Source organism: Lysobacter sp. CA196 (assembly GCF_052078695.1).
GTDB lineage: Bacteria > Pseudomonadota > Gammaproteobacteria > Xanthomonadales > Xanthomonadaceae > Lysobacter.
Genome location: NZ_JBQJIN010000030.1, coordinates 1 through 55109 on the forward strand (window position 1 = coordinate 1; position 55109 = coordinate 55109).

Genomic DNA, 55109 nt, shown 5'->3' on the forward strand with positions numbered 1-55109 from the left:
GGCTATCAGTTCCCCGCCGTGGTGTTCTTGCGCGAACTGGGCATGCCGGAGTTAGCAGCGAAAGTTCGTCAGAGTGTCTTCGATTCGTTTGCTGCACTTAGACGTTGACAGTGCAAACCAAAGAAAAATGCTTTGTTTTGAATCACCAGCCCGCACGAGCGGTGCATGCGCAGGGCTTTTTCATACGGGACATCCCTGTCCCGATGAAAAACGGCGCGCATCCCTGCGCGCCGCCCTCCGGGTCTTCAATCGCCTTCGCGAGTGCTCGGCTACGCACAGCAACAGCAACAGCAACGGCAACGGCAACGGCAACGGCAACGGAAAATGACAGTGACAGTGACAGTGACAGTGACAGTGGCAATGGCAATGGCAATGGCGACTACAGCAGCAATAGTTGCTGCTATTGATCAGGGAAACCGCCGCGCAACGACGGCCAGGCCGCAGCGTGCTGTGACAGCGGCGGAGTAATACGTCTACGGCATGTAATTACTCACTCGCAAACAGGCAAAAGATCAATCCACCCGCGCCACCACCGGCGTCGCCCCCACCCGAATCGTCCATTTACGCGAATGCAGCAACAGGTTGCCGGCCATGCTCGCCCGGACGAACGCGGTCTTGTCGGTTACCCGCAATTCCAGGGTGCGCGTCGCCGGTGTGGCCGCATCCTGGCGGAAGTCGTAACTGGCCGCAGTCGCGCCGGAAATCGCCACGCCGTCGAGATACCACTGCACCGCCACGGTGCCCACGCTGGGTCGCAGCAAGGTTGCGCTGAACCGCCGCGTCGTGCCGCGCGCGTAGCCGACCGCGGTGGCCGGCGACGGGAACTCAGTTCCAGGCTCGATCAGGTCGATGCCCGCCGCGGGCGAGCCGAAGCCGCCGCGATACAGCATGCGTACGTATTCCTGCCGGCAGACCGCGCAGAAGCTGGTGCCAAGGCTGCGCATCAGGCAGCTGTTGTCGACCGGGCGGAACATGCCGGTGCTGCGGTACCGCGCACCCTCGAACAGGCCGGTACCGGCGGTGCCGTCCGGCGTTGGGATCGGCAGGCCCGGGGTGAACCAGCTACGCCACTTCACCAGGCTGGCGTTGCTCTGGTTGGTCACGTTGGCTTCGCAGGCCGCGCTGCCGCTGATGTCGCTGCAGGCCGGGAACCCCGGATAGGGGCTTTCGTACTCGTCGGCGAGGCCGTGGAAGCTGTGGCCGAACTCGTGGATCGCGATCAAGGCCGCGCTGCTGTGCGCCGAGATCACCGCATAGGACCCGCCGGCGCCGCCGTAGACCGGGTCGTTGACGGTGACGATGATCTTGTCCCAGTTCGGGAAGCTGGCCGCCGCGGCCATCACCTTCGAGGACCGGGCCGTGAGCAAGCGGTGGATCTGGCTGGTGCAGAAGGTGGAATCGAGTGCGGTGGCGACGAATTGGCCGGCGCGCGGGTCGGTGCGCGAGGCGGTGTCGGCGCAGCAACTGGTGCCGGTGCAGCCGGCTTGGTACGGCGGATGATCGGCGCCGGATTGCTGCGAGGCGACGAAGCCGGCCTGCCAGTTCACGAAGCTCAGGTACTCCTTGTACGGGCTGACGTTGAACATCGCCGTCTTCAGGGACGCGGCCTGGCTGGTGAACGTGCTCTGTTCGGCCGCGGTGTAGCCGTCGCCGAGCACGAGGATGTCGAGGCGGTTGGCCGAGTTCGCTGCCTTGGCATCCTGGGCCTGCTGTGTCCCGACCATCGCGACCGGCTGCCGCAGCATCTGCGCCAGCGGTAACTGCGAGGAACGAATCGCGAGCTCCCGCAGGTCGATGCGCTGCACCGATTTGGCGTTGCCGGCATTGCCGAGCAATTCGATCTCGTCGGCCTCGGCCAGCGGCACCCGCACGACGAAGGCGCGATGCGGGTCTCGCACCAAGGGATTCAACTGGATCGCGCCATCGCCGTGTTCGGGATCGCGCGCGAACTCGGCGCGGATGAAGTTCGGCACCTGCGCTTCGTACAGCGCCGTACTCTTGGCGCCGTTGCGCGCGGCCCGATACGCCACGCGTTCCACGCCGCGCTCGGTCTGGCGCGCACCTTGTCGGTCGCGTTGACCGTCGGCCAGTTGCACCTGGGTGTAGAACACCGGTTCGGCGCGCCCCTGGGCGTCCCGTTCGAACACGATGTAGTGGGCCGGCACGGCGGCGATGGCGCAGGAACTCGCCAGCAGCCACAGGCTGGCGATGCGCAAGAACGAAGACAGGGTCATGAGAGCGTTCCGGAAGCACGGCACGACGGGCGGCCGCGCAGCGGGCGCGGCCGATTCTCGCCGGCGACTTCTCACAGGAGCTTGCCCGGACGACGACGTGGGTCCGTCTTCGATCGGCAGCCGACGACGACCGCACGCTAGCGCAGTCGCCGCACCCGGATCACCGTACCGATCGCACTATTCGGGCGCATGCGGCCCCTGGATCTGTGACGTGTTTGTGCGATTGCGCAGAAGTCATAACGAAGCCGGCGCATCGGCACACGATGCGGGCGTAGACGGGGCCGGAAAACAGGCCCGCGCCCTCCCCCTTTGCGGCCCGGTGGCGGAGTCCTTTCCGCCACGCGCGCCATCCCGGGCGCGTCCCCGATTCCGACCGGCCGCCGGTCCTTGGCGGTCGCTTCCTTTCACGCCGCTTCCGGGCGCGCCAGGTCGAATCGAGCGGGTTTTTCAGGCCGGCGCTTCCTTCGCCGTGTCGACCGGGGCCTCGGCCGGAACGCGATCCGCCGACGAGGACGCGATGCCGCATTCCGTTGCTCGAGCCCCGATCCGACTGCGTGGGAGTCCGTTCCCTTTCGCGTGAGTCATTGTCGCTTTCGGGCGTCGCACAGGCTGAGAAGTGACGCCCTCGAACGATGTTTTTTCTACGGTTTTTCTGCGGTTTTCGGCGGTATTTCGCTTGCTTTTCCCTCCTGCTTCCGTGCGGGTTTTTTACCAGTGTGGGACCTTGCGGCATCCGTGCCGCACGACGCCGTTCCCTACCGGCCGCGACGCTGCCCACGGACATAGAATCGCCTGCCCCGCGGCCCGGGTCAGTCGGGCATCGGCGCAGGCGCGGGTAGGATTTTGCCGGGGCGCCGTCGGACGCGCCCGCGGCACTCAGGGCATCACGGGCGGGTGATAGCTCAGGGTCGAACCGAGCAACCACAGCAGGCCCAGCACCAGCGGGATATGCACCAGCAACTGGATGAAGGTGAAGCCGACGATGTCGCGCGCCTTCAGGCCCAACACGCCGAGCAGCGGCAGCATCCAGAACGGGTTGATCAGGTTCGGCAAGGCCTCGGCGGCGTTGTAGACCTGCACCGCCCAGCCGAGGTGCACCTGCAGATCGTTGGCCGCCTGCATCACGTACGGCGCTTCGATGATCCACTTGCCGCCGCCGGACGGCACGAAGAAGCCGAGCACCGCCGAGTACACGCCCATGACCAGCGAGAACGTCTCGGTGGTGGCGATCTGCACGAACACGCTGGACAGATGATGGGCGAGGGTCTGGCCGTCGCCGCCCTTGGCAGCGGTCAGCAGGCTGGCGATGCCGCCGTACAACGGAAACTGGATCAACACGCCGGTCGTGCTCGGCACCGCGCGGGTGACCGCGTTGAGGAAACTGCGCGGCCGCCAATGCAGCAACAGGCCGGCGGTCAGGAACGCGAAGTTGTAGGTGTTGAGATTGGCGATCGCGGTGACCAGCGGCTTGTCGGCGAATTCGTAGGCGAGCCAGCCCAGGCTCATCGCCGCCAGCAGGATCGTGATCAGCGGGCTGTACTCAAGCCATTCGCCGGGCCGCGAACGCGGCGGCAGCATCGAGGCCGCGCGCTCGTCGGCGACGTCGAAATCGGCCGCGCGCCGCACCGAGCCGCCGCGCGGCGCGGTCACGAAACACACCACCAGCGACACCGCTATCAGCGCCGCGGTCAGCGCGATCGACTGCCACAGCAAGATGGTTTCGCTGAAAGGAATCACCCCGGTAATCGCCAACAAAGCCGGCGGCATGCTGGCCGGGTTGGCCTGCAGCTGCGCCGCAGAGGAACTCAGGCCCATTGCCCACACCGCACCCAGGCCGAGATAGGCCGCGGCGCCGGCGGCGCGGTAGTCCATGTCGAGATCCTCGCGTCGCGCGAGCGCGCGCACCAGCAAGCCGCCGAACACCAGCGAAAAGCCCCAGCTCAGCAACGACGTCAACATGCTGATCAGGCCGACGTAGCAGATCGCCCCGCGGCCGCTGCGCGGCACCCGCGCCAACGCATCGATGACGCGCGCCACTGCCGGCGCGGTCGCGACCACGTAACCGCCGATGACCACGAAGGCCATCTGCATGGTGAAGGGAATCAGGCTCCAGAACCCGTCGCCGAACGCGGTCGCCGTCGCCGCCGGGGTGGCGCCGAAACCGAGCGCGAACACCGCGACGATGACCACGCCGAGCGCCGCGAACACATAGGCATCGGGAAACCAACGCTCGGCCCAGGCGGCGCTGCGCAGAGCGAAACGAGCGAGCGGCCCGTCCGAGGGTGCGGCGGAAACTGCGGTCATGACGGCTGTCCTTCGACGAGAGCAAGGCATTGTCGAGGCGGTCACGGCCGCGACCCCTTGCACTTTAGTCGCAGGGAAGAGGCGTGGCGACGGTGATCGCTTAAGAGCAAATCCCCCCCTGCCCCCCTTTTGCAAAGGGGGAAACAGCATGAGGTTTCGTATCGACTCCGTTGCTGCTGCATCCGCTGGACGGCTTAGACCATCGCTCCGGTCGAAAACCAAACCACTCTCCCTTTGTAAAGGGGGAAACAGCATGAGGTTCGTATCGACTCCGTTGCTGCTGCATCCGCTGGACGGCTTAGACCATCGTCTCCGGTCGAAAACCAAACCATTCCCCCCTTTGAAAAAGAGGGGCCAGGGGGGATTTGCTCTTACCCCAAGCACCCGCGCCCATCACCGCTCAGCCGGCTTCGCGATCTCCGCCTTGGGCCGGCTTCCCGAGCCAATCACCGCCTCGGCGCGCAATTCGAAACTCGCGTCCTTAGAGAACAAACCCGGCGTCGCGACCGCGGTCCAGGCCGGGTAATGATCCTTGAAGAACTCGCGGTGCACCTTCAGCACCGGATCGATGCGGCGACGGAACTCGGCGTGATCGGCCGCGACATGAAAGCTCTGCAGCTCGACCACGTCCGCCAGGCTGGCCCCGGCGCTGCGCAGATGCGCTTCGAGCTGCTGGAACACCCAACGCGCTCGGGCTTCGTCGTCCGCGCCTTCCATCGCCGGAATGCCGGAGACGATGACCCGGTCGCCGATCTTCACCACCGGCGAGTAGTGCAGACCGTGGTAAGACCCCTCCCACCCCTTCGGCGCGAAATGCTCGCGGCTCGGCGCGGCCGCCGATTGCGCCAACGCGGCGCCGCTGCAAGCCGCCAGGACGGCCAGGACCAGACCTCGCGACAGCAGGCCTTGCGACAGCAGGCCCCGCAACAACAGGCCTCGCGACAACTCCAACATGACGACACTCCACCGGGGACGATCCGCCATTGCACGCCAGCGGCGCGCCCGCGTCATTAGCCGCGATCACGCATTCGGCGCCCGGCCCGATCGATCCGCGGGCATTCCCGTGCCAGCCAGCGCCGGCGCTCAGGCCGCGACGCTGGTCGCGCGCAAGACGTAGTCCAGGGCCAGACCGGCGAAGATCGTCAACCCGACCCAGTGGTTGTGCAGAAAGGCGCGGAAGCAGGGCTCGCGCTCGCGGTGCCGGGCGATCACGAACTCATAGGCCACCAAGGCCGCCGCCACCGCCAGACCGCCGAAGTAATACGACCCGAGGCCGGCACGCTGCCCGACCAGCAACAGCGCGACGAACATCAGCGCATACAGGATGCCGATCGCGACCAGGTCCATCTCGCCGAACAGGATCGCGGTCGACTTCGAGCCCATCTTCAGATCGTCCTCGCGGTCGACCATCGCGTACCAGGTGTCGTAGGCGGTCGACCACAGGATGTTGGCCGCGTACAACAGCCAACCCAGCGCCGGCACCTCGCCGCGCACCGCCGCGAACGCCATCGGGATGCCCCAGCCGAAGGCCATGCCGAGGTAGACCTGCGGCAGATAGGTATAGCGCTTCAGATACGGGTAGCTGGCCGCCAGCACCACGCCGACGAAGCTCATCAGGATGGTCAGCCGGTTCAAGCTCAGCACCAGCGCGAACGCCGTCAACATCAAGGCCGCGAACACCGCCAGCGCCTCGCGGCCGCGTACCTCGCCGGTCGCCAGGGGCCGGTGCTTGGTGCGTTCGACGTGCGGGTCGAGCCAGCGATCGGCGTAATCGTTGATCACACAGCCGGCCGCGCGGGTCAGCCAGACCCCGGCGCTGAACACGAACCAGGTCCACAGCGGCGGCACGCCCTCGGCGGCGATCCACAGCCCCCACCAGGTCGGCCACAGCAACAGCAACCACCCGATCGGGCGGTCGCCGCGGGTCAGTTTCCAGTACAGCGCAAGCTTGCGCCGCCAGGCCGGCGCAGGGGTGTCGGGGTGAGCGTGATCCATGGCGCATAGAGTAACGCGGGCGCCTCAGGGCTTCGCCGCGGTCAAGTCCGGCGGGCTTTGCGCAGGGCGGCGGCGTTGGGCAGGGGTCTATGGCGTCGAAAGGGCCGGCACTCAAACGCGGCTAATCGCAGCTGACAAGTACGGCGGATGCCATGGCATCCCGGGCGCCCTGCCCCTCACCCAGGCCGGATCGCCGGGCCGGTACCGACCCATCACCTTCGGCTGCGGTTTCCGCTAGAATGCACGGCCGCACGATCGCTTCGTGCGTGTCTACCACGCGCCTGTAGCTCAGCCGGATAGAGTAGTGGCTTCCGAAGCCATTGGTCGGGGGTTCGAATCCCTCCAGGCGCGCCAAACTCCCAGCCTCAACCTTTTCTACGCCTCGTCGCAACGGCGAAAAAAGCCTTATTTCCGAGGCATTTGGCGTTTTCCATTGGTCGGCGAGTTATCCACAGGCAGGCAGGTTGGCGATTTTTTCGCCTCTCTCCGGCCCTTTTTCTCCAAGCCTGTGGTCGGCCGACCATTGCTCGCCCTTAAGATTCAAGCACTTACGAGAGCCGGTTTTTTTGATGTTTTGAGCCCAAGGCCACACCAAACCGCTTGATTCGACCATTGAAGGCATGTCGCCAATCGATTCCAGGTTCGGACTTCTGAGGCCCTGGCCCGTAAATCGAACTGGCTTTCAGAGTTCACAAGCGGGGGCTGCCCCCGGCCGAGAAGTGCTCATCGCGGTACGAACCCAGCCGATGAGAACCATGCAGCAACTATGGCCTACAGATTTCCAGTCAATACGTGGCCTCGTAGGCTCGAATCCGACTGAGGACCGCTCTGGTAAAAGTCTCGCCACAATCCGCGGTCGATCACCATTACGGAAACAGCATCGGTCCATAATCTGGCCCAACTGGGCTTCTCGTTAGAGGCGGCAATGTGCCCTCTCCCGAACCAGCAGAGTTACCGAAAGAGATAGTCCACCTCCATGCAGATGCGGGAGCAGAAAGAATGGCTAAAGGGACTAGGTATTCAGACCTGCGGGAGCATCGACGAGCGGAGAATCGGCTAGGAAAAATCGTCGAAGTCGCTGTTTGGGTCGATGCAATCTCAGACCGCATATCCGCTTTCGTAAAATCCGTATCCATAGACGGGAAGATCGAGTTCATCGATCAAGTATCGGCAGATCACTTACTCGAAGCAATAAGTGATGAGAACGAAATTGCAACTGAAAAGGCGTTTCGTCTCGGCTTCAGCTTTGCCGAACGGCAGATTCAATCCAAGCTATGAATCTCTGTCTCGCCCCCAATCCGGTTCATACGAATGCAATTCGAGTCTGAAAAAAATGCAATCCTCCAAGCTGGCACTACGTTTGTGGCAGCGAAAGAGAGCGCATTGAAACTTCTCGCACTGTATGACGAAGCGGAGGTCTCGCTTAGTTCCCAATGCTCTCTCGCGCAGCTCATCCGAGAATCCATTGCATTGGCTGACTCTTGGATCGCTGGCGACGCAATCACCGACCAACAGCTAGAGCAAATAATTCGAGGGCAGCACCTCAACAAGATCGCGACTGTCGCACTTCCCTTGGCCGCCATTTCCAAGAAGAAGCAACATCTCTTGGATCTGAAGCGCGGGTCCCTCGAACCATCGGATCGTAAGCAATCGCGTGCTAAGGACAAGCTTTGGGAGCTTGAATTGTGGGCGGCACTCAATGATCGAGGCATTCCCGCGCAACTAGAGGAGCCCGATATTATTGCTCAGACTCCATCGGGAAACATAGCGATAGCCTGCAAACGAATTTACTCTGCCCAGAATGCGGCAAGTTCAATGTCGTATGGGATAAAGCAACTAGATCGAACGGGCTTGACCGGTGTACTCGCCGTCACCATCGAGGACCTAGCAGTGCCTTCCGGCATGCACCTCGTAGCACCAAATATAGAGACAGCGTCAGACACACTCAATTGGCTCAATCGACGTTTCTTATCATTGCATCATCGCGAGCTATCCGACTATCTGTCGAAGGGCAGGGCATCCTGCGTCATGGCTTCGATTTGTGCACCGGTGCACCTGGAAGACGAAGGGATGGTTGAATGCAGAGAGATGCAGTTCTGGGCGCACCCCAATTTATCTGAAGTCAAGCGGAGGCACATCGATGAGTTTGAAGTTGCACTTTTTGAGGTTGCTGCGCCGTCAGAACACGAGTCTCGATAGACCAACCGAGATTGAAGTATTTGACCCAAGCGGCGGACCATCTGGCGATTAAGTTCACATCCAAACATCGTTAGTACTCCATGGCAGCACGACTGATCATTGAACGATTCTCCGAGTTATCCCAAACAGAAAAGGAGTCTCGCGTGAGAAAGGCAATCACCCTATCGCTTCTGCTCCTCGCAGCCATCATCGCCGGGGATCTAGTTGCGAGAGACAAGAGCGTAAACGGCGTCTATCGGCCAACGCTCTCGACAAACCCAAAGAAGTACCTTAGAGACTTTCCTTTGGGAAAGATTGCGACGGAGGAGATCATTCAGTATGTCGGCAGCCCCGATAAGAACTTCTCCCTCAATGGCTCTGACTTCGTCACTTACAACATTTCACCAAAACAAACGAGCGGCGTCATCGAATACACGTTCGAGATTAGAGGCGGAATTGTTATTAATGTTACCTATCTGAACTCAGGTAACTTCTTTGGCGCTACACAACGAGAATCCGCAAAGGAATTGCAGCCTCGATGATGCGTGAACTTTCAGTGTGATAACTAGCAAGCCCATCACCCGCCTGGCTTAGCTCAAAGCCATGGTCGCGAGCGTCCCTGACCGCATTACGAACAAGCAACAAAAGGATAGAGGAACATCGCATGGCAATGATTCAGATCGGCGAAAATTTCATCAACACTCACTTTGTTGCTGCAGTTGGCCCAGTCAAGTCCAACAACATTGCGGTGCACGCATTTGAACTGCACATGTCGGGCATGCCTCAGCCATTAGTACTGCGCTTCAACACAGCCCAGACAGCTGAACAAGCTCGCAAGCAAATCGTGGACGGAGTTCCCTAGTTGCACAGAAAGATCGCCCCGCCCGAAAGCGGTCGCTCTTATACAGGTCGTAGGACGCGATCTCATCATAAGCCCCCTGAACCTGAGACCCGACCCAGATTTATTCTTTGTGAATCGCTGTTCTAGGCAGCGGTCGACTGACAACTTTTGCCGTGGCGGCTTCGCTGCTCGGCCCAATCCAGACATTAATTCGATAACACTATGCGTCGCTACTCACTGAACAACCCTGACTTCGACATATCGCCAATCCATCAGTTGGAACTGGAATGGGCCGGGGCCGCTCATCAGGCTCTGGCCAGGCAACTCGGATTCCAGGTCCAGTTCGCGCAGTTTTTCAAACATCTTCTCGAGAACCTTCAATCCGTACCCGTGGACCATCCTGATTGGCAGCCAATGGGCCTGTCACTTTCGGTACGGTCCGGAGCGATCCGCACATATGTGCTGCTCGCCGTTTCTATCGCAGAGGCAGCGTTGGCCGCACTTGGCGAGGAGCGTGGCTATGGTCGCCGTCCAAATGAACTCTATGCCCGTACGTTTGGTGGCCTGCTCAAGGCATGGGAGGACAACGGCCAACCCCGGCCCGAGATCGCTAATATCTGGGATCAACTTCAGGTGCTTAAAGCTGTGCGCAACTACATCCACTTACCAAATGCTGCTGACGCCGATGACGCGCATTGGCGAGAAATACTCGCTCGTCAGAATGAAATTCTGGTTGCATGTGACACGGTAATCGATCATTTACGAGACCTCTGCCATATCTTCCGTGACTAGGACATGTGGATGACCGACTTGACTTATTAAACAGCCCTGAAATGGAGACTCTTAGATGATCCAGCTTGAGAACGAAATGATTGTTCTGCGCCGCTTCTTTGAGCCATCGAAGACTGCTCCATACGGCCCTGTTATTTGGGAACCAGAAGAGTCCGATCCAAACGCCGCGTTCAAGCGCAGCTTGGTCGACAAAGCAATGCAGGTGATTGCTGCAGGGGACAATTCATTGGCCGGCGCCTGTTTCACAATGCCTGAATTTGCTGAGTCTGAGTTCGATGCTATTGGTGAAAGACTTTTCTCAGATCCTGAAGAGCGCACCTACCTTGAATTGGCCTTGACCTGCGAGAGCGTCGTCAAGATTCTACGCGCGACTATCGCATAGTGGGCTGCCTCAACCAAGATGCAAAGGCATCCGAGCGATTCGTAGAACCTTTCTTGCGCTCCTTTCCAGCTGCGTCGCTGTAAGCACGAAATTCCCTGAACGCTCGCTAGCAGATCACGCCAAGCATGGGGTTAGCTCGAAAAGAATTACGGTATGGCAAGTAGCCGATATCAGTGCTTGTAGCACGGTACGTCCATCCACAAGTTCAGAATTACCTGGGACAGCTCCTAGATCGTATAGGCAGAGCCTCAGAAGTTGACCCGAGACCGCGTTGCTGCCGGCCAAACTCAGAAGCCTCACTCAGTTGGAATGGAATTCATGAACCGACTCGTAGATCGATTCTCGGCCTTTGCGGCTGCCTATAAGAAGGAGTATCGATACAAGCTATGGAACCTTGTGGGACTGAACCATGGATCTGAAATCAGAACCTTCTTCGTTCCATACAGGGAATGGGACGCTTCACATGTAATTGCCACAGAAGTTCAAAAGACCCGAGATGTGCTCAACACCTTTGATGAAGTCCTGGCAATTGAAAACCGCGACTCGGCAGAAGACCTCGCGCTAATTTCGCTCGCCGCCAAGAACCGCGCTGAGCTCATGTCAGCAAAATCGGACTTCTATCCGGTGTTCACTGCGCTTATAGGCTTAGGCTTAGCCGTATGGGCAATTTTCATACACGATCTTTGGCCAAAAATGTTACTCGGCGCCGGGGGATTCGTCTTTGCAGCAACCGGTGCACTGATCCGCACTCACACTCGCGAGCAAGTAGCCTATTTAAAAGAGCTCACCAACCTCATTGAGCATCGAGTCAAGTATCCCCGCCAAAAATGAGATCGCCTCAAAACGAAGCGTGCCGGAAGCAACTGAATCGACCGACTCGCGATTTCACTCACAGCGTTTTGCGAAACTATCCCGTTACTCTCGCTGGGCATCCGAAAGCCTATCGACTGCGTCTCCAGGGACCCACAGTTCGTGCTTTGCACGAGTCATTGCAAGGTATGCACCATTAATCGGGTTGTACCTTTCTAGCCCGCCAGTCGTCGGATTCTCGAAGCAGCACTCACTGAGTGAGACAATATCGTTCTCGTAGTTCTTCGTATGCTCAAGCAGACCCAGCGTAATCCTCTGCTCGCCGTCGCCTGCCTGCGCAGCCAGGAACTTGCCCCAGCCAGACCCTTTGAAGTCCTGCCTTAGCATTCGCATTACATTCGACTTACCCTGCTTAGTCAGCAGAGCGGCAAGAGTGCCCCAGGTATAGTGGCCCGTAACCGCTATAGTTGATGGCTCGTTTGAGGCCTGGAGAGCCATAGCGTCGACCACCGTTCTCGATAGGCGTGCACCCGTCGCCGGGAGAAATCGGAAAGACGCACCCTGCTCTCGGAGACGAATCGCGTCGTCCAGAAGTGACCACTCGTTGCCGTAGATTCGTAGTCCGCACTCAGGCAGCGGAGCACTACCTCGATAGGTGCGCAATCGGGTCATATGTTCACTTGAACCCGAAAATGGTACTTGGATTAGCCTAGCTGGGGCCATTGAAAGTGTCCGTTCAATTAGCCTCTCCCCTTCCAACCCCAGACGCACCGAGCGAGCCATTGTTACGGGTTTTGCTCGTTCGTGTCGTCGTGCGTATCCACGAACTCGCTGATGCGGGTCGCCCATTCTCACGCAGGCGCCATCGTAGCGGTCGAAGAGCTGGTGCCAAGGTCCAATCAGATCATGGGATTCGTCAACGAGTAGAGTCCCATTGGAACTCGGGATTTCGACGTCGTTGATTGCTAGCCATTTGACCAGATGATGCAGCGTCACATCGAATACTGGCCCCTTCTTTGGATACATGGCAAACATCGCCTTCCACAATCCATTTGCTGCAGAAATGTATGCCGAAAGGCAATCGGTCTTTGCACTTGTTCTGGCGAAGTGACTTGGTTGAATGTCAGCAGACTCGCCGCGGGACCAAGAATCGATGGCCCTCTTGAGTGACCTTAGTACGACAACCGGATGTTGCCCCCCAATGCCGTAAATGCCCGCATGGGCGACTTGCTCCTCTTCGGTATACAGCGAAGTCTTTCCCGCGCGGGGAATGCTCCAGCTCTGCCCACGCCTCGCATGGCGATCAGCCATTCCAGTGGCCAAGCTCCAAAGGGTCGTCGCGACCATGCCTTGCGCAGTGGCATGTTGCTCGAATCCGTACTTGCGCGCTGCATCGGGTGCCAAGTAGGTAAATCGAGACCCCAGACTCGCATTTAGGGTATGGATCAGATGGGTCTTTCCGGTTCCTGCGTAGGCATCGAGAGCGACGTGGTCGTCACCTGAGCTCGCGATGATAGCCGCAGCAACCGCTTGATCTCGGGTACCGTGCAGCCGAATCACACGGCGACCTGCGATGGGTTCGGTGGAGTACTCCTCGTCATCCTCCGAATCTTCGCCGTTGCCGTCCGCGGCAGCCACAGGCACGTCGTAGTCGCTCAGGGTCTGGCGACACGAATCTTGGAAGTCGAAGCTGTATGTGCGTTTGGGTGTAGCCCAGACTTCCGATGCCATCTGCGCTTGGCTTGCGAAATGGACGTGGTGGTCAAACAGTCGCTGCCTGATCTCTACCTTCGCTCCATCAACGACCTCCTGCCTGAACGACTCTAGCTTGAGTGCCCCGGCTGGCTCGTGCATGCGGAAGGTTTCCGTCGCCTCCGCTAGCAATCGATCGAGCCCACTGACTCGAAGCTCGCCCCTCAGTAGCATCTGAATCGCCAGCAAAGCGGCCCGCTCCACTGGCAGATTGGGCAAGTCACCCTGACCGAAGAATGCCTTCGCAGAATGCGAAGTAATTGGCAGAAAGTAGGGGCGGTCCGAATTACTCATATCGAGCTACTCATCCTCGGCACTCAGGCGTCACCGTCCAGACTTCAATGGACCGAACGCGGGGAAGGTTCCAACGAGATCCGATTACAACATCGACATGTCATACGAACGCAATTTCCTCTGGTGCCCACACGCACATCCAGATGGCAATCCACGTTCCGGTACCTGTTTCGCAAGACAGCCGAACGGTTAGATCGGCGGCCGTCGAACGGCAAGCACAGCAGCCCTTACCTATCACAGCAATTTTCCGATCCGAGCCAATCTTCCGGAGCCCGGACATATAGACAGAGACCCGCCGGAGGCGGGGCTTTGTCGTTCTCGCAATCCTCGGCAGCGACCGGGACTAGGCGCCGGTGGTGGCGCTAGATTTCCTCGTGGTCACCGCCTTCCGCGCTGGCTTCTTTTGTGCTGCTCGCTCAAGTAGCGCATCGACTTGCTTCTTGCTCAGGCCTCGCAGCGCAGCAATCTTCTCCAGAAACTCCTGTCGTGGCCGAGTATCGGTCTGCTCCCAGTTGTAGATTGCTTGTGAGCTCGCTCCCAGCAGTGGTGCGAAGGCCTCTCGGCTCAGCCCGAGGCGTTCGCGCAGCTTCCGAAGTCCGGCCGCCGAGTATCGAATCGCAGCTGCCGGAGCATCCGGGTCCTTCTTGACCGGATCGGCCTGGCGAGACCCCTTAGAGACCGTCTTGACCCCACGCCGGAGTGCTTCAACCTCCTGCTTCAACGAAGTCAGTTGCTTACGCTGCGCCAGTATCTGCTTTTTCAGTGGCTCGACCTGCTGCCGGAACTCCTTTCGGGTCAAGCGAATGATCTCGTCCTTCAATATCGAAGCGATGTTCGGCATGCAATCTTCCTTATGATTGAGTACTCAGAATATGCGATCGCCCCACTGGCGACCAATCCCTGCGGTATTGCTTGGTTGAACTAGGATGGCGTGGCTATACCAACCAGACGTAGCTGCTCGGACCACAGCAGGGGCGGGCTGATGCCAAGACGGTCGATCTGCACGTCTGGAATTGTGTCATCCAATATCCCGGCGATGATCTCTGGGGCCAACAGGGTCAGGTTGATGATTCGACCGACGTAGCTGTTGTCGGTGGATTCGCTCTCAGCCAGTTCTTTCATCGAGGCGATCTCACCCCGCTCCAGCATTCCTCGCCAGCGGTAGCCCTTGGCGAGCGCGCGTTGTAGCGAGGTCAGCTGAGAGCCGCTTGTTGCAGAGTCGCAGTCCTTAGCCTGACCGTAACGCCGTCGGCCGGCGCGGCGACTAATAGCGAGCGGCACGATCACGGTCAGTGCGCCGTCGCTTGTTCGCACGACGCGCGGTGCACCGGTCGTACCGACTACGGGCGTCATGCTGCAATCCCTTCACGGCCCAACTCGTCAACCAGAGACGACACACCGTTCGGGTGAAACCTGATCTCCATGGCGTCAAGATTCACCACGACCTGCTCGATCAGCAGCCGAAGGAGCCGCTGCTGCTCGGCCGGAAACAGCGCGTCCCAAACCTGATCAAACTGTCGTATCCCAACCACGATCATGGCCTCGTCCAGCCCAGCCTCGGAGGCTGCGGCCTGCGCGACAATCTCCGAGAGCATCTCTGGCGTGTTCAGCATCTGTCGTACGTATCCCACCACGATGCCCTCCAATTCGGCGGCTGGGAGCCGGGGGAACCTCGCCGCTGTCGTGCCCTCATGAATTTGCGCGGTGCTGATGTAGTACCGGTACAACCGGCCATTGCCCTTCACCGTGTGGTAGGGCGTCATGGCTCGCCGGTCCGGGCCGATGATTAGCCCCTTTAGCAGGAACGGCACCTTGGCTCGGCTCGCGTTACCTCTGGCCGCTGCGTTACTCGCCAGAATGGACTGCACCTTTTCCCAGACAGCACGTTCAATGATTGGAGGATGGCAATCGGTAAAGTACTGGTCCCGATGCTTAAGCTCTCCCAAGTACGTTCGGTTGTGCAGGATCTTGTGAATGGTGCTCTTGTCGTGCGGCTGGGACGTGCGAACACGGCCCGCACGGGTAGTCCACGCCTTGCTTTTGTAACCCATGCCGGCTGCGTCACGGACGACCGCAAGAATGGATTCGGTTTCGACCAGCCGCTGGAAGATGAAGCGAACTTGCGCTGCTTCAAGATGGTTGATCGCAAGTCTCCGATCCTTGATGCCGTATCCCAGCGGTGGGATGCCATGCATCCAGAGCCCTTTCGCCTTACTAGCGAGCATTTTGTCGATGGCTCTCTCGACATCGAGGTCGCGATCGTACTCGGCAAACGACATCAGAATGTTCACCGTTAGCCGGCCCACCGTATCGGCGGTGTTGAAGCTCTGGGTTACCGACACGAACGCCACTTCTTTCTCTTCCAGTACTTTTAGCAGCTCTTGGAAGTCGCGTATGGATCGGGAGATGCGATCTATCTTGTAGGCCACGATGACATCGACCAAGCCTGCACGAACATCCGCCATCAACCTCTGCAGGCCCGGTCGGATCATGGTCGCGGCCGACCAGCCCGGATCGTCATAGACGGTTGGGATGGGCACCCAGCCTCGCCCGCGCTGGCTGGCTATGTACGCCAGCGCGGCGTCACGCTGAGCCTCGATGGTGTTGTACTCGCGTTCAAGGCCCTTCCTTGTGGATTTTCGCGCATAGATGGCACAGCGTGTGACCGGTTGATGGGCACTGGCGCCGGTGGCTTGAGCGTTCATGCGGCCACCCTCACCAGGATGCCCTTCAACGGGTGGCACTCGACCACTAGGACGCCATGTCGCTTGAAGAATCGACTCAGGTGCGACTCTCCGTCAGGATCGTTGGATATACGATCCAGAGCGGTGACCGCCACACAGTCGATGGCGCCGGCCGCGACCTCCAGAAGAAGCCGCTGGAAGTTCGGTCGGACCTCGGTCCGGCTGCAGACGCCTTCGTCCGCGTAGTGTGAGACGATCGGCAGGCGGTCGAGTCGTTCGGCGAGATCCTGCTGCACGACATAGCGCTGGTATGCGATGAAGTCAGCATCGACGCCTTCGGAATAGCAGTAGACGGCGACGCGAACCGGTTTGCTCAGATTCAACATATGCGTTCCTCAGTATCTTTTGATACGCAGGGCCGACAGCGCGCGTGCCAGCCACGGGGCAGAAGGCCCGGTTTGAGGCACGTCGCACCTAGGTCTCTCGACCGCGAGACTTTCATCCGCTTCCGATGCCTCGGCGGGCCGCCCTCTCGCGACGATCAGCGGCACACCGGCGAGCTCAAATCGAACCCGAAGCCGCAGGTCGTCCATGTACGACCGAGTCAGCCGGTCATCGGACGCGACCACAATGGCTCTGACGAACCCGGCGTCCATGTGCCGAAGCATTGATTGCAGACCCGGGCGCCTGACCGTTGATCCGGCCATGCCGTCGTCGCAGTAGGTGACCGTCGCGGATTCACCGAAGGCTTCCTCGGCTGCTCGCTGCGCCTGCGCGTACTGCTGCAAAATGGCGCGAGGGTCTGGCACGTCCGAGCGCGCGTAGATCACAACGTTGCCCACTTCCTTTTCACGGCTCATGTCTTTCTCCCTTCTTACTCGTCTGCGGTCGCAGCCCGAAGAATGCGGGCCCCGACCAGCGCGTCCCGGTGATTTCCCTGGCGATCTTCGACAAGCTGCCGTAGCGCCTGCCGTCGTAGTCGAACCCGCCGTCGTGCAATACCGTGACGCGATGAAGTCGGCCGGCGTGCTCCCGTGTTAGGACCACACCCGGCGTCGGCGCAGGCGCTGTGGTACGGCGGGTGACCTTGCCGGTTTCGACCAGTCGCTGGATGCGCTTGGCGTCGCTCGTAATGAGCGGGTTCTCATCGGCCTGATACGCCTCTTCTTGTAGGCGATGGGCCAGTCGACGCACTGCATACCGGCGATTGTTCACGCCAGGCGGCTCGCCGAAGTACTCCAACCACTTCACTTTGATTTCTTTCCACGTCAGGTGCGGGAGCGCCGCTACCTGAGCGGCCAGGGTTCTCTGCGCAATACTTTTCTCGATCACAGTGGGCCTCCGCGGCTCTCCAAGGGGTGGTCATACACCCTCGTTTCGCCGTCGTTATCAAGCCCAACTTTTCCGGAGAAACCACGCGTACGAAGATCCTTCCGATGCAGACGTCGCAATGCAGTCACGATCAGATCGGCGATCCGCGCTACCCGCTCCTCGGGCGTACTCGATGTGATGCTTCCATGGTCTTTGCTCATAGGTTGTCCTTACCTTCCGATAGCGTCGGCGGCAGCAGATGTTTGCGGATCGCGACTTCCCCGTTCTTCCAATCGATGAATCGCGTGAACTCCTTGCGACTACAGATTTGCGAGATACTCGTGTTCTTGGTGCTGTAGCCCGCCCGCCGCAGCACCCAGCTTTGTCTGGGGCGGGGCTGGCCGGCGTCGTGCGCTTCTGCTATCGCAAGCACAAACGCCCGCTGCTTCCTTTGAAGTGAGAGTTCTTCCCCTTGCAAGCGCAAGACCGATCCATCGTCGCTGAGCTCGAACCACCTGCCGGCATGGGTCGAGTTCTCTGGGTTCGGGTCAAGCAAAGCAATCGCTGTTTCCAACTGTTCCACGCTCGTCACCAGCCCCTCGCGCTCAATCCTCGCGACTTTGACGAGCGGGATAGCCATTCGCCCGTTTCCACTCAGTTCCGTCGGCACGATCCGCTTGGTCGTAAGCAACACCTGTCGCTCGGCGGCGTCTGCATCGAGCGCCGCGATCGTCTGGTCTACGTCATCCGTCCAGATGTAACGGAACAGGTACACGGAAACGTTCCTCTGCCCCATCGAAACTGTCGCTAGGCGCCAAAGACGATTCGGCACCAGGCACACCGGCTCTGCATCGGCGAGTTGCGCTGATAACTGAGCCGGCAGCCAGTCTTCTCGTACTCGCGCTGCCGCAAACGGTTGCCAAAGTTCAACTTTTCCGCCGCACTTGAGGCAGATCAGACTTTGATCGTCGTAGGTCCACGCGTGGCGAAGCAGTTCGGCGGCGCACACCTTGCACTGACTACGAACGGCGCGCTTTGCAGGGAACAACGCACCGATCAGAACCAACGTTTTGAAGAATCGGCTGTTATTTGCGGGCAACAGCGGGCCATACGGCTCATTGTTGAACCGGTCGAGGTATTTCTGGAGCACAGTAGAACTTCCTTACCGCGACGAATCGCGGACACAAGGCCCCGTGCAGGCCGTCGCCGGCCCGATGGAATTCTCTTGGACTAGTGAACGATCAGCGAATCGGCGAAGCCGATACCACCAAATCGCCTAGTTTTTGCTCATGTAGAGCGTTAGCGATCGCCATCAGCGATCCGCTGAAAGCCGGAATGCCGACGTGCATGAGTAGAGGGAGAAGCGTGCCCGAGAGGCGCACTGAGGAGGTATGGCGAACGAATCCGTTGTTCATAGTGGGTCCTTCGTTGAAGACCACTTTAGAGTTGTGGCTGGAACTGAATCGAAGCCTATCGCGCCATTCATGATGTGCGCAATATCACAAGTGCATTCCGGCCGGTGCGGGACAGCACAATCCAATTTTGGTTCATGCTTCGTTCGGATTGAAGCATCCGAATGCGATTCGGTGCTCTCTGCTTCTAGTCGTTTCTAGCTTGATCTAGTCTCCGATCTAGTCGTTTCCATCTTTCGGTTCTAGCCGGCTTTGTACGACGCTTCTCCGCGAAAGCACATTCGTGTCATCGCATGAGAGGAGTTGTTGTAGTGAGCCAGCCCAACCTTTCTACCGAAGAACTTGCCGATCGCTGGAGCGTCACCACGCGCACCATCAAGCGGTGGCGCAGCGAAGGCATCGGCCCGCGTTCGTTCAAAGTCGGCCAGGTCGTCCGATACCGGCTCGACGACGTTGAGCACTTTGAATGCCGCGCGCCGAGTACCGCCCCGCAAGCCGCCGGGGAGGCCGCATGACCCTATTGGAACGCTGCATGGGTCGGCCAGCATCCGAACTGGCGGACTATTCGCCCGAGATGCTGCTCGACCTGAAGAAGCAGGCGGCTGAGGCGCTTGCGACCGCCAAAGCGAACGCCGACTGGATCGATCGAGCGCTGGACCTGAAGTACGGCTACATCGCGGCGCAACAGCGTTTGGCCGCCGACAAGGACACCGGCACGGTGTCCTTTGCCGATGGTGACATCCGCGTCAGCGTTGAGTTGCCGAAGAAGGTGGAGTGGGACCAGGCGCAGCTCGCGCGCATCGTCGAGCGTATCCGGGCCGCCGGCAAAGACCCCGCCGAGTTCGTGGAAGTCACCTATCGGATCAGCGAGACCAGGTACAACGCCTGGCCCGCCTCGTTGCGCACGTCCTTCGACGCCGCACGCACCCTCAAGACCGGCAAGCCAAGCTTCCGCCTGTCCGCGCCCGGGGACGAAGCGTGACGAAAATCACAATTTTATATTGCAGCAGCATTTTGTCCATCCGCGTGGCGGACGACGACGAGGCCTGCATTTGGCTTCTCTGTAGCTCACGCCGCCGTTCCGCCGCAGACGCTCCGCGTGCCGGAGACCAGAGGTCGATGCCGGCCCCCGCCCAGTCCACTTCCCCCGCTCCCACGGACGACCCATGGAACGACCTGCTGCGCAAACTCTTGGGAGGCCGTTGATGACCCTGCCGATCATCACCGCGGATCAGCGCCTGACCGAGGTCCGCGGCGTCAAAGGTGTCCTCGTCGGCCGCTGGGGCCTGGGCAAGACCTTCCAGCTGTGGACGCTCAATCCGAGCACGACCTTGTTCGTAGATATCGAAGCCGGGGACCTGGCCGTAAAGGACTGGCCCGGCGACAGCCTGCGCCCGCGCACGTGGGAGGAATGCCGCGACATCGCCGTGCTGCTCGGCGGTCCGAACCCTGCACTGCGCGACGGCCAGCCGTTTAGCCAAGACCACTACGATCGCGCGCGTCAGCGGTATGGCGATCCGGTCGGGTTGGAGAAGTACCGGACGATCTTCCTCGACTCCATTACCGTCGCCGGCCGGCTGTGCTTGCAGTGGTGCAAAGGCCAACCCCAGGCGTTTTCGGACCGAGCCAACAAGCCCGACATGCGCGGTGCTTACGGCCTGATGGGTCAGGAGATGGTGGCCTGGCTGACCCACATCCAGCACACCCGAGATAAGCACATCTGGTTCGTCGGCATCCTCGACCAGCGCACCGACGAGTTCAACCGCAAGTTCTACGAGTTGCAGATCGACGGCTCCAAGACTGGCCTGGAACTACCGGGCATCGTCGACGAGGTGATCACGCTCGCCGAGATCACCAACGGCGACGGCCCGCCGTACCGCGCATTCGTCTGCCACACCGCCAATCCCTGGGGGTTCCCCGCCAAGGACCGATCCGGTCGCCTGGAGTTGGTCGAGCCGCCGGACCTGGGCCTGCTCATGCGCAAGCTCGGGGCGCCCGAGGCGGCAGCCCCCAATCCTCCCTCCCTCCACTAGTTCGCAGGAAACCTCATGTCGGTCTGGAACAACTTCAACGACGCCGAGAGTCCGGCGTTCGCCCTCATCCCCAAAGGCACCTTGGTCAAAGTCCGCATGACCATCAAGCCCGGTGGCTACAACGACCCGAGCCAGGGTTGGCTGCACGGCTGGGCGACTCGCGGTGATACCGGCGCCGTCTACCTCAACGGCGAGTTCGTGGTACTCGAAGGCAAATATGCGCGTCGCAAACTCTGGTCGCTGATCGGTCTGCAGAGCTCGAACGGACCGACCTGGGGCCAAATGGGCCGCAGCTTCATCAAGGGCGCGCTCAATTCCGCGCACGGTCTACACCCCGACGACATGAGTGCCGCCGCCCAGGCCGGCCGTTGCATTGAAAGCTTCGCCGACCTCGACGGCCTGGTGTTCGTCGGCAAAGTCGATTGGGAAAAGGACAGCTACGGCGAAGACAAGGCCGTCATCAAGATCCCGATCATGCCCGATCACCCCCAATACAAAGAGGCCATGGGATCGGTCGCTGCATCGGCCAACGGCTACAGCGCGCAGTCGGCGGCGGTACCGGCGCACGTGGCGAACGGTGTGCAAGCCGAGGCGGCACCGGCCTCCAGTCGCCCGGCGTGGGCTCAGTAAGGCGGCGCGTCCATGTCACACACCGCACGGCTGCAAGAACGCTATCCAAACGGCGACGGCATCTTTACGGAGTTGCGCCTGCTGGCGAGCGCCGATCTTGACGCACAGATCCAACACTACCGAGCGCTGGCTCGCGAACACGATCGACATGCTGAGGCGTTGATCGAGTACCGCAACCGGGTGTTCGACCATTCCCGCCATGGCCGATGACGCTGTGCTGGGCCTGCGGCAAGCCCGCACGTGGCTTCGGCCATCTGGACGTGCGCCGCCGGATCAGTGATCCCCGGCGTACCCCGTACCGATGGGCGTTCTGTTCGACGACGTGCCAGAACGCCTTCCACCAACTCTACGACACCCGACGCCGGAGCGATCCGGCGTCGATAGAGGAGCTATTGCCTGTGACCCACCCACTCACCCACGACGCACAGCGCGCATGCCTGAAGGCATTGGCCTCCGTCGCTGGCCGCATCGGGTTCGACACGCCGCTAGGCCACTACAACCAGGCGCAAGCCACCCAGGTCATCGAAGCCATCACCCAGGCCTACGAAGCGTCGGTACGAGCACAGTCCAATCCGGTCGGCTACAAGGTGGCGCCCCCACTCGACGGATTTGAGAACGACACGATTCCATTTTGAGTTTTGGCATTGCCATTTTCTTTTTGGCATTTGGCACTTTCGACGTCGAATTTATGCTTGATTTCAACACGCATGACCTATCCGAACATGTCGGAACCCTGGTCGATAGAGCCATGGAGCGCGACGCGGCTTTGCTGCCGCCTCGTGCCTACCTCGGTGCGTCCAGCCTTGGCGAAGACTGCGCCCGTCGCCTGCAGTTCCAATACTTCAATACCCCGAAAGATGCAGGTCGGCACTTTCCGGGTCGTGTACTGCGCGTGTTTGCCCGCGGCCACCGGGTCGAAGACTGGATGGCGGACTGGTTGCGCCTAGCCGGCTTCGACCTGCGTGCTCGTAACGAGCACGGCGAGCAGTACGGATTCACCGCTGCCGAGGGCAGGATGCGCGGCCACGCCGATGGCGTGATCGTCGCCGGTCCCAGCGGCTTCCGCTATCCGATGCTCTGGGAAAACAAAGCGGTCGGCGCCAAGACGTTTCGCGAGCTTCGGAAGAAGCGGCTCGCCGCCAGCCGCCCGGTCTACGCGACCCAGGTGGCCCTCTACCAAGCGTACCTCGGTCTCCATGAGCATCCGGCGCTCTTCACGGCGATCTGCGCCGACGACATGGCGATCTATGCAGAGCGGGTCAACTTTGACCGCGGCTTGGCACAGCGTGCATCGGACCGTGCCGTCCACATCCTACGTGCCTGCGATTCCGCTGAGCTCCTGCCCCGCATCAGCACAACCCCCACCCATCAAACCTGTCGGTACTGCCCCTGGCAGGACCGCTGCTGGAGCCTGCCCCATTGAATACATGGAACGATTTCAACGACGCTGAGCCGGCGTCCGCACCAAACGGTCAAACCCGACGAGCGGAGGTGAGATCCGCGCTTCTGCTGCGGCTGGAGGCGTTGCTAGCGGCACTATTTCCCGACGGCAAGTCGCGGCGCGGCAGATTCACAATCGGCGATGTCCACGGCGCGGCCGGAGACAGCCTGGAGATCGCGCTAACAGGCGACAAGGCCGGGTTGTGGAACGATCACGCCACCGGCGAGGGCGGCGACATCTTCGACTTGATCGCAGCGCAAGCCGGGCTCGACACGCGGCACGACTTCGCCGCGGTGCTCGATCGCGCAGCCGACCTGGCGGGCCATGTGCCGGCGCCAGCGGCCGACTCGTCGCCCAGGCGGCGCCGGTCGGAACCGACGCTGGACGAACTGGGCCCGCATACGGCGCGGTGGGACTACTTGAGCACCGACGGCGAGCTGATCGCGTGTGTGTATCGCTACGACCCGCCGGAGGGCAAGCAGTACCGGCCCTGGGATGCGAAGCGACGCAAGCACCAGGCACCCTCGCCGCGGCCACTCTATAACCAGCCGGGCGTCGCCGCGGCGACCGAGGTCGTCCTGGTCGAAGGCGAGAAATCGGCCGATGCATTGATCGAGCGCGGCGCCTGCGCCACAACGTCGATGAACGGCGCGAACGCGCCCATCGACAAGACCGATTGGTCGCCGCTCTGCGGAAAGCACGTACTGATCTGGCCCGATAAAGACAAACCCGGCTGGGAGTACGCGATGCAGGCGGCGCAGGCTGCCTTCAAGGCCGGCGCCGACTCGTGCGCACTGCTGCACCTACCCGAAGACAAGCCGCTCGGTTGGGATGCGGCGGACGCCGCCGTGGACGGATTCGACATCGATGGATTCCTGCGCGCGGGCGAGCGCACCTTCCTTTCGCCCGGCAACGACGACGCACCGCCGCCGATCGACTTCGACGGCCTAGATTGGAGCAGCGACGACGGCCTTGGCCTGGCCTTCACCCGACGCTATGCAGATGATTGGTCCTACTGCGCGGCCTGGGGTCAGTGGCTTAGCTGGACCGGCACACGTTGGAATCCAGATCGGGCGTTGGTCCTGCAGCATCTCGTGCGCGGCGTCTGCCGAGCAGCGCAAGCGTTCGCCGATAAGCCCTCGCAGCGTTCAAAGCTGGCGTCAGCTTCGACCGTGAGCGGCGTTGAGCGCTTGGCCCGTAGCGATCCCCGTCACGCCTCTCGGGCCGAAGATTGGGACAGCGATTTGTGGGCGTTGAACACGCCGCGCGGGATCGTGGATCTGCGGGATGGAACGTTGCGTCGACATGCCCGGGGCGAGCATATGACCAAGCTAACCACGGCGAGTCCGCAGGGAGACTGCCCGACTTGGCGGAACTTCCTGGACGATGCGACCGGCGGCGATGTCGAATTGGCCTCGTATTTGCAACGGGTTGCCGGCTACTGCCTGACCGGTGTGACCCGCGAGCACGCGCTGTTCTTCCTGTACGGCACCGGGGCTAACGGCAAGTCTGTGTTCGTGAACGTGCTGGCGACGATTCTCGGCGACTACGGGACGAACGCGCCGATGGACACGTTCATGGAATCGCGTCACGACCGCCATCCGACCGAACTGGCCGGCCTGCGTGGTGCGCGCTTCGTGTCCGCCAGCGAGACTGAGCAGGGCCGGCGCTGGAACGAGTCCAAGCTCAAGTCGATCACGGGCGGCGATACGGTCAGTGCGCGATTCATGCGGCAGGATTTCTTCGAGTACACGCCGCAGTTCAAGCTGGTCGTGGCTGGTAATCACAAGCCGGCGATCCGTAATGCCGACGAGGCAATGAAGCGGCGCCTACATCTGGTGCCGTTCACCGTCACCATCCCGCCAGAGCGGCGAGACAAGCGTCTGACCGAGAAGCTGCTGGCCGAGCGCGACGGGATCATGACCTGGGCCATTGATGGCTGCCTGCAATGGCAGGGGGTCGGTCTGTGCCCGCCGCAGTGCGTGGTCGATGCCACCGAGGAGTATTTCGAAGGCGAGGACGCGCTAGGACATTGGATCGAAGAGCGCTGCTTTGTGCATGCGCAGTCGAAGGCCCTCGTCGCCGATCTGTTCGCCGACTGGCGCGAATGGGCCGAAGGCAGCGGTGAGTTCGTGGGCTCGGTCAAGCGCTTCTCGGATCTTCTCACTACGCGTCAGTTCACCAAGTACAAGGGCGGCAAGGGCGCGCGCTATTTCGCCGGCTTGAGTTTGAAGCCGAAATCCTTCGCACAGTTCGGAGGCGTGAGCCGTGGCTAAAATCAATGACTTATGCGAGAAGGTGGCGGATGGGGCAGAGATGCCGGTTCCCTCTCATGTGTGCGTGCGCGCGCACACACGCGCATTAACCGGCAACCCTGCCCCATCCGCCACCCAGGTCGTCGGTGACACCTCGCCGACACTGTTGGCGCTCGACTTGGGCACGACGCTGGGTTGGGCCCTGCGCCTATCTGGTCAGGCCATGAGCGGCACCGAGCACTTCAAGGTCGGCCGCTTCGAAGGCGGCGGCATGCGCTACCTGCGCTTCGTCCGTTGGCTCGATGAGCTTTCGCGTTTTGCTGGACCGCCTTCGGCGCTCTACTTCGAAGAAGTGCGCCGCCATCGCGGCGTCGATGCCGCCCACGTCTACGGCGGGTTCTTGGCCCAGCTCACTGCGTGGTGCGAGCGTCACGCTGTTCCGTACCAGGGCGTCCCGGTCGGCACGATCAAGAAGTTCGCCACCGGCAAGGGCAATGCCGACAAGGCGGCGATGATCGAAGCGGCGAAGGGTTGGGGCCATCGGCCCGAGGACGACAACGAGGCCGACGCCCTCGCACTGCTCCATTGGGCCATCGCCCGGGAGACGACGGCATGATCACGTCCGAGTTCCGATATCGCTCGCCCCTGGGTCGTTTCGTGCCGCAGACGCTGGATCTGGACCGCCTCAAGCGCGAAGGCTGGCGTGAGCAAGGCCTGCTCGTCGTCTCGGCCGAGGACGCGCGCCTGGATTGGGTGGAGCGGCAACTGCTGAGCCAGATTGCAGAGCGCCTGTACGGGAAGCGGGATAAGACGAATGGCTGACTGGACCGTGCAGAAGGTCGCCGATCAGTTCCAGGAGGCGGCCATCACCGCCCGCCGACTGCCGCCAGCCAAGGTGCAGGGCTACGCGTCGTATTGGCCGGACATCCAGCGGCAGTCATGGGAAGGCTACTCGGACGAGCGCATCGTCCTGCGATTTGCTGCATCGCCTGCGGCGATCGACCGCTTCGGGCAGACCGTGCGTTGGTTGCGGTGGCTGGACGAGGAGCAACGGCGCTTGGTCTGGCTGCGTGCCCAGCAGGTGCCGTGGCGCGAGGTCTGCACGCGGACTGGGCTGATCCGCAAGACGGCCTGGCGTCGGTGGCAGCACGCCCTGGTGCTGGTGACCGTTCACCTCAATGGGCCGCTGCCCCGCTTCTCTGCGGCGTTGTCGGATGTTTCGACGGCGCCTTTGTCCTCCTGACACTGCATGTCACCTTGTGTCCCCAGGGTTGCAAAATCGGGGTGTCCCAAACACCCCGGTTTTGCCCTAGCCTAGTCGGCATGCTGATTGCAGTGCGTCGGCGCCATTGGAGTTCATTAATGTGCTCTAGTCGGTAGAGGTGAAGCCGTACTTATTGAGATGGTCCTCAATCATGTCGTAGCGCGACTCCTTCCAGGAAAACTCTATTCTTAGCGCGTCATCACTCTCCAGGAGTGGCGAGACAGATGTCACGCCTGGCAATGCGCGTATCGCTGTCAATACATCATCCCGAAATGAACCAATGGAACTGTGGTGGAACGGAACTCTACGGACGATCAACTTCGGCATTACTTTTCCTACACGGAACACATCGGCGCGCAGCCTAGCAAAATAATCTAAAAACGAGACTGTCGAGGTCACACGGAAAGCGTGTCATTTAGCGTGAAGTTGATCGCTGACAGCTACTCGTCGAGCGCGGCACGTCAAGTAAGCCAGTCGCCTGACTCAGCGTGCACTAGTTTCACGCCTTGATCTCGAAGCAGGGCAATGAGCACATCGGGCCACTTCGGATCTTCGGTCTCGAAGCACAGGGTCGCCTCGTTAATCGTCTCATGGAGCAATTTGCACTTTTGTATGCAAGACGCCTGCGCAAGGATCTTACAAGCTAGGGGGCCGATACTTCTAGGTTTAGAGAATCGGCCAGATGCTCTTGCAAGGATTACCAGATACTTCCCCATGGTCGTCATTCCCGGGCCCTTAACGTCATGCTCGCTCTGTCCGGGTTTGAGTCAAGGACCGTTCGTCGGCCATCTATATGATTCGCTTGAGGTAAGGCGCTACGGCCCAGTCGAGAGCCGAATCGCTTCGTAAATGTCAGGCAACAGCACTACTGGCGAGCATCATGCAGGCACGACCTATTCCTCCTGGGTGATTCCTGCAGATACGAACAACAGCGCCATCGAACTGATCCAATAGGAAACTGGTATATCGGCGCCACCCTACATCGGTGCAGCCCGCCCTAAAGCGCAGAAATAAGGCTTTAGCCACTCGGGGCGCCGATTATGCCTTAGCAAGATGGATGTGGGGAGGTGTGTAAAAACTTCTGCGACAAAGATCTTTCTCAATTCATGTTAGCGCGCACAAAGGCACACACTAAAAATGTGCCAACAGACATTCATTATCGCACGCAGCCCTACTGCACCCAGTGGTTCGTCACATTCGCCAGCGCGCTCGATGGGATTCATGAGGTCGCTATGACTTTGTGCCGCTGGGAGAGGCGATTCTGATTGAGGGAAAATGCGAAGACCGGGGAATTCCAATCACTTCGGCTTTTCTCTAGCCTAGTCGGCATGCTGATCGTGGTGCGCCGGCAACGCGACGGATCAGCAGTTCACTTCGAGGCCGAAATGGTGCAGATGCTCGTCGGAGATGATCGGCATACCGTGACTTATCCAAACAAACGAAATTTCCACGGAAAATATAGTCTCGTACTCGGCCTTCACTTCCACCGTGCCGGTCAGGTCGTCCAGCGCAGCAACACCGAGCTCACCCAGTGGCACGGCGCTGAGGAGCCTGCTGCTATCTCGCTTTAGTGAGATGACATTTCGGTTCATGGAATCGCTTCGTGAACTAGGAGTGCCAGTCGCACAGTTCGGCATAGTCCAGCGCCATCCCTCGGTCGGCGAGCTTTGCGTCGAGCCAGTGCGGCAATTCCGGCTTCTCGGTTTCAAAGCTGAGCGTGGCCTCGCCGGGCGCTCCTTTCAGGAGCTTGCAGTTCCAAACACCGGGGATGCGTTCGAGAGCGCATCGAGCTGACTCGCCGAGGTCACCGACCGAAGTCTCTTGGCCCGGCCTTCTTGTGACAACAACGAGATGCTTCTTCATCGGTCGTCTCATCCAGAGCGTCGACCCATCTTCTCGCTGCACGACGACCCTTTGGGTACCGCTGGTCGGCAGGTTAATCAGTAGGTACTTTTGATGGGCAGGCCTGTGCTTTGCAGCTGGGAAAGCCGACGCGCTCAAGGTGCGGTTTGCAAGGTCAATAACTGACTTTATGGCGCTCTTTGCGCTGCACGTCCTCGTGATGACTAGTTTGCGTTGTCTCATCGAGTACGTGCCTACTAGACCTGATAAGCCTTACAAAAGACTTCGTTCTTCAACCAGACCAGCCCGAACTCGTCAAATACTTTCGGGGCAGTCCTCTCGGGATTCCTTCGCGACAGCCACTTATAGCTCAGCACGATTTGCGCATGTGATTCCTCTAGAACCGAAATGCTCCAAGCTAAGCGCAATCTCGAAAACGCGGCCAGTGCTATATCGCTGAGCGGGAAAAATTCCAAAGCCGGGCTGGTCGCGCGTAGTAAGGTGACTACGTATAGTTTCATGCTTCCCCCCGGATCGGATCGAGGCTATCGACAACCGGCCGCCGTATTGTCCTCCCAACCGAGTTGATTTGGGAGCCGCGAGTCCGCTTATCGATCCGGCGCAGTAAAGCTGCAGAAGCCCCACGATGTAGCCTCTGCGGCGCTACGCGCCTCCTGCGTCTTGCGCGTGCCCCTCCCCGCGCCAAGCCGGACGACGGCCCACTGAGGGCCACTCGCTGCGCCGTGTGGCCGAAAATCGCGGGTCCTTCCCACAGCATAGATCGCGCGGGGGGCCTAGCCGCAAAACCCCGCTAGCGTCAATCTTTTCATTCGGGTTTGCAGTCCTTGCCATCCGGTTCGCACTTGCCGAGTTCCGATGCCAATTGCCTCCTCTCGCATCGAGCTGGCAGAGGCGATCGCGTCTGTTGAGTGGCGTCCGATCCCAATTGCACCGGGATACGAGGCGTCCAGCCTCGGCACGATCCGAAACTCGGAAACACTGCGCGTGCTCAAGCCTTGGATTGCGGGTTCGGGATACCGGTACGTAATGCTTAGCTCGCGCGGTCCAAGAACGACTGTGCATCGGCTAGTTGCAATGACATTTCACGGATTACCCCCCACCGACAAGCCCGAGGTTGCGCACTTCGACGGCAACTGTCTCAACAATGTTCCGCAGAACCTGCGATGGGCTTCTCGCAGCGAGAACATCGACGACCAACGTCGTCATGGGACGCTGCGCCCGCCCTTGCTCAAGGGCGAGCAACACGGGCGAGCACGACTGAAAGGCTGCGATGTGCTCGAAATACGACAGCACTCGCCAAGCGACAGACCAAGCCAGATCGAACTCAGTAAACGCTTCGGCATTGCTCACCGAACCATTCTCCACGTTCTGAACGGGACCACTTGGAAACATCTCAATTAGCTGTTAAGTACCAGGACGTAGGCAGCCTGCTCGCCTATGCCCGGAATGCCCGCACGCACTCCGATGCACAGGTAGCGCAGATCGCCGCCAGTATCGTGGAGTTCGGTTGGACGAATCCGATCCTGGTTGATGGCGCCAACGGCATCATCGCCGGCCACGGTCGACTACTGGCGGCGCGCCAACTGGGACTCGCGCAAGTGCCGGTGATCGAGCTTGCCCATTTGACCCCGGCGCAGAAGCGCGCCTACGTCATCGCCGACAATCGCCTGGCCGAGAACGCCGGTTGGGATGAGGAGCTGCTGAGGCTGGAGTTGGTCGAGCTTCGCGACGCGGAGTTCGATCTGGACCTGTTGGGCTTCACCGACGACAAGCTGGACGAGCTGCTGATCGATGACCAGGTCGGACTGACAGACGACGATGAGGTGCCCGAGCCGGCCGAGCATCCGGTTTCTCGGCGCGGCGACGTCTGGATCTGCGGCAGCCACAAAGTGCTGTGCGGCGATGCCACCAGCGGCGACGACTACGCCGCCTTGCTCGGCGACGAACTGGTGGACATGACGTTCACCGATCCGCCCTACAACGTCGACTACGCCAACAACCCGAAGGACAAGCTCCGCGGAAAGCATCGCCCAATCCTCAACGACAACCTCGGTTCCGACTTCGGCGCCTTCCTGCAGGCCGCCTGTCAGCAGATCCTGACGGCGACCAAGGGCGCGGTCTACATGGCCATGTCGTCGTCAGAATTGGACCGCCTGCAAGATGCCTTCCGCGCAGCGGGCGGTCGCTGGTCCACCTTCATCATCTGGGCCAAGAACAAGTTCACGATGGGCCATGCCGACTACCAGCGGCAGTACGAGCCCATCCTCTACGGCTGGCGCGACGGCAATGACCGGTTCTGGTGCGGCGCGCGCGACCAGGGCGACGTCTGGTTCATCGCCCGCACCAGCAAGAACGACCTCCATCCGACCATGAAGCCGGTGGCGCTGGTCGAACGGTCGATCCGCAACAGCAGCAAGAGCCGCGATCTGATCCTCGATCCATTCGGCGGCTCGGGCACGACGATGATCGCCTGCGAGAAGACCGGCCGCCGCGCGCGCCTGATCGAACTGGACCCGAAATACGCAGACGTGATCGTCCGGCGCTGGCAAGACCACACGGGCCAGGCTGCGTTGCGACAGTCCGACGGCGTGCTCTTCGATGATGCTGCCATAGCCGAAGCCCACCCCGAGGTCGAATGAACCGCTCGACGTACTACAACGAGAATTGCTCCGTCGGTGCAATGGGCTTCGAAATCTGATTAGCTCCCCGCATTTGGTTCCGCAGGTCGCCGCCCAGATCCGCGCCCCGCATGTCTAGGGCGACTATGATCGCGTCTGCACCCACACGGCCTCTTCACAAGCATTTCTTTATGTATTCTCGAACGCTCGAAAGGTCTCTATCATGCCCAAAGGTCAGCCCCGGCATCCCACCCTGACGGCTACCCAGTACTTGAGCCTGCGCGATGCCATCGAAGCGATTGCAGACGCCTGGCAGCGGGGACTCATTACAGAGGCGCAGGCGCGGGCCCTACTCGCTTACATCGATTCGAGTAGTTCGACGAGCGAAGGCCAGAAGCCTCAATTAACCCTTGTAGATCTTGGGCCACCCCGGAGCCGTTAGTCGGCAAGATCAGGGAGCCTAAAGTCACCAGTCACTATCTCGACTGGGAAAGTGACGCAGGCGCTTCGGTTGTCAAACCGCCAAGCCGACGTAGTGGGCATAGTTACTGCCGTTCGGCTTCACGTAGAGGGTGGTTCGATCCGGCGACCGAATTTCGAGTACCTCGTGGCAGATGCCGTCGAAGTCGGCTAGCCAGTCGCGGGCACGTAGCAACTGCTTGGCAAATGCGTCGTACTCTTCAGCGGCCAGGTCTTTGGTCGCGACAACCAACGCTAGTTCGGCGCGGACGTTCAGGTGGCTCAGTTCCCGCTGGACCCAAGAAAGGCTCTCAGCCTTTCGCGCAAATCGGACCATTTGGTTGCGGGGCGTAATGGTCGTCGTGGTCATGTCGGTCTTCCGTGGTGGGCGTGTGGACATGAGCGCTTCATTCCCGGCGGAAGCCAAGTCATTAGTTGCGGAACCGCGCAGAAACCCGAAGTCGTTAAGGTGTCAGACGAGAACGACCGTTCACAGGACGAAAGCGGCGGGCATTCTCTGAGCGCCGCCTTGGAAGTCCTTAACTAAGCCGTGTCGACCCTGCCCGTCTTGGGGTTATAGCGCTGAGCTCCGCCTGTTCGAATCGGTGTCTCGCGCCCCCAATGGACTCCGCATAGGTAGTCATCGCGGTACTCGACGGCGCGGTCCGCTTGTGCGCGCGAAAGTCCACATCGGATGAAGTAGTCGCGCAGCTCCTCATACGTGCCGATGACGTTGTTGATGAGCTGATACTTGATCAAGTCGATGAGCAGTTCAGGCAGTGCGGCCAGTATTGCGTCAGCTTGTCTCGTCATGCACTGGTTCATGCCGTGGTCTCCGTGGAACCAATGAACGCTTCGTTTCAGAACGAAATCAACGCTCCATTGCTCGTTTCGCAAGGCAGACGGCCGCCGAGCAGGAAGCCTATGAAGAGGGAACACCCCAGCACCTGATGGGCGCTGGGGTCCCGCCTCTTGCGAATCAGGCTTGATAGAGCACTGCGCTGCTGATATTCGCCACACGCATCCGGCTCATTTCAGGTTTCCGAAAAGTGGCGGCGGCCGGGATCAGTCCCCGACCGCCAGTCGGGTCACCCGGCTTCGTCGCTTCGGCCAGCGCGGTCATCCTCCGCTTCGATGCGGGCTTCCGTCGCGATCCGATACACGCGGTCTTCCTTGCCGCTCTTGTCGCTGACGAGCGTGTACCCCTTCTTCTTGAGCGCGCCGGCAAAGAATCCGCGCGTGGAGTGCGGCAACCAGCCAGTCACCTCCATCACTTGGGGGATGGTGGTTCCTTCGGGCCGCAGCAACATGGTGACGACTTGCTCGACTCGGTTCGCCTTCTCCGGCTTGGGCAGCTTCGGCGGCTTCGCCGCCCTAGCCGCCTTAGCCGCGACCGGGCACGGCGCGGTGGTAAGGCTCGCCTCGCCGTTGCTGGAGCCGTCGCCGGCCTCGGGCGAGCTTTCGCCGGGTGCGCCGACCGGCTCGCCAGTGATGGCGGATTCGACGGCGGTTTCGGTTTCCGTCGCGATGTCGCCCGCGTCGCTGCCGGCGTTGGCGTCTGCCGGGGGCTGCTGGCCAACCGCCTCGTAGCCGATGTCGGTCAGCGCGTGGCCCGCGCCGTCGGCGACGATGAGTCCGTTGAGCAGCAAACCGCGCATCACCCCTGCGCGCGCTCCGCCGCCGAGATTCTTGGGGAAGCTTTCGACGCGTCCGTTGGTCTCGACGGCGCGGTCGAGGACGGCGCGCTGGCTCGGGGTCAATTCGATCTGGGTCATGATGTGTGCTCCTTAGTGGTGTGGTGGGTGTGCAGTTCCCGCGCGCGGTTGCGGCCGACCCAATCCCCTGCGGGGTCGAGTCCGCGCCGGATCATTTCGGCGCGCGCGAGTTGGTTGAGGTCGACGGTCCCGGTGGTCACTGCGACCAGCACGGCTGAGTGGATGGCCTTCAGGAACCAGAAGTCGTGCTCAGGGATGGCGCACCTGGTCGAGGCCGGGCGCGCGCTGGTGTCATTCGGCAACGACATCGACAAGGGCCTGTCGTATTTCGATATCGCCGCTGGCTAGCCCCAGCAAGACTTCATCGGGAAACATCTTGAGGATGAAGGCGGCTCTACGTTCCAGCTCGCGCTGGGCGGTCCCGGGCCAATCGTTGATTGCATTCATCTGCGCTAGGCCGTTGGTGTTGCCGCGCTTCATTCCGCGCAGATAATCCTTGAGCTGTTCGGTTTCACTTTGCATCGTGGGCCTCCGTGGCCGTCGTTGGTGTGGGGACATGAACGCTTCCTTCCGCACCGAAGCCAAGCGAATTGCGCGACTAAGAACGAGCGTTCTTTAACACGTACAGCTGTCAGACAACTTCATCAAACGCGCACAAAAAATCGCCCCGATGGGCGCTTCGTGAGCATCGCGGATTAGAGGATTCGGCGTTGCAAGATGGCCGTCGGGATCAGCTCCGTACTGGCCCGGTCCGCCTCCCAGCGATTCTGAAGTAGAGCCTTCTCGGGGATGGGCGTGGTGATGACCGTTCTGGCCCCGAAGACGCTCGGCAGTTCGCTCGTCCCGCCCTCGCCGAGCCACGTATTGCCGACCATCGTGTGCCGCTCGGTCGGTAGCTTATCGACGCGGGTGCCGCTGCCGATGACGGCGCGCGCGGAGGCGGCGTAACCGGCCAAATAGGCGGCGGTCAGCGCTGCCTTAATCCCCCAACCTCCGAGGCTGTGGAAATCCAGCGAATCGAGACCTTGAGCCTCCAAGGTGTCGACGCCGAGGTGCTGCTGCGCGATAGTGGTAAAGAGTTCGCTATTCATGTCGGCCTCCGTGGCCTTGCGTTGGGGTGGACGCATGAACGCTTCAAGTTCGATGAAAGCCAAGCGGAAGATCCTACAAATCGTGGCCTATTCCTGACGCAGACAACTGCCGTAAAGCTTCCAACCGAACGCCGCCCAACGATTAAACAGAACGGGAGAACGCTCGTTCTTATCCCGACATGTGCTTGGCTTCGAGCGCGAAGGAAGCGTTCATGTCGTCGCCGCAACGGAGCGGCGCAACGAAGGAATAAAGTGAATATTCAACTCCCGCACACGCATCTTTTCCGAACCACCCAGCAGCTTCAGGAGGCCTGCCTGGAAAAGATCGGGGCGATGGTCTTTGGTACCGGACCGTCGCTGGACGAGGACGAACTGACAGCGGCCAAGGCTTTCGCCAATACGACCTTGAAAGTGTTGGCGATGATATTCGAGGGGCAAGGCATGCACTTCGGCCTTCGCGCCAATCTCGAAGAGATGATCCAGTCGATTAACGATTGCGCGGACTAACATCCTGCGATGTGCATCAACTCCGTCGCGTGGTACGCGAGGTCTGATTGATGCAGGTCTTGGATGTCATCGATGCCGAGTACCAGCCAAAGCTAAGGTTGGCCCTACGTCACTTGGAAAGGACGATCTCGAGTGCGGAATGCGCCCCGCGAAACTAAGTTTTCGGGAATGATGTGCGATGAGGCTGGCGTGGACCTGCCTGTCGAGCCCGACTGGGAAAGCATTCTTGAGGTAGTCCACACGAAGTTGACTGACCGGTAAGTCCGAGAGGTAAGACCCCAGCACCCGATAGGGTGCTGGGGCGTTCGCTCTTCGTCTTTCCACCTGGAAGCTGTCTGCGCGCTGTCTTTGTGTGGGCAACGGTTTCAATTCGCTTGCGATTGCTTTGGAAGGAAGCGTTCATGCGTTCGCCGCAACAACGCGGCGAACAAACCTTCCTGCCGCTTCCGCAGCACCCTCAGCGATCTGAACGAGTGCTACTACTGGTTGGATACAATGATCTATGCGCTGAAGCCCGTTGCCTTGTCGCGCGAAGAACTTGCAGCCGCGAAGGAGATGGTGATCACCTGCCTGGACATCGTGAACTCCGTCTGCACAGCGGGTGACGTGCTTATCGAGGACGAGCCTGATCTCGCGGCGCTGATTGACAAGTTCATTCACGAGGCTGCCGCCCGCTGATCTGGAGGATGCAAACCCCAGCGCCCATAGGGTGCTGGGTATACCCACTTCAGTTCTTTCATTCATCCATCGCGCCGAGGCCGGCGGTCGCAGAAGCTCTACCGAGTCGAATCCTTCTAGCGTGGGAATTTCCATCCGGGCCTACGGCCGCCACCGTGGCGTGTCGGATACCGCTGTGCGCAAGGCCATTGCGACCGGACGCATCAGCGCCGAGGCAGATGGCACGATTAATCCGGCTCGCGCCGACGCCGAATGGGCGGCAAGCACCCGCGCGCCGGACCCGCCCTTGGCAGTGCCAGTGCGAGCGCGCGCGGCAAACGGCGCGGCCGTTGACGACCTGGCTGGCGTAGCGCCGGTCAGTACCAAGGGCGGCAGCAACACCTACGCGCAGGCGCGCACCGCCAATGAGGTGCTCAAGGCGCAGCATCACAAGCTGCGCATCGCCCAGCTCAAGGGTGAGCTGATCGATCGTTCACAGGCGATGGCGCAGGTGTTCGCGCTGGCGCGGGCCGAGCGCGACGCCTGGCTGAACTGGCCGGCGCGGATCAGCTCGATGCTTGCCGCCGAACTGGACGTTGACCCGCACACGATGCACGTCGCGCTGGAGCGCGAGGTGCGGCAGCACCTGACCGAACTCACGGAGTTCAACGCTCGACTGGATTGATCTTTGTACGACGGCTTCGACCACGTTGAGAAGGCGTGGCGCGATGGTCTGACGCCCGATCCATTTCTCGACGTATCCGATTGGGCCGACCGGGACCGGGTGCTGTCCAGCACTTCGTCGTCGGAACCCGGCCGCTGGCGTACGGCGCGTACGCCGTACCTGCGCGACATTATGAACGACCTGTCTCCGGCCTCGGCGACGGAACGCGTCGTCTTCATGAAGGGCGCGCAGGTCGGCGGCACCGAGTGCGGCAACAACTGGATCGGCTACGTCATCGCCTGCGCGCCCGGGCCGATGATGGCCGTGGCGCCCACAGTCGAAATGGCCAAGCGCAACTCGAAACAGCGCATCAACCCGCTGATCGAGGAATCACCGTCGCTACGCGAGCACATTGCGCCCTCGCGCGCGCGGGACGCCGGCAACACGATCTTGGCCAAGGAGTTCCGCGGCGGCGTCCTGGTCCTGACCGGCGCCAACAGCGCGGTGGGCCTGCGCTCGATGCCGGTGCGCTACCTGTTTCTGGACGAAGTGGACGGCTATCCGCGCGACGTGGAGGGCGAAGGCGATGCGGTGGCGCTGGCCGAGGCCCGCACCCGTACCTTCACCCGGCGCAAGATCCTATTGGTCTCTACGCCGACGATTGCCGGCGCCAGCACCATCGAACGCGAGTACCTGGCCTCCGACCAGCGTCTTTACTTTGTGCCGTGTCCACACTGCGCCCATGCGCAATGGCTCCGGTTCGAGCAGTTGCGCTGGACCTGGGGCGACCCGCATTCCGCTCGCTACATCTGCGAGTCCTGCGAGCAACCGATCGGCGAGCACTACAAGACCGCGATGCTGGCGGGCGGCGAATGGCGGGCGACCGCGCCGCAGAACAAGGGCAAGACGGCGGGCTACCACCTGTCGTCGCTGTACTCCCCGGTCGGCTGGCGCAGCTGGGCGGACATCGCCGCCGCCTGGGAATCCGCGCAGGGATCGGCCACGGCGCTGAAGGCATTCAAGAACACCGAGCTCGGCGAGACCTGGGAAGAGGAAGGCGAGGCCCCGGATTGGGAGCGCCTGCTGGAGCGGCGCGAGGACTACCGGATCGGCAGCGTGCCCGCCGGTGGCTTGTTGCTGACCGGCGGAGCCGACATTCAGAAGGACCGCATCGAGGTCTCGGTCTGGGCGTTCGGGCGCGTTCGGGAGACTTGGCTGGTCGAGCACCGGGTGCTGATGGGCGACACCGCCCGCGCCGCGGTCTGGAATGAGCTGGGCGCGATCCTATCGGAGCAGTGGACCCACGCCAGCGGCGCACTGCTGCCGCTGACCCGCATGGGCCTGGACACCGGCTTCGCGACGCAGGAAGCCTATGCGTTTGCGCGCGGCGTCAGCGACCCGCGGCTACTGCCGATGAAGGGCGTGGGCAGCGGCACGGCACTGATCGGTACACCGACCGCCGTGGACGTCAGCGTGCCGGGCAAGCGATTGCGCCGGGGCCTGAAGTTGTTCGCCATTGCGGGCGGAATCGCCAAGCTGGAGTTCTACAACGCCCTGCGGTTGTCGATCGAGATCGGCCCGAACGGACAGTCGGCATTCCCAGCCGGCTACATCCATCTGCCGAAGATCGACGGCGAGTTCCTTCAGCAGCTGACGGCCGAGCATCTGATCAGCCGCCGGGACCGCCATGGCTACCCTGTTAGGACCTGGGAGAAGCGACGGGATCGAAACGAGGCGTTGGACTGCTACGTCATGGCGCGCGCCGCGGCGATGCAGGCGGGCGTCGATCGTTTCGAGGAACGTAACTGGGTTGAGTTGGAGCGCAGCCTGAAGATCATGAAGAAATGTGCGTCAGATGACACAGAGGCATTGAGGGATATCCCCCATAGCCAGGCATTTGCAGGAGCGAGTACCGTCGCAAATGGGCGTCGCTCGCGCAGGCTGGTGCGAAGCCAATGGCTCGGTGCATGATGTGTGGTGCCAATCGGCGGGAGCCGATAGGACGGCGCGCAGAGAACACTAAACGAGCGGAATCATGATCCCGACATTCTTCAAGGGTTCCACCGACGTCAAGGACATGCTGCAGGACCTGGTGGACGATGGACTGATCGGGATTCACGGCGGACGGGTCGAGGTTCGCAAGCGCCTGAGTGAGCTCGGCGCACTGCTGAGGCGCGAGGGCCTGCAGGGTTACAACACCGTTTCCAGCATCAATCACCCCGAAACCGAAATCGGGGTGGCGTTCTACATGGATTTGTTTACCTTCAAGGAAGCACGGGCATCCCTACTTCGTGGCTATGAACTTCTGAGCCGCAAGCCCATTCCATAGCGTAACCATCGGCCCCGGATCTGGGGCGCCGATTACTTCATCAAGACACAAGCCGCCCCCTGGGCGGCTTCGTCGTTTCTGTACTTCGATTTCTCTCAATGTCTGATCTTCCCTATACCCATGAGCAGCTGAAGGCGCTCAGGGCGGCGCTTACCCGCGGCGAGCGCCGCGTCAGTTTCGGCGACCGGCTGGTCGAGTACAGGTCCGTCGATGAGTTGTTGGCCGCGATCCGCGAGATCGAAGCCGCGCTCGCCGGCACCGAAGGCCAGCCGCGCCGCGTCCGCCGTTTGCGCGTGACCACGAACAAAGGATTCTGATGAGTTGGTGGTCCCGCCTCCGAACCTCGATGTTCGGAGGCTCGCCCGTGCACGAAGCATCGGGCTACGGCCGCCGCTCGACCGCCTGGCAACCCAGCAACCCGGGTGCCGTGGCCGCGTTGCTGGCGACCGGCGACGCCTTGCGGGTGCGCTCGCGCGACCTGGTCCGGCGCAATGCCTGGGCCAATGCCGCGATCGAGGCGTTCGTCGCGAACGCGGTCGGCACCGGCATCAAGCCACAGTCGCTGCTCACCGATCAGCCGCAGCGTGAAGCCCTGCAAGCGCTGTGGCGGGATTGGTGCGACGAGGCCGACGCGGCCGGACTGACCGACCTGTACGGCTTGCAGGCCCTGGCCTGTCGCGCGCTGCTGGAGGGCGGCGAATGCTTGGTGCGCCTGCGCCCGCGTCGCGACGAAGACGGCCTGGTCGTGCCGCTCCAATTGCAGGTGCTCGAACCCGAGCACCTCCCGATGTCGCTCAACCGGGAGGAGCCGAACGGCAACCTGACGCGCGCAGGCATCGAGTTCGACCGTCTCGGTCGACGCGTGGCGTACCACCTGTATCTGTCGCATCCGCAGGACGGGGCGATGGCGCCGATGTCGCGGCATGGCGGCATGGAAACGTTCCGCGTGCCGGCTTCCGAAATTCTGCATATCTTCCGGCCACTGCGGCCGGGGCAGATCCGTGGTGAGCCGTGGCTGGCGCGCGCGCTCGTCAAGCTCAATGAGCTGGATCAGTACGACGACGCCGAGCTGGTCCGTAAGAAGACCGCGGCCATGTTCGCCGGCTTCATCACCCGCGACGGTCCGGAAGATCCGTTGCCCGGGGACGGGCCGCCCGACGAGTCCGGCAATGCACCGCTCGGCCTGGAACCGGGCACGTTGCAGATCCTCGAAGCCGGCGAGAACGTCACCTTCTCGCAACCGGCGGACGTGGGGTCGAGCTACGACCCATTCCTGCGCGCTCAGTTCCGTGCCGTCGCAGCCGCCATCGGCATCACCTACGAGCAGCTCACTGGCGACCTGTCCGGGGTGAACTACTCCTCCATTCGCGCGGGCCTGCTGGAGTTCCGGCGCCGCTGCGAGATGGTCCAGCACGCGGTGCTGGTCTACCAGCTGTGCCGGCCGATCTGGAATGCGTTCGTCGACGCGGCCGTGCTGTCGGGTGCGATCGAGCTGCCGGGCTATCGACGCCGTAAGCGCCAGTACCGCACCTGCAAATGGGTACCCCAGGGCTGGAGTTGGGTCGATCCGGAGAAGGAGTTCAACGCGATGATCCTGGCGATCCGCGCCGGACTGCTGTCGCGCTCCGAGGCGATCGCCAGCTCCGGCTACGACGCCGAGACCATCGACCGCGAGATTGCCGCCGACACCGAGCGCGCCGATGCGCTTGGCCTGGTCCTCGACACCGATCCGCGCGTCGTCGCCCGTAACGGCGTCAAGCACGCAACACCTCCCGCCGATTCCGCGGCCAGCGACCCGAAGCCTACCGAATGACCGGACTGCCTCACCTGGCGGCGCGCGTGTTCAACACGCCGCTGCTCATTCAACGCGCCAAGCTGGAAGTCATCCTGGGCGTGCTGGCGCCAAAGTTCGAGCTGCAAACTCTGCCGCCCCCGCAGATGGCGCCGCCCGGTCCGGCACCCCCGCCCACCTTGCAGACCCAGAACGGCATTTTCGTCTTGCCGGTCCACGGCACCCTGGTGCAGCGAACGATTGGGTTGGACGCGCTGTCCGGGCTGACCAGCTACCAATCGATCGCGCGCCGGCTGGATGCGGCGTTGGCCGACGAGTCGGTCCGCGGCATCGTCCTCGATATCGACAGCCCCGGCGGCGAAGCCGCGGGCGTCTTCGATCTCGCCGACCAGATCCACGCGGCCCGAACGCGCAAGCCGATCTGGGCGGTGGCCAACGATGCCGCCTTTTCGGCCGCCTACGCCATTGCCAGTGCGGCGGACCGCGTCTTTCTAACCCGCACCGCCGGTGTCGGTTCGATCGGCGTGATCGCCTTACACGTCGATCAATCGCAGTCCGACACGAACGCCGGATTGAAGTACACGCCGATCCATGCCGGGGCGCGCAAGAACGACGGAACGCCGCATGGCCCCTTGACCGATGAAGCCCGCAATTCGATCCAAGCCGAGGTCAACCGCCTCCACGAACTGTTTGTCCTGACTGTCGCGGACCAGCGCGGTCTGAGCGCCGAAACCGTACGCAAAACTGAAGCGGCGCTGTACTTCGGTCAAGACGCCATCAACGTCGGCTTGGCCGATCACCTCGGCACGCTCAGCGATGCCGTGCAGCAGATGCACACCGAACTCGACGCTGCGATGCGTCCCTTCCCCTTGGAGACCCCCACGATGTCCACCCCCGAAGCGACGGCGCCGGCCGTCGTCGATCTTGATGCTGCCCGCGCGCAAGCCCGCGGCGATGCCCTCGCCATCGCCGAGCTGTGCGAACTGGCCGGCCAGCCGCAGATGACCGCGACGCTGCTGGCCGAAGGCGTGACCCCGGCCGTCGCCCGCCAGTGCTTGCTCGCGGCCAAGGCCGACTCCGCCGAGATCACCAGCCACCTGTCGCCGGTTGCGCCGATGGCGACCACTGCGGTGTCGCTCGATGACAACCCACTGATCCACGCCGTCAAGGCGCGCGCCGCTGCCGCGCGAAAGGAGCGCTGAGATGCGACTGACCACGTACCCACCGATCCACGAGGGTCAGAATCTGGGCGATCTGCTCAAGTTCGAGGCCGACAACCTGTACTCGCGCGACCAAGTCACCGTCGCCGCCGATCAGGTGCTGAAGCTCGGTCACGTCGTCGGGCGTATCACCGCGACCGGCGAGATTGCTGCGCTCGATCCGGCGGCCACCGATGGCCGAGAAGTCGCTATCGGCGTGGCGATCGTTCCGATCACGACCACGACCGACCTGAGTCCGGACGGCTTGATCATCGCCCGGCACGCGACCGTCGCCGACCACGCCCTGGTCTGGCCGATTCGCGTCACCCCTGAACAACGCGCCGCCGCCGCTGCGCAGCTGCGCACCATCGGCGTCCTCGTGCGCCGCGGAGCCTGATCCATGTCGATGAACAACCCGTTCCACAACCCCGCGTTCTCGATGAGCGCGTTGACCACCGCGATCAATATCCTGCCGAATCAGTACGGCCGTCTGGACGAACTGAACCTGTTTCCGGTCAAGCCGGTGCGTACGCGCCAAGTCACGGTCGAGGAGCGCAACGGCGTGTTGTCGCTGCTTCCGACCCAGCCGGTCGGCTCGCCGGGCACCGTGGGCAAGCGCGGCAAGCGCGCCCTTCGCGCCTTCAATGTCCCGCATATCCCGCATGACGACGTGGTGTTGCCGGAAGAGGTGATTGGCGTGCGCGCCTTTGGTTCGGAGAGCGAACTGCAAACGGTCGCCGGGGTCATGGCCGATCACCTCCAGACGATGCGCAATAAGCACTCGATTACGCTCGAACATTTACGGATCGGTGCACTAAAAGGCGTGATCCTCGATGCCGATGGCAGCGAGCTCGCGAACCTGTTCGATATCTTCGATATCGCCCCGAAGACGTTCGATTTTCAGCTGAGCAAATCCGATACCGATGTAAAGAAGAAGTGTCTTGATCTCAAGCGTTATATGAGCAAGACCTTGCTTGGCGAGCGCATGGTGGGCATCCACGTCATGGTGTCTCCCGAGTTCTTCGACGCCTTTACCGGTCATCCTGCGGTCAAGGACGCGTATCGCCTGTGGCAGGACGGTCTGATTCTGCGCGAGGACATGCGGTCGGACTTTCGGTTCGCCGGCATCCGTTTTGAGGAGTACACCGGCGAGACCGGCAACGCCGACGGCACCACCCGCCGCTTCATCGAGGAAGGGGAAGCGCATGCCTTCCCGCTCGGCACGCTCGACACTTTCGCGACCTACGTGGCGCCGGCGGATTTCAACGAGAGTGTCAACACGCTCGGCCAGCTCCTTTACAGCAAGCAGGCTCCTCGCAAGTTCGACCGCGGCACCGACCTGCACACCCAGTCCAATCCGCTGCCCATGTGCCACCGCCCGGCGCTGCTGCCCAAGCTGAAGGCGTAAGCCGTGAACGCCTTCTCCACGATGGACGACGTAATCTTCGACACGCTCGCCGTCGTCGCGCAGGTTCAGCGCCGTCCTAACCCCTCGGTACGAACCCTCCTTGTCGTGCGCGACGGCGTCGAGCGTTTGGGCGAGTTCCAGCAGATCGTCGGCCGATCCCGTCATGTTCTGGCGCGGAATCGGGAGTGGGTGTTCCGGCGCGGCGATGAGGTCACCCTCGACGGGCAGATCCAGCCGGTCGAGGCGTTGGTGAAGGACGACGGCTTGGTCAACGAGGCCGTCCTGCGTGGCTAACCCCGCCCCGAGCTGGACGCTCTTGCACCGCGTCGCTGAACGCTTGGCCGAAATCCGGATCGCCCGGGATTACCGTACCGACATCGGCACGGCGGTCGCTTTGGAGCCGGCTCAGCATCCCGTTGACGAAGTGGTCGGCCTGACCTTGGCGGCCTTGGGCATCCAACTCGATCCCAGCAAACCGCAGGGTCAACACCGGCTATTGCAGGCGCTGGCTGAAGCGACGGTGCCGGCGTCTCTGGTCGACGCTCACGCTCGGTCGCACGCGATCGCCGCGGACATCGAAGACGCGCTCGATGCCTGGATACCGCTGCCGAATGCACTGCCTGTGCAGGTCGAGGACATCGTGTTCCTGGACCGGCCCGAAGGACTGCCGGTGGTCGCGGTTCAAGTCGCCCTGACGATCCGCTACCGCCGCTGATGCGCCTGTCCCTCGATGCGAATGGCGTGCTGGACACGGCCAGGCGCATCAGCGAAATCCCGGCAAAGCTCGCCCTCGCCCAACGTCGCGCACTGGGCACCCTGCGCCGTCGTTGGCCGGTGATCGCCCGTCGCGACATCCAGACCGAGTACGCCTTGTCGGCCCAGCGCATCCGGGCTGGCATTAGCGTGCGCACCACGCGCGAGGGCGTCGAGCTGGTTGGTGTCGCGCGCGGTGTCGGCCTGCGCAATTTCGCCTCCAAGCGCAGCGCCGACGACCGCGGCCTGGATTACACCGCGGTGCGTGGTCGGCGCAGCTTTAAGCGCTCGGGTTTCCATCGCCGCCACGACGGCGCCGACATCGCCTTCGAACGCACCCCGGTCGCGGGCGCCAAGCGCGTGCCGCGCACCCCGATCCGTCGCCTGTATGGCCCCTCGCTGGCGCAAATGCTGCGCCACGGCGACCGACCCGAGCGCATGGGGCAGGTGGGCCTGGACGTCATCGCCGCCGAGATCAACCGGCTGCTGCTGCGCTCCCTGCGCCGCTAACCGGCGGCCGTCTGGCCGCCCCGACACCATCCTATATAGGAGCAAGCGACCCGATGGCCGCGCAGGATTTGTTTTCCTTCCAGGGCAAGGTTTACCTCGCCCAGCGCCAACCCAATGGCAAGCCCGGCCCGCTGCGTTGGGTCGGCAACGCGCCCCAGCTTCAGCTCGCGCTGGAGGTGCAGAACTCCGATAAGACGGAGTCGTTCAGCGGCAACCGGATGCTGTACGGCCGCTTGGTCCAGAGCAAGACCGCGAACGTCAACCTGACCCTGGACGAGGCCACCCCGGAGAACCTCGCCGAGGGCCTGTACTCGATTCCGGCAACACTGCCGGCGGGCGCTATCAGCAACGAACTGCTGCCGCCTGGCCTGAAGGCCAACGACCTGATCGCGCTCGACCGAGGCTGGATCAGCGAACTGTCGTTGACCGACAGCGCCACGCCCCCGGTCACGGTTCCCGCTGCGAACTGGTGGACCGAATCGGCGTCGTCGGGCCTGATTGGCCTGCGCAACGTCGACGGCCTGACCCAACCGTTCAAAGCGACTTATCAACACGGCGAGACGGTCAATATCGCCCTGCTCAACAGCCCGCCGCCTGAGCGGATGCTGTTTCTGGATGGCATCAACACGGTCAACGGCCGCCGGGCGAAGGTGACGCTCTATCGCGTCGCGTTCAATCCCATCGAGCAGCTGGACCTGATCTCCGAGGAATGGGGCAGCCTGCAGTTGTCGGGTGCCGCGCTGTTCGATGAGACCCGTGCGCTCGATCCATCGCTGGGCGGCTTCGGTCGGATCGAGATGGTGAGGGCGTAATGGCGCGGAAGATTAAACGTCCCGATACGCCGCCGGCCGACGACTTGACCGTGCTCCAGCCCAACCGGGTGCTGCCGCTCGGCGATCGCACGGTAACCGTGCGCGAGCTCAGGTTCTTCGAGAGCCTGCGGCTGCACAGCCAGATTGCCGCGCTCGTCGCCGACCTGGTCGAGCAAACCGACGACGGCAACATCGACCTGGGCCGCCTGCATCGGGTCTGCGCCCAGCATCCGGACGCTACCGTCGAGTTGCTCGCGCAGGTCAGTGATCAACCGGTCGAGCTCGTCCATTCGCTCAACGCCGCGCAAGGCGACTTGCTGCTGCTGACGTTCTGGGCGATCAACGCCGATTTTTTTCTGCAGCGCGTGATCGCGGCGCTGGAACTGCGACGCACGGCGCCGGCAGCGACTGGCCCAGCGTCCTCGCCACCCTGATTGACCACGGCCACGACTGGCCGTGGATCGAGCGCGCCACCGCGCGCCAACTCGCCTTGTTCTACCGCGTCGCCATTCAGCGCGAACGCGTGCTGCGCGCCGAGCGCATCGAGGACGTCAATGCCGGCTTCGCCGGTGGACGCGACGTCACCGCCTTTATTCAATCCCTTCGGAAGACCCCATGAAGCTGATCGAGAACTGGCGCCACGCATGGCGCTTCGTAAGTGTGCAATCGATGACCCTGGCGATCGCCCTTCAGGGCGTATGGCTGAACCTGCCCGACGACCTACGAGTGCATGTGCCCGACCGGATCGCCGCCAGCGTAACGGCGAGCCTGCTCCTGCTCGGCCTGATCGGCCGCCTGTTCCAGCAGCGAGGTCCGGATGGCACGACTCTCCGCTGAGCAGGCCGGCGGCCAGAACGTCCTCGCCTTCCTCGACATGATTGCCCACGCCGAGGGTGTCGAGCGCTTCAGCGAACACGGCGGTTACGATGTGCTGGTCGGCGGCGGTCGATTCACCAGCTACACCGAGCATCCGCGCAAGATGATCTGGCTGCCGAAGTATCGCATCCACTCCACAGCGGCCGGTCGCTATCAATTCCTGTGGCGCACGTGGAACAACCTACGCAACCGCCTGAAGTTGCCCGACTTTGGCCCTGCCTCGCAGGACCGCGGCGCCATCGAATTGCTGAGTGAGACCGGTGCGTTGGCCGACATCAAGAAGGGCTGGATCAGCTCGGTCGTGCGTAGGTCCCGCAAGACCTGGGCTTCGTTGCCCGAGGCCGGCTATGGCCAGCGCGAGGTACCAATGGAGAGATTGCTCGCCGTATACGAAAAGGCGGGAGGCCAGATCGCATGATCGCGCTCAAAGTCTGGGCGACGACGCTGCTGACCGCGTTGGCCGCCGTACTGGCGGCCTTCGGCTGGGGTCGTTGGCGAGGTCGCCAACGGGCCCGCGACGAGGCCGAAAGCCGTCTGGCTGCCAGTGAACAACAGGCGGCGATAGCCGAGCGCGTCGCAGCACATTCCCAAACCCGATCCGAGGTCGACACCCTTGTCCACCAACTTCCCGACGCCGAAACCACACCGGTGGCGGAGGCTGTGGCTGATTCTGCTGCTGACCGGCTGCGCAACGAATGGTCGCGTGACTGAGTCCGACACCTCGGGATGCGAATGGGTGCGCCCGATCTACGTCTCTCAGCAGGATGTCTTGACTGATCCAACGGCACGCCAAATTCTGGCTCACAACGAGACCGGTCGCCGCCTTTGCAATTGGAAGCCTGGCAAGAACTATCGGTCAGCACCGGAGTGATTCAGCATCTCCGGATGCGGCGATCATGTCCGCCCCATGTGGGCCCTGACCAGGCAGGTCGCGTTCCCAATAAGCGCAATTGCGATGCTCGCGATCCAAAGCCAATAGCCGATGTCTTTGGAAATAATCGCGCCGGAATGACCAGCCTCGTTGACGATGATTTCGTGGCGGAAGAGGAAAGCGCCGGCGGTAGCCAATGCGGCTGCGGCAAAAATCCCACCAGCTATAAAGTGCTTCTTCCATAGCAGCAGCCAAGAAAGAAACAAAGCTGGATTGGCATACCACTCAAAGACACCAATGAGAGGACCAAGGAATCCCATCAGCAGTTTCTCGTAGGCAAGGCCACTGTGCATCTGGCTGCTCGCCGACTGCACCGTGTATGCCGGCAGTACGAGGCAAACAACGAAAGCGAGCAGGCTTAAGGCAAGAAACTTTTTGATCACCCGCCGCTCGGCTTCATCGGAAGGTCTGGCTGTACTTATGCTCATTAGGCTTTGTCGTCCTTGAGGGGGCTTGGATCGAAACCGAAGAGTCTATCGGAACCCGTATTTAGCTACTGAGGCATGGGATTTTGTCCTTTGCACAAAGGCGACAAGTGCAAAGCACATTCCGCGAGGCCCACTCTCGGGATCGGTATTGGCTTTGAATCTCTCGCGGCGACCTCCAGAGGGATTGTCCGCAGGGAACCGTGACCCGCCTCACCGTCCGCCGGCCGGCGCTCTCGGTATTCTGGGCTAAGCCTGGAGGGCTGTGGATGGAAGGATTCCGAAAGCACATTGCCAACGCGCTTGCGTTGCTGGCGCTCTGGCTGGTCGCGACCGGCGCCATGGGAGCCGACTTCCGTCTGGAACGATTGGAGTCGTCGAGCGCTATCTCCTCGGAGCGCATTATCGATGGCACCCGCGATCGCGACTTCCGTTCGGTCAGCAGCACTGAAATCGTCAATCCCACGGCGGCCCCACAGTGGTGGCGTCTGGTCTTGGAGCGTTCGGTCGCAGACACTGAGCTGCCGCAACTGGTCTTCACCCATCCGAATCGTAAGACCATCGAGCTTTGGCAACCTGGACAGGCCACCCCGCAACGTCGGGCCACGCTTGATGCGGAAGGTCGGGGAGTTCGGCCCTCGCGCTTTCATGTCTTCGCACTAGCGCCGAAGCTGCGTGCTGGCGACATCCTCTACCTGAGGGTCGCCTCCGCAACCCGGACTCCGGCCGCGGTATCGATAGCCCCGTTGGGGCAGGTGTACGAAGCCGAGCTCGCCCATGTCCGCTATCGCACGTCGGTGCTAGTGGCTCTGGCGCTGATCTCCGTGTTGGCCTTTGGCTATTTCATAGCGCTCAGTGAGCGCGGCTATGCTTATCTCGGTCTGACCTTGGCGGCGCAGCTGGCGAAGTTGACGATCGACGGCGGCGAGATTGGCCAATGGCCCTGGCTGGCCGAGATGGCCGCTGATCGCCGGGCAAACATCGTCATCAGCACGGCCGCCGTTCTAGCCGGAGTTCGATTCATTGCGTTCTTCCTCGGCTTGCCCCAGCACCAGCCGCGTGTCGCGCGAGCATTGGATATTTGCAGCGTGCTGCTGGGCGGATTGCTTTGCGTTTCGGTCATTCAGGTCTGGTCGGTCAGCGCCTACTTCGGTAACTCCGTGATGCTTGCGGCCTTCGCGATCATCGCCATAGGTGGGTTCCTGGCACTTCGGCGCCGCCAGCGCGAGGCGCTGTATCTGTTGATTGCGTGGGCACCGGTAATGGCCATCCTGGTTGCGCTCGTCGGCGGCTACCAAGCATGGTGGCCGATGACCGATTGGATCGAGTCGTCGCTCCCGGCGGGTTTGGCGTTCAGCGGTTTCGGACTGTTCCTCGGATTGACCGATCGGCTGCGGCAACTGCGAAAGGACCGAGACACGGCGCAGCAGCGTTGGACGTTTGACAAGCTGACCGGGGTCATTACCCGCGATGCCGTCGAAGTGATGCTCTTGGAGCAGATGGATCGCGCGCTTCGGTTCAAGCAACCATTGGCGGTCATCTTCATTGATATCGATCGGTTCAAGGAAATCAACGATCGCTATGGGCACTCGGCAGGCGACGACGCGATCCGCGTCGTGGCACTACGCGCGCGAAACTGGCTGCGTACGGAGCACTTGATCGCTCGCTATGGCGGTGACGAGATGCTGGTGCTGCTGTACAACCACGATCAATTCGCGGCTCTCCAAGTAGCTGAGGACTTGAGGCTAGCGGTGACGCAGCACCCGTTGGCGGTGCAGGGCCAGCTCGTACCCGTCACGCTGAGCATGGGCGTTGCCGATATGCAGCCGGGCGATACGCTCACCGATTTACTGAATCGGGCAGACGCGGCCCTGTATCAGAGCAAGATGAATGGGCGGAGCCGTGTCACTGCTCACGGCATAGTTGCCGCCACGCCATCCGGCGCGACCTAGCCGGACTGTGATCGGGGAATCTGTGAGGCGCATCAACCTCTAGTGCAAAGGCACTGGGGCTAGGGTCCGTGCGGGCTAGATTGGGGCACGGCCGATGGGGACATGGCCGTACCTATCCATCATGCCTAAAGGACCCAAGCCATGAAGCTCCATCGACTCGTTGCCGTAGCCATTTCGATCAGCCTGCTCTTCTGCGTCGGCTGCGAAGTGCCCACACCACCCAACATGATCGAGGCCAGCGCCAAGGCGGCAGGTGAACAGGCCAATCGCCTACTGGTCGAATCGTCTAACACCGCATACGCCGCACCACGGCACTGAGTGCTTCGCGGCTTCCTTGCCGCCGTTTGATGAACCTCTTTAGAGCCGCTGAGGTCAAACCTCAGCGGCTCTAGCTTTCGTGGACGCCGGGCGCGTCCGTTCTCTCATCTCCCATAGCGCTCTGGTCGCCGACGCGGCCGGAGTGTTCTGGCGCGCGCGAACACTTCATGGCCAACCGCGACACCACGATCACACTGTTGATCAAGGCCAACGCCGCACAGCTCAATCAGGCGCTGGAGCAAGCGGGAGTGCGTGCCCGCGCCTTTGGTAACGAAGCCGAGAATGCGGGTCGCCGAAGCAGCAAGGGATTCCAGCAAACCCGGAACAGCATCGCAGCCATCGGCCAGCAACTCGATCAAGCCAGGACGCAGCTTCTCGCCTTTGTTGGCCTGCAGAGCGCGGGCGACGCGGTTGGCGGCCTGGTCCGTGCAGCCGATGGATACGCCAATCTCTCGGCCAAGATCAAGCTCGCCACGACCTCGCAGGCCGCGTTCAATCTGGCCGAGGACGCGGTCTTTGCGATCTCCCAGCGGACTTCGACCGCGCTCGATTCCACCGCGACCCTGTTCGGCCGGCTCAGCAGTGCGCTCAAGGACCAGGGCGGATCGCAGCGCGAAGTCCTCGGGCTGACCGAAACGATCAACAAGGCGCTGGCCGTCTCCGGCGCCACCGCGGCAGAAACGTCGTCGGTCATCGTGCAGCTGAGCCAGGCGTTCGCCGCCGGCCGCCTCAGTGGCGACGAGTTCAACTCGATCAACGATGCCGGCCCGCGCTTGATGAAGGCGCTGGCCGACAGCATGGGCGTCACGGTCGGCGAGCTGAAGGCCTTGGCCGAAGCGGGCAAGCTGACCAGCGAGCAGCTCCGTATCGCCTTCTCCGGTGAGCAGGCGAAGAAGATCGCCGCCGAGTTCTCGCAACTGCCGCTCACGATCGAGCGCAGCTTGGTCCAGCTCGATAATTCGTTCACCCGATTTATCGGGCAGCAGGATCGGGCCAGTGGCGTTTCGGTCGCGGTCGCCAGTTCAATCCAAGGGCTGTCGCAGAACTTCGATAGCCTCTCGGCGGTGATCGGTGTGGTCGCGGTGGCGGCGCTAGGCCGGCTGATTGCGACGCTGGCCACGGCCGGTGCGGCGAAGGTATCCGCCCTGCGGAAGACGCAGCAACTGGCGCAGGAAGAACTGGCGCAGGCGCGCGCGGCCGAGGCGGCTGCACAGGCCGAGCTCGCACGCGCCCGGGCCCTGGCGATGTCCGGCGCTGGCGCCACGCGGGTGACCAGTGCCGAGGCCGGACTGGCCGCCGCGCAGGCCCGGACTGCGGCAGCGACTCAGGCGGCTACGGCCGCCTTGGGCGCGAAGGCCATCGCGATCCGCAGCCTATCGTCAGTGCTGACGTTGATGGGTGGCCCCCTGGGCTTGGCGATAACCGGCGTGACCCTGCTCGCCGGCGCGTTCGCCACGGCGAGCGCGAACGCCAGTGCGGCCAGGGCCGAATTTGAAAGCACCATCAAAGCCGCCCAACGATTTCGCGAGCAGCAGGACGTCGATGCCGGGGTCGATGCCGGCAAGCGGTTGATTGCGCAGCGCGATCAGCTGCGCAAAGAGCTTGAAGATCTGGAAGGTATCCAGAAGGGTGGGGGTGGCTTCCACATCAACCAGGGGCAGAGTTCCGGGCGCCTTTTGTACGGCGGCGAGCTGGAAGGCGAAATCAAACGCGTGCGCTCGCAGTTGGAGCGCACCAACAAGGAGTTCGACCAAGTTCGAGGCTCGCTGGGTGAGCTGCGCGCCGCCCAGGCCAGTGGCGGACGCACCCGGGTACAGGTCACCAAGCAGGCCAATGACTTCACCAAAGCGCTGACCGAGCAGAACGAATCGCTCAAGGTGGAGCGGATCGAACGCGAGAAGGGGCTGCGGGCGGCCCTGGAGTACCAGGCGGTGAAGGCCGCGGGCGTCAAGGACGCCACGCAACTGACCGATGCGATGCGCAAAGCGATTGACGTGCAGGTCCGCGAACGCGAAGCGGCCGCGGCTGCCAGCAATGCGGGCCGTGCGCAGACCAAGGCCGTTCGCGATGCCGAGCGCCAGCGCAAGGCGGACGAGCGCAAGTTGGCTGCTGATCAGAAGAAGCAAGCGCAGGCCGACGCCAAAGAGAAGAAGGACGATGACGCGCTGGATCGTACGGTCCAAGATGTCGACATCGCGCTGTTGCGCAACCGCGGCGACGGCGCAGCGGCGCGCAGGAAGGAGTTGATTCTTGAGTACAAGCAGGCGCTAGCCGATCTTCAGTCGAAAGGCCGCACCGCCGATGCGCTCAAGGTTCAACTGCGCATCGACACCGACGTGGCGAAGGTCGAGCTGGAAGACCTGCAAGCCCAGGTCGACCGCGTGTTCGGCGAGCAGTCCCGGCAAGAACAATCCATCCAGACCCGTCAGCAAGCCGGTCTCCTGACCGAAATTGGTGCGCGTCGGGAGTTGATCGACCTGCATGCCCGCACCGCGGCCGAGGTCGAGCAGCTCTTGCCGAAGATGGATCAACTGGCGGCCAAGACCGGCGCGCCGGAGTCGATCGAGCGGGTCAAGGATCTGACCGCGCAGGTCGCTGCGCTCAAGGTGCAGTCGAATGAGCTAGTGGTGACGCTCACCAACGGCTTCGAGTCTGGCCTAAGCAACGCGCTCGAAGGTCTGGCTACCGGCACGCTGACATTGCGCCAAGCGCTGACCGGCCTGGTGCAAGATATGGCGCAATCGCTCGCTCAGCTCGCATCGCAGCAGCTGGCAGCGATAGCGACCGCCAAGCTGATGTCGCTTGTCGGCAAACTGGCCGGTGGCAAGGGCACTCCGGATCTCGCTCAGCCCGATCCGGTGCAGGCCGCTGCTGCGGGTGCGGCCTACGCCGTGCCGATCACGGGCGCCTCAGTCGCGCTCGGGGCCGCGGGCGCGGTAGTCATGAAAGCCGCAATTGCGATGCAGGCCGCGGCGACGACGATGCTGGCCGCGAAGGCGGCCAAATCCGTATCGGGATTTTCGAGCGGCGGCTTCACCGGCATCGGTCCGAAATATGCACCGGCCGGCGTTGTTCACCGAGGCGAGTTCGTTCACCGCCGAGAGGTCGTGCGTGAGCCCGGTGCTCGCTCGTTCTTGGAACGGTTCAACCGACTGGGTATGGCAGCGCTCGACGGGTTGCGCGGGTACGCCACCGGCGGGTTCGTCAGCCCTGCGCCCCGCGCCCCGACACCTGCTAGGGGGCCGATGGCCGAGCGACCTGGGCGCTCGACGGACAACGAACATCGCGGATCGCAGATCACCAACGTGCTCTACCTCGATCCCCGCGAAATCGTGAATGTCATGGGCACTCAGGCCGGGCGCCAGATCATCCTGTCGACCATTCGGGCGAATGCGCCAACCGTTCGTCAGGATCTCGGGTGACCTTTTTGACTCAGCATTTGGCGAGTCGACTTTCGACGCCACCATCACGAGTCGTGATTAGAATCCGAAATTGAACAGACGTGGGCGACTTCCCCAGACACCCCTAGGAGCGTCTGTTCAGCGGTTTGGTCGGCGATGGATCGCCGACCTGCCATCTGCATAATCTTCTCCGAGTGTGGCCACCGGATCGGTGGCCAGTTCTACCCATGTCCAGCAGCTGCCTCGTTTGCGTCTGGCGATGGTGTGCGGAAAGAACCACATTTCCCGTTGCTCGGACGATTGATAGGCTCAGTGCAAGGCATAAGTTTCCCTATAGGCCCTGCCCACGCGACCGGAGCACACGCCGGTCGCGTTTTTATTGGCGTCCCTGGCATCACTGAAGACATTCACTAAGCACATTTTCGCCAGCTTGAAAGCACACTGGGCGGAGCGATAAAACTGATCTTGAAGACGGGCACTCTCCCCAGAGGCCCTCGGCAAGTCCGTCTGCGGGAGGGGCTTGTCCCACAGCAAGCCCCCCGCCCTTGCTCGGAGCTGTGTAACGAACTTTGACGCCGCCTTAGATGGCGGCGTTTTTTTGCGCAGCTCACGACGCACTTCTAGTGCATCCCCTACCTTTCCAATGCGATCGGCCCCAAAGGCCGGTCGCATTTTCTTTGCCCAATGACATGACACTTCGCACCGGCATCGCATCCGACTACTTCGACTTCCTCTATCAGCTTGAATCGGCCTTGTGCAGCGAAGGGCACGCCTGGGGTTCGCTCTATGCGGGCGCCGGCAACGGCACACTGATGGGTTCGGACGGTTCGACTGGGGGCTACCGCGGCGGGGTCGCGTCCGTAGCGGAGGCTTTCACCGTCACCGCGCTCGACACCGAGCGCTTCCAAGTAATCGGCACCGCCGCGGGCGATCTCGGCACCGCGCGGGTCGGCCAACCATTTGAAACCGACCGGCTGCGATTCCGGATCAACGCGGGTTCCGTCCCGTTTGTCGCGGGCGACCGCTTCACCCTGAATACCTCGCCGGCTTGGACGTTGGTGCGACGCTACGGGTGTCGGAACGCCAACGCACGGACTACCAACCTCGCCAATCCGATCGCCGTCTTCGACAACCGCATTGACACCGTAGCCACGCGTCCCGTCGCAGACCTACCGGCTCCCGCTACGATCGAAATGATCGGGCCGACCTCGGTCAGGGCAGTGACACTCGGCATCGGCGACAGCGGCGCGCGCGGCCCGGCCGCGTTCGCGCTTCAGCGCTCCGATGACGGCGCGACTTGGGCGTCCGTGCAAGCCTGGTCGGGGCAGATGTGGCCGACTGCCAAGATGCGGCGCACGTACCCGGTTACCAGCGCGGCACCATCTGCACGGTTCTGGAGGGTGATGATCACCGCGGCAGCGGGGGGTGATCCGCTGGAAGTGAACGACGTCAGCTTCCACACCGATCTCAATGCCGACTTCGAGCTGGAGGACCGGGCGCAGTGGATCGTGCAGGCGCCGGGCCTGGACGGGCAGAAGGCGATCTTCTTCGGTGCTGAACTGTACGAAGATGCCGCGCGGGCGGCCTACAACCTCAATTGGTACGGTTTCCGCTCGCACAACCCGCTGCGCAGCCTGCGTACCCAGATCAACGTCAGCGGGCTGCGCTGCTTGCCGCTCCGCAACGGCCCATTTGCCTACTGGCTGGCCATCAACGGCCAGCGCGTCGCCATCGTTGCCCGAATCGGCACTGTCTACGTCAGCGCCTATCTGGGCTTAGTCAACGCCTACGAGCCGCCGTCGATTCACGAGTACCCACTCGCAATCGGCGCGTGCGGCTCTGTGGAAATACTGACTCCGGACATGACCGATGCTAACTTCCGATGCTTCTTCGATCCTGGCCGCTATAGCCTGGTCGCGAATTACCCGGACAACGTCTGGCGGGTGCACGCCAATCGGTACGCTGTCGGAGCGAACGAGTATGGCGACAGTGAAACCCCGGGCAAGGTCTATCCGAGCGCCATGTCCACGTCCGGTGATCGCGCGTATCTGCGCGAGAACCTCGACGGTTCTTCGCCCGTTCTTCCGCTGATCCTCGGCAGCTCGAATCCGCGGCATTCGCTCGGCGAGTTCGATGGCTGCGGTTGGACCACCGGGTTCAGCACCGCCTCGGAGTCACGCATCGACCATGAGAGCACGGCCTGGATGGCGTTCCAGA

Annotated in this window: 65 protein-coding genes and 1 tRNA gene (1 of these 66 running past the window's edge); 44 read left to right on the top strand and 22 right to left on the bottom strand. The window is 62.0% G+C overall.

Features of this window, described 5'->3' with window-relative positions; genetic code table 11:
* Nucleotides 1–512: 512 nt before the first annotated feature.
* The 4 genes from ACTOWK_RS19810 to ubiA all read right to left on the bottom strand — a co-directional run bounded on the left by ACTOWK_RS19810 (nt 513) and on the right by ubiA (nt 6533).
* Complete coding sequence (locus ACTOWK_RS19810; protein ID WP_441331813.1) at nt 513–2234, bottom strand: M64 family metallopeptidase; 1722 nt, start codon at nt 2232–2234, stop codon at nt 513–515.
* An 876-nt stretch (nt 2235–3110) separates the two neighbouring features.
* Nucleotides 3111–4538: a short-chain fatty acid transporter gene (locus ACTOWK_RS19815; RefSeq protein WP_441331814.1), complete on the bottom strand. Its 1428-nt coding sequence runs from the start codon at nt 4536–4538 to the stop codon at nt 3111–3113.
* Nucleotides 4539–4931: 393 nt separating this feature from the next.
* Nucleotides 4932–5492 (bottom strand): Rid family hydrolase, encoded by a 561-nt coding sequence (locus ACTOWK_RS19820; protein WP_441331815.1) that lies wholly within the window; start codon nt 5490–5492, stop codon nt 4932–4934.
* A gap of 129 nt (nt 5493–5621) precedes the next feature.
* Entirely contained in the window at nt 5622–6533 is a 912-nt protein-coding gene (gene ubiA, locus ACTOWK_RS19825) for a 4-hydroxybenzoate octaprenyltransferase (protein WP_441331816.1), read from the bottom strand.
* 277 nt (nt 6534–6810) lie between these two features.
* Between ubiA and ACTOWK_RS19830 the strand changes: the two genes are divergently transcribed.
* The 8 genes from ACTOWK_RS19830 (at nt 6811) to ACTOWK_RS19865 (ending at nt 11557) form a co-directional block, all read left to right on the top strand.
* A tRNA-Arg gene (locus ACTOWK_RS19830) sits at nt 6811–6887 on the top strand.
* 645 nt (nt 6888–7532) lie between these two features.
* Entirely contained in the window at nt 7533–7811 is a 279-nt protein-coding gene (locus tag ACTOWK_RS19835; protein WP_441331817.1) for a hypothetical protein, read from the top strand.
* Between the two features lie 33 nt (nt 7812–7844).
* On the top strand, nt 7845–8732 hold the full coding sequence (locus tag ACTOWK_RS19840) for a hypothetical protein (RefSeq protein WP_441331818.1): 888 nt from the start codon (nt 7845–7847) through the stop codon (nt 8730–8732).
* Between the two features lie 143 nt (nt 8733–8875).
* On the top strand, nt 8876–9253 hold the full coding sequence (locus ACTOWK_RS19845; protein ID WP_441331819.1) for a hypothetical protein: 378 nt from the start codon (nt 8876–8878) through the stop codon (nt 9251–9253).
* 122 nt (nt 9254–9375) lie between these two features.
* The gene (locus tag ACTOWK_RS19850; RefSeq protein ID WP_441331820.1) at nt 9376–9573 is read left to right on the top strand and encodes a hypothetical protein; all 198 of its coding nucleotides are present in this window, start codon (nt 9376–9378) and stop codon (nt 9571–9573) included.
* Nucleotides 9574–9774: 201 nt separating this feature from the next.
* Nucleotides 9775–10344: a hypothetical protein gene (locus tag ACTOWK_RS19855; RefSeq protein ID WP_441331821.1), complete on the top strand. Its 570-nt coding sequence runs from the start codon at nt 9775–9777 to the stop codon at nt 10342–10344.
* Nucleotides 10345–10399: 55 nt separating this feature from the next.
* Nucleotides 10400–10726, top strand: coding sequence for a hypothetical protein (locus ACTOWK_RS19860; RefSeq protein WP_441331822.1), 327 nt, complete (start codon nt 10400–10402; stop codon nt 10724–10726).
* Between the two features lie 318 nt (nt 10727–11044).
* Nucleotides 11045–11557: a hypothetical protein gene (locus tag ACTOWK_RS19865; RefSeq protein WP_441331823.1), complete on the top strand. Its 513-nt coding sequence runs from the start codon at nt 11045–11047 to the stop codon at nt 11555–11557.
* A gap of 84 nt (nt 11558–11641) precedes the next feature.
* Here the strand turns inward: ACTOWK_RS19865 and ACTOWK_RS19870 are convergent, their stop codons facing one another.
* The 9 genes from ACTOWK_RS19870 to ACTOWK_RS19910 all read right to left on the bottom strand — a co-directional run bounded on the left by ACTOWK_RS19870 (nt 11642) and on the right by ACTOWK_RS19910 (nt 18992).
* On the bottom strand, nt 11642–13582 hold the full coding sequence (locus tag ACTOWK_RS19870) for a hypothetical protein (protein WP_441331824.1): 1941 nt from the start codon (nt 13580–13582) through the stop codon (nt 11642–11644).
* A gap of 343 nt (nt 13583–13925) precedes the next feature.
* Nucleotides 13926–14423 (bottom strand): helix-turn-helix domain-containing protein, encoded by a 498-nt coding sequence (locus ACTOWK_RS19875; protein ID WP_441331825.1) that lies wholly within the window; start codon nt 14421–14423, stop codon nt 13926–13928.
* Between the two features lie 80 nt (nt 14424–14503).
* Nucleotides 14504–14935 carry a hypothetical protein gene (locus ACTOWK_RS19880; RefSeq protein WP_441331826.1) on the bottom strand — a complete coding sequence of 144 codons (432 nt, stop codon included), beginning with the start codon at nt 14933–14935 and terminating at the stop codon, nt 14504–14506.
* A complete protein-coding gene (locus tag ACTOWK_RS19885; protein WP_441331827.1) occupies nt 14932–16287 on the bottom strand; it encodes a recombinase family protein in 1356 nt (451 codons plus the stop codon). The genes ACTOWK_RS19880 and ACTOWK_RS19885 overlap by 4 nt, the downstream gene beginning before the upstream one ends.
* Nucleotides 16284–16652: a recombinase family protein gene (locus tag ACTOWK_RS19890; protein ID WP_441331828.1), complete on the bottom strand. Its 369-nt coding sequence runs from the start codon at nt 16650–16652 to the stop codon at nt 16284–16286. Before ACTOWK_RS19890 ends, ACTOWK_RS19885 begins: the two co-directional genes overlap by 4 nt.
* A 9-nt stretch (nt 16653–16661) precedes the next feature.
* Nucleotides 16662–17126, bottom strand: a complete 465-nt coding sequence (locus tag ACTOWK_RS19895) for a recombinase family protein (RefSeq protein ID WP_441331829.1) — start codon at nt 17124–17126, stop codon at nt 16662–16664.
* Nucleotides 17116–17598, bottom strand: coding sequence for a DUF2924 domain-containing protein (locus ACTOWK_RS19900; protein WP_441331830.1), 483 nt, complete (start codon nt 17596–17598; stop codon nt 17116–17118). Before ACTOWK_RS19900 ends, ACTOWK_RS19895 begins: the two co-directional genes overlap by 11 nt.
* A gap of 196 nt (nt 17599–17794) precedes the next feature.
* Complete coding sequence (locus tag ACTOWK_RS19905) at nt 17795–18727, bottom strand: hypothetical protein (RefSeq protein ID WP_441331831.1); 933 nt, start codon at nt 18725–18727, stop codon at nt 17795–17797.
* A 91-nt stretch (nt 18728–18818) separates the two neighbouring features.
* Entirely contained in the window at nt 18819–18992 is a 174-nt protein-coding gene (locus ACTOWK_RS19910) for a hypothetical protein (RefSeq protein WP_441331832.1), read from the bottom strand.
* 308 nt (nt 18993–19300) lie between these two features.
* Here ACTOWK_RS19910 and ACTOWK_RS19915 point away from each other — a divergent pair, with 308 nt between their 5' ends.
* The 11 genes from ACTOWK_RS19915 (at nt 19301) to ACTOWK_RS19965 (ending at nt 26591) form a co-directional block, all read left to right on the top strand.
* Nucleotides 19301–19504 (top strand): helix-turn-helix transcriptional regulator, encoded by a 204-nt coding sequence (locus ACTOWK_RS19915; protein ID WP_441331833.1) that lies wholly within the window; start codon nt 19301–19303, stop codon nt 19502–19504.
* Nucleotides 19501–19971 (top strand): hypothetical protein, encoded by a 471-nt coding sequence (locus tag ACTOWK_RS19920; protein WP_441331834.1) that lies wholly within the window; start codon nt 19501–19503, stop codon nt 19969–19971. The genes ACTOWK_RS19915 and ACTOWK_RS19920 overlap by 4 nt, the downstream gene beginning before the upstream one ends.
* A 223-nt stretch (nt 19972–20194) precedes the next feature.
* Nucleotides 20195–21022 (top strand): ATP-binding protein, encoded by an 828-nt coding sequence (locus tag ACTOWK_RS19925; protein WP_441331835.1) that lies wholly within the window; start codon nt 20195–20197, stop codon nt 21020–21022.
* A 15-nt stretch (nt 21023–21037) separates the two neighbouring features.
* A complete protein-coding gene (locus ACTOWK_RS19930; protein WP_441331836.1) occupies nt 21038–21652 on the top strand; it encodes a hypothetical protein in 615 nt (204 codons plus the stop codon).
* Between the two features lie 12 nt (nt 21653–21664).
* The gene (locus ACTOWK_RS19935) at nt 21665–21862 is read left to right on the top strand and encodes a hypothetical protein (protein ID WP_223618970.1); all 198 of its coding nucleotides are present in this window, start codon (nt 21665–21667) and stop codon (nt 21860–21862) included.
* A 188-nt stretch (nt 21863–22050) separates the two neighbouring features.
* Entirely contained in the window at nt 22051–22287 is a 237-nt protein-coding gene (locus tag ACTOWK_RS19940) for a DUF6511 domain-containing protein (RefSeq protein WP_441331837.1), read from the top strand.
* The gene (locus ACTOWK_RS19945; RefSeq protein ID WP_441331838.1) at nt 22284–23075 is read left to right on the top strand and encodes a PD-(D/E)XK nuclease family protein; all 792 of its coding nucleotides are present in this window, start codon (nt 22284–22286) and stop codon (nt 23073–23075) included. Before ACTOWK_RS19940 ends, ACTOWK_RS19945 begins: the two co-directional genes overlap by 4 nt.
* Entirely contained in the window at nt 23072–25369 is a 2298-nt protein-coding gene (locus tag ACTOWK_RS19950) for a phage/plasmid primase, P4 family (RefSeq protein ID WP_441331839.1), read from the top strand. The genes ACTOWK_RS19945 and ACTOWK_RS19950 overlap by 4 nt, the downstream gene beginning before the upstream one ends.
* Nucleotides 25362–25964, top strand: a complete 603-nt coding sequence (locus ACTOWK_RS19955) for a crossover junction endodeoxyribonuclease RuvC (RefSeq protein ID WP_441331840.1) — start codon at nt 25362–25364, stop codon at nt 25962–25964. The genes ACTOWK_RS19950 and ACTOWK_RS19955 overlap by 8 nt, the downstream gene beginning before the upstream one ends.
* Nucleotides 25961–26170 (top strand): hypothetical protein, encoded by a 210-nt coding sequence (locus tag ACTOWK_RS19960; protein WP_441331841.1) that lies wholly within the window; start codon nt 25961–25963, stop codon nt 26168–26170. Before ACTOWK_RS19955 ends, ACTOWK_RS19960 begins: the two co-directional genes overlap by 4 nt.
* Nucleotides 26163–26591, top strand: coding sequence for a DUF6362 family protein (locus ACTOWK_RS19965; RefSeq protein ID WP_441331842.1), 429 nt, complete (start codon nt 26163–26165; stop codon nt 26589–26591). Before ACTOWK_RS19960 ends, ACTOWK_RS19965 begins: the two co-directional genes overlap by 8 nt.
* A 1382-nt stretch (nt 26592–27973) precedes the next feature.
* Here the strand turns inward: ACTOWK_RS19965 and ACTOWK_RS19970 are convergent.
* The gene (locus tag ACTOWK_RS19970) at nt 27974–28204 is read right to left on the bottom strand and encodes a hypothetical protein (RefSeq protein ID WP_441331843.1); all 231 of its coding nucleotides are present in this window, start codon (nt 28202–28204) and stop codon (nt 27974–27976) included.
* Between the two features lie 16 nt (nt 28205–28220).
* Nucleotides 28221–28475, bottom strand: a complete 255-nt coding sequence (locus ACTOWK_RS19975; RefSeq protein ID WP_441331844.1) for a hypothetical protein — start codon at nt 28473–28475, stop codon at nt 28221–28223.
* A gap of 855 nt (nt 28476–29330) precedes the next feature.
* On the opposite strand from ACTOWK_RS19975, the gene ACTOWK_RS19980 reads away from it, so the two are divergent.
* Both ACTOWK_RS19980 and ACTOWK_RS19985 read left to right on the top strand, forming a co-directional pair.
* Nucleotides 29331–29876 (top strand): HNH endonuclease, encoded by a 546-nt coding sequence (locus ACTOWK_RS19980; protein ID WP_441331845.1) that lies wholly within the window; start codon nt 29331–29333, stop codon nt 29874–29876.
* Nucleotides 29858–31114 carry a site-specific DNA-methyltransferase gene (locus ACTOWK_RS19985; RefSeq protein WP_441331846.1) on the top strand — a complete coding sequence of 419 codons (1257 nt, stop codon included), beginning with the start codon at nt 29858–29860 and terminating at the stop codon, nt 31112–31114. Before ACTOWK_RS19980 ends, ACTOWK_RS19985 begins: the two co-directional genes overlap by 19 nt.
* A 493-nt stretch (nt 31115–31607) precedes the next feature.
* Here the strand turns inward: ACTOWK_RS19985 and ACTOWK_RS19990 are convergent, their stop codons facing one another.
* From ACTOWK_RS19990 to ACTOWK_RS20015, 6 genes are all read right to left on the bottom strand, one after another.
* Nucleotides 31608–31922 carry a hypothetical protein gene (locus ACTOWK_RS19990; protein ID WP_441331847.1) on the bottom strand — a complete coding sequence of 105 codons (315 nt, stop codon included), beginning with the start codon at nt 31920–31922 and terminating at the stop codon, nt 31608–31610.
* Nucleotides 31923–32095: 173 nt separating this feature from the next.
* Nucleotides 32096–32377 carry a hypothetical protein gene (locus ACTOWK_RS19995; protein WP_441331848.1) on the bottom strand — a complete coding sequence of 94 codons (282 nt, stop codon included), beginning with the start codon at nt 32375–32377 and terminating at the stop codon, nt 32096–32098.
* Between the two features lie 263 nt (nt 32378–32640).
* The gene (locus tag ACTOWK_RS20000) at nt 32641–33327 is read right to left on the bottom strand and encodes a DUF3489 domain-containing protein (protein WP_441331849.1); all 687 of its coding nucleotides are present in this window, start codon (nt 33325–33327) and stop codon (nt 32641–32643) included.
* Nucleotides 33324–33575: a hypothetical protein gene (locus ACTOWK_RS20005; protein WP_441331850.1), complete on the bottom strand. Its 252-nt coding sequence runs from the start codon at nt 33573–33575 to the stop codon at nt 33324–33326. The genes ACTOWK_RS20000 and ACTOWK_RS20005 overlap by 4 nt, the downstream gene beginning before the upstream one ends.
* The gene (locus tag ACTOWK_RS20010) at nt 33559–33789 is read right to left on the bottom strand and encodes a hypothetical protein (protein WP_441331851.1); all 231 of its coding nucleotides are present in this window, start codon (nt 33787–33789) and stop codon (nt 33559–33561) included. Before ACTOWK_RS20010 ends, ACTOWK_RS20005 begins: the two co-directional genes overlap by 17 nt.
* A gap of 173 nt (nt 33790–33962) precedes the next feature.
* On the bottom strand, nt 33963–34421 hold the full coding sequence (locus tag ACTOWK_RS20015; protein ID WP_441331852.1) for a DUF6900 domain-containing protein: 459 nt from the start codon (nt 34419–34421) through the stop codon (nt 33963–33965).
* A gap of 189 nt (nt 34422–34610) precedes the next feature.
* Between ACTOWK_RS20015 and ACTOWK_RS20020 the strand changes: the two genes are divergently transcribed.
* The 19 genes from ACTOWK_RS20020 (at nt 34611) to ACTOWK_RS20110 (ending at nt 46576) form a co-directional block, all read left to right on the top strand.
* The gene (locus ACTOWK_RS20020; RefSeq protein ID WP_441331853.1) at nt 34611–34865 is read left to right on the top strand and encodes a hypothetical protein; all 255 of its coding nucleotides are present in this window, start codon (nt 34611–34613) and stop codon (nt 34863–34865) included.
* Between the two features lie 495 nt (nt 34866–35360).
* Nucleotides 35361–35543 (top strand): hypothetical protein, encoded by a 183-nt coding sequence (locus ACTOWK_RS20025; RefSeq protein WP_441331854.1) that lies wholly within the window; start codon nt 35361–35363, stop codon nt 35541–35543.
* A gap of 121 nt (nt 35544–35664) precedes the next feature.
* Entirely contained in the window at nt 35665–36207 is a 543-nt protein-coding gene (locus ACTOWK_RS20030) for an elements of external origin (protein WP_441331855.1), read from the top strand.
* A gap of 3 nt (nt 36208–36210) precedes the next feature.
* Nucleotides 36211–38157: a phage terminase large subunit family protein gene (locus tag ACTOWK_RS20035; RefSeq protein ID WP_441331856.1), complete on the top strand. Its 1947-nt coding sequence runs from the start codon at nt 36211–36213 to the stop codon at nt 38155–38157.
* Between the two features lie 64 nt (nt 38158–38221).
* A complete protein-coding gene (locus ACTOWK_RS20040) occupies nt 38222–38515 on the top strand; it encodes a hypothetical protein (protein WP_441331857.1) in 294 nt (97 codons plus the stop codon).
* A 98-nt stretch (nt 38516–38613) separates the two neighbouring features.
* The gene (locus ACTOWK_RS20045; RefSeq protein ID WP_441331858.1) at nt 38614–38832 is read left to right on the top strand and encodes a phage head-tail joining protein; all 219 of its coding nucleotides are present in this window, start codon (nt 38614–38616) and stop codon (nt 38830–38832) included.
* Between the two features lie 29 nt (nt 38833–38861).
* On the top strand, nt 38862–40328 hold the full coding sequence (locus ACTOWK_RS20050) for a phage portal protein (protein WP_441331885.1): 1467 nt from the start codon (nt 38862–38864) through the stop codon (nt 40326–40328).
* The gene (locus ACTOWK_RS20055) at nt 40325–41509 is read left to right on the top strand and encodes a S49 family peptidase (protein WP_441331859.1); all 1185 of its coding nucleotides are present in this window, start codon (nt 40325–40327) and stop codon (nt 41507–41509) included. The genes ACTOWK_RS20050 and ACTOWK_RS20055 overlap by 4 nt, the downstream gene beginning before the upstream one ends.
* A gap of 1 nt (nt 41510) precedes the next feature.
* The gene (locus ACTOWK_RS20060; RefSeq protein ID WP_441331860.1) at nt 41511–41903 is read left to right on the top strand and encodes a head decoration protein; all 393 of its coding nucleotides are present in this window, start codon (nt 41511–41513) and stop codon (nt 41901–41903) included.
* A 3-nt stretch (nt 41904–41906) separates the two neighbouring features.
* The gene (locus ACTOWK_RS20065; RefSeq protein ID WP_441331861.1) at nt 41907–42914 is read left to right on the top strand and encodes a major capsid protein; all 1008 of its coding nucleotides are present in this window, start codon (nt 41907–41909) and stop codon (nt 42912–42914) included.
* 3 nt (nt 42915–42917) lie between these two features.
* Entirely contained in the window at nt 42918–43208 is a 291-nt protein-coding gene (locus ACTOWK_RS20070) for a hypothetical protein (RefSeq protein ID WP_441331862.1), read from the top strand.
* Nucleotides 43201–43629, top strand: a complete 429-nt coding sequence (locus ACTOWK_RS20075; RefSeq protein WP_441331863.1) for a hypothetical protein — start codon at nt 43201–43203, stop codon at nt 43627–43629. The genes ACTOWK_RS20070 and ACTOWK_RS20075 overlap by 8 nt, the downstream gene beginning before the upstream one ends.
* Nucleotides 43629–44177, top strand: a complete 549-nt coding sequence (locus ACTOWK_RS20080; RefSeq protein ID WP_441331864.1) for a hypothetical protein — start codon at nt 43629–43631, stop codon at nt 44175–44177. Before ACTOWK_RS20075 ends, ACTOWK_RS20080 begins: the two co-directional genes overlap by 1 nt.
* A gap of 53 nt (nt 44178–44230) precedes the next feature.
* Nucleotides 44231–44989 carry a hypothetical protein gene (locus tag ACTOWK_RS20085; RefSeq protein WP_441331865.1) on the top strand — a complete coding sequence of 253 codons (759 nt, stop codon included), beginning with the start codon at nt 44231–44233 and terminating at the stop codon, nt 44987–44989.
* Entirely contained in the window at nt 44989–45423 is a 435-nt protein-coding gene (locus ACTOWK_RS20090; protein WP_441331866.1) for a DUF6631 family protein, read from the top strand. Before ACTOWK_RS20085 ends, ACTOWK_RS20090 begins: the two co-directional genes overlap by 1 nt.
* A 56-nt stretch (nt 45424–45479) precedes the next feature.
* Nucleotides 45480–45608 (top strand): hypothetical protein, encoded by a 129-nt coding sequence (locus ACTOWK_RS20095; protein ID WP_441331867.1) that lies wholly within the window; start codon nt 45480–45482, stop codon nt 45606–45608.
* Complete coding sequence (locus tag ACTOWK_RS20100) at nt 45605–45826, top strand: DUF7940 domain-containing protein (protein WP_441331868.1); 222 nt, start codon at nt 45605–45607, stop codon at nt 45824–45826. Before ACTOWK_RS20095 ends, ACTOWK_RS20100 begins: the two co-directional genes overlap by 4 nt.
* Nucleotides 45807–46283 carry a glycoside hydrolase family 24 protein gene (locus ACTOWK_RS20105; RefSeq protein WP_441331869.1) on the top strand — a complete coding sequence of 159 codons (477 nt, stop codon included), beginning with the start codon at nt 45807–45809 and terminating at the stop codon, nt 46281–46283. Before ACTOWK_RS20100 ends, ACTOWK_RS20105 begins: the two co-directional genes overlap by 20 nt.
* Nucleotides 46280–46576, top strand: a complete 297-nt coding sequence (locus ACTOWK_RS20110) for a hypothetical protein (RefSeq protein WP_441331870.1) — start codon at nt 46280–46282, stop codon at nt 46574–46576. Before ACTOWK_RS20105 ends, ACTOWK_RS20110 begins: the two co-directional genes overlap by 4 nt.
* Before the next feature lie 183 nt (nt 46577–46759).
* On the opposite strand, the gene ACTOWK_RS20115 is transcribed toward ACTOWK_RS20110, so the two are convergent.
* The gene (locus tag ACTOWK_RS20115; protein ID WP_441331871.1) at nt 46760–47224 is read right to left on the bottom strand and encodes a hypothetical protein; all 465 of its coding nucleotides are present in this window, start codon (nt 47222–47224) and stop codon (nt 46760–46762) included.
* 200 nt (nt 47225–47424) lie between these two features.
* Between ACTOWK_RS20115 and ACTOWK_RS20120 the strand changes: the two genes are divergently transcribed.
* The 4 genes from ACTOWK_RS20120 to ACTOWK_RS20135 form a co-directional block, all read left to right on the top strand.
* Entirely contained in the window at nt 47425–49173 is a 1749-nt protein-coding gene (locus tag ACTOWK_RS20120) for a sensor domain-containing diguanylate cyclase (protein ID WP_441331872.1), read from the top strand.
* A 141-nt stretch (nt 49174–49314) separates the two neighbouring features.
* Complete coding sequence (locus ACTOWK_RS20125; RefSeq protein ID WP_441331873.1) at nt 49315–49491, top strand: hypothetical protein; 177 nt, start codon at nt 49315–49317, stop codon at nt 49489–49491.
* Between the two features lie 167 nt (nt 49492–49658).
* Nucleotides 49659–52913, top strand: coding sequence for a tape measure protein (locus ACTOWK_RS20130; RefSeq protein WP_441331874.1), 3255 nt, complete (start codon nt 49659–49661; stop codon nt 52911–52913).
* Between the two features lie 668 nt (nt 52914–53581).
* Nucleotides 53582–55109: the 5' portion of a hypothetical protein gene (locus tag ACTOWK_RS20135; RefSeq protein WP_441331875.1), read on the top strand. It continues 50 nt past the right edge of the window; 1528 of the gene's 1578 nt are visible here — the first part of the coding sequence; the start codon lies at nt 53582–53584; the stop codon falls past the right edge of the window.

Excerpts from the sequence above, each read along its gene's own strand:
- ACTOWK_RS20130 (WP_441331874.1), top strand. The coding sequence starts at position 49,659 with ATGGCCAACCGCGACACCACGATCACACTGTTGATCAAGGCCAACGCC.
- ACTOWK_RS19970 (WP_441331843.1), bottom strand. The coding sequence starts at position 28,204 with ATGAACCGAAATGTCATCTCACTAAAGCGAGATAGCAGCAGGCTCCTC.
- ACTOWK_RS20005 (WP_441331850.1), bottom strand. The coding sequence starts at position 33,575 with ATGTCGTTGCCGAATGACACCAGCGCGCGCCCGGCCTCGACCAGGTGC.
- ACTOWK_RS20110 (WP_441331870.1), top strand. The coding sequence starts at position 46,280 with ATGATCGCGCTCAAAGTCTGGGCGACGACGCTGCTGACCGCGTTGGCC.
- ACTOWK_RS19925 (WP_441331835.1), top strand. The coding sequence starts at position 20,195 with ATGACCCTGCCGATCATCACCGCGGATCAGCGCCTGACCGAGGTCCGC.
- ACTOWK_RS20045 (WP_441331858.1), top strand. The coding sequence starts at position 38,614 with ATGTCTGATCTTCCCTATACCCATGAGCAGCTGAAGGCGCTCAGGGCG.
- ACTOWK_RS20055 (WP_441331859.1), top strand. The coding sequence starts at position 40,325 with ATGACCGGACTGCCTCACCTGGCGGCGCGCGTGTTCAACACGCCGCTG.
- ACTOWK_RS20065 (WP_441331861.1), top strand. The coding sequence starts at position 41,907 with ATGTCGATGAACAACCCGTTCCACAACCCCGCGTTCTCGATGAGCGCG.
- ACTOWK_RS20125 (WP_441331873.1), top strand. The coding sequence starts at position 49,315 with ATGAAGCTCCATCGACTCGTTGCCGTAGCCATTTCGATCAGCCTGCTC.
- ACTOWK_RS19820 (WP_441331815.1), bottom strand. The coding sequence starts at position 5,492 with ATGTTGGAGTTGTCGCGAGGCCTGTTGTTGCGGGGCCTGCTGTCGCAA.
- ACTOWK_RS19890 (WP_441331828.1), bottom strand. The coding sequence starts at position 16,652 with ATGTTGAATCTGAGCAAACCGGTTCGCGTCGCCGTCTACTGCTATTCC.
- ACTOWK_RS19965 (WP_441331842.1), top strand. The coding sequence starts at position 26,163 with ATGGCTGACTGGACCGTGCAGAAGGTCGCCGATCAGTTCCAGGAGGCG.
- ACTOWK_RS19910 (WP_441331832.1), bottom strand. The coding sequence starts at position 18,992 with ATGAACAACGGATTCGTTCGCCATACCTCCTCAGTGCGCCTCTCGGGC.
- ACTOWK_RS19860 (WP_441331822.1), top strand. The coding sequence starts at position 10,400 with ATGATCCAGCTTGAGAACGAAATGATTGTTCTGCGCCGCTTCTTTGAG.
- ACTOWK_RS20040 (WP_441331857.1), top strand. The coding sequence starts at position 38,222 with ATGATCCCGACATTCTTCAAGGGTTCCACCGACGTCAAGGACATGCTG.
- ACTOWK_RS20090 (WP_441331866.1), top strand. The coding sequence starts at position 44,989 with ATGGCGCGGAAGATTAAACGTCCCGATACGCCGCCGGCCGACGACTTG.
- ACTOWK_RS19880 (WP_441331826.1), bottom strand. The coding sequence starts at position 14,935 with ATGACGCCCGTAGTCGGTACGACCGGTGCACCGCGCGTCGTGCGAACA.
- ACTOWK_RS20115 (WP_441331871.1), bottom strand. The coding sequence starts at position 47,224 with ATGAGCATAAGTACAGCCAGACCTTCCGATGAAGCCGAGCGGCGGGTG.
- ACTOWK_RS20080 (WP_441331864.1), top strand. The coding sequence starts at position 43,629 with ATGCGCCTGTCCCTCGATGCGAATGGCGTGCTGGACACGGCCAGGCGC.
- ACTOWK_RS20000 (WP_441331849.1), bottom strand. The coding sequence starts at position 33,327 with ATGACCCAGATCGAATTGACCCCGAGCCAGCGCGCCGTCCTCGACCGC.
- ACTOWK_RS19920 (WP_441331834.1), top strand. The coding sequence starts at position 19,501 with ATGACCCTATTGGAACGCTGCATGGGTCGGCCAGCATCCGAACTGGCG.
- ACTOWK_RS19980 (WP_441331845.1), top strand. The coding sequence starts at position 29,331 with ATGCCAATTGCCTCCTCTCGCATCGAGCTGGCAGAGGCGATCGCGTCT.
- ACTOWK_RS19810 (WP_441331813.1), bottom strand. The coding sequence starts at position 2,234 with ATGACCCTGTCTTCGTTCTTGCGCATCGCCAGCCTGTGGCTGCTGGCG.
- ACTOWK_RS20025 (WP_441331854.1), top strand. The coding sequence starts at position 35,361 with ATGATCTATGCGCTGAAGCCCGTTGCCTTGTCGCGCGAAGAACTTGCA.
- ACTOWK_RS19935 (WP_223618970.1), top strand. The coding sequence starts at position 21,665 with ATGTCACACACCGCACGGCTGCAAGAACGCTATCCAAACGGCGACGGC.
- ACTOWK_RS19865 (WP_441331823.1), top strand. The coding sequence starts at position 11,045 with ATGAACCGACTCGTAGATCGATTCTCGGCCTTTGCGGCTGCCTATAAG.
- ACTOWK_RS19895 (WP_441331829.1), bottom strand. The coding sequence starts at position 17,126 with ATGAGCCGTGAAAAGGAAGTGGGCAACGTTGTGATCTACGCGCGCTCG.
- ACTOWK_RS19960 (WP_441331841.1), top strand. The coding sequence starts at position 25,961 with ATGATCACGTCCGAGTTCCGATATCGCTCGCCCCTGGGTCGTTTCGTG.
- ACTOWK_RS19885 (WP_441331827.1), bottom strand. The coding sequence starts at position 16,287 with ATGAACGCTCAAGCCACCGGCGCCAGTGCCCATCAACCGGTCACACGC.
- ACTOWK_RS20105 (WP_441331869.1), top strand. The coding sequence starts at position 45,807 with ATGGCACGACTCTCCGCTGAGCAGGCCGGCGGCCAGAACGTCCTCGCC.
- ACTOWK_RS19855 (WP_441331821.1), top strand. The coding sequence starts at position 9,775 with ATGCGTCGCTACTCACTGAACAACCCTGACTTCGACATATCGCCAATC.
- ACTOWK_RS19995 (WP_441331848.1), bottom strand. The coding sequence starts at position 32,377 with ATGAACCAGTGCATGACGAGACAAGCTGACGCAATACTGGCCGCACTG.
- ACTOWK_RS20060 (WP_441331860.1), top strand. The coding sequence starts at position 41,511 with ATGCGACTGACCACGTACCCACCGATCCACGAGGGTCAGAATCTGGGC.
- ACTOWK_RS19990 (WP_441331847.1), bottom strand. The coding sequence starts at position 31,922 with ATGACCACGACGACCATTACGCCCCGCAACCAAATGGTCCGATTTGCG.
- ACTOWK_RS19850 (WP_441331820.1), top strand. The coding sequence starts at position 9,376 with ATGGCAATGATTCAGATCGGCGAAAATTTCATCAACACTCACTTTGTT.
- ACTOWK_RS20010 (WP_441331851.1), bottom strand. The coding sequence starts at position 33,789 with ATGCAAAGTGAAACCGAACAGCTCAAGGATTATCTGCGCGGAATGAAG.
- ACTOWK_RS19815 (WP_441331814.1), bottom strand. The coding sequence starts at position 4,538 with ATGACCGCAGTTTCCGCCGCACCCTCGGACGGGCCGCTCGCTCGTTTC.
- ACTOWK_RS19930 (WP_441331836.1), top strand. The coding sequence starts at position 21,038 with ATGTCGGTCTGGAACAACTTCAACGACGCCGAGAGTCCGGCGTTCGCC.
- ACTOWK_RS19835 (WP_441331817.1), top strand. The coding sequence starts at position 7,533 with ATGGCTAAAGGGACTAGGTATTCAGACCTGCGGGAGCATCGACGAGCG.
- ACTOWK_RS20085 (WP_441331865.1), top strand. The coding sequence starts at position 44,231 with ATGGCCGCGCAGGATTTGTTTTCCTTCCAGGGCAAGGTTTACCTCGCC.
- ubiA (WP_441331816.1), bottom strand. The coding sequence starts at position 6,533 with ATGGATCACGCTCACCCCGACACCCCTGCGCCGGCCTGGCGGCGCAAG.
- ACTOWK_RS19975 (WP_441331844.1), bottom strand. The coding sequence starts at position 28,475 with ATGAAGAAGCATCTCGTTGTTGTCACAAGAAGGCCGGGCCAAGAGACT.
- ACTOWK_RS20050 (WP_441331885.1), top strand. The coding sequence starts at position 38,862 with ATGTTCGGAGGCTCGCCCGTGCACGAAGCATCGGGCTACGGCCGCCGC.
- ACTOWK_RS20100 (WP_441331868.1), top strand. The coding sequence starts at position 45,605 with ATGAAGCTGATCGAGAACTGGCGCCACGCATGGCGCTTCGTAAGTGTG.
- ACTOWK_RS19840 (WP_441331818.1), top strand. The coding sequence starts at position 7,845 with ATGCAATTCGAGTCTGAAAAAAATGCAATCCTCCAAGCTGGCACTACG.
- ACTOWK_RS19870 (WP_441331824.1), bottom strand. The coding sequence starts at position 13,582 with ATGAGTAATTCGGACCGCCCCTACTTTCTGCCAATTACTTCGCATTCT.
- ACTOWK_RS19875 (WP_441331825.1), bottom strand. The coding sequence starts at position 14,423 with ATGCCGAACATCGCTTCGATATTGAAGGACGAGATCATTCGCTTGACC.